This window comes from Stieleria sedimenti (assembly GCF_025060895.1).
GTDB lineage: Bacteria > Planctomycetota > Planctomycetia > Pirellulales > Pirellulaceae > Stieleria > Stieleria sedimenti.
Window position 1 is genome coordinate 1 of sequence record NZ_JANZKV010000182.1, and the last position, 57,671, is coordinate 57,671.

42 protein-coding genes and 1 tRNA gene (1 of these 43 running past the window's edge) are annotated in these 57,671 nt (G+C 57.8%); 26 read left to right on the forward strand and 17 right to left on the reverse strand.

All coding sequences use genetic code 11. The annotated features are described in order from the left end of the window. The first annotated feature begins 212 nt into the window (after window positions 1-212). Both msrA and NZK35_RS22950 read left to right on the forward strand, forming a co-directional pair. Entirely contained in the window at window positions 213-860 is a 648-nt protein-coding gene (msrA, locus tag NZK35_RS22945; RefSeq protein ID WP_259634860.1) for a peptide-methionine (S)-S-oxide reductase MsrA, read from the forward strand. Window positions 861-908: 48 nt separating this feature from the next. Further along, window positions 909-1,211: a hypothetical protein gene (locus NZK35_RS22950; RefSeq protein ID WP_259634861.1), complete on the forward strand. Its 303-nt coding sequence runs from the start codon at window positions 909-911 to the stop codon at window positions 1,209-1,211. A 218-nt stretch (window positions 1,212-1,429) separates the two neighbouring features. Here the strand turns inward: NZK35_RS22950 and NZK35_RS22955 are convergent, their stop codons facing one another. The 3 genes from NZK35_RS22955 to tssK are packed head-to-tail and all read right to left on the reverse strand — an operon-like array spanning window position 1,430 to window position 5,542. Continuing rightward, a complete protein-coding gene (locus NZK35_RS22955) occupies window positions 1,430-3,436 on the reverse strand; it encodes a type VI secretion protein IcmF/TssM N-terminal domain-containing protein (RefSeq protein ID WP_259634862.1) in 2,007 nt (668 codons plus the stop codon). 36 nt (window positions 3,437-3,472) lie between these two features. Continuing rightward, window positions 3,473-4,123 carry a DotU family type IV/VI secretion system protein gene (locus tag NZK35_RS22960; protein ID WP_259634863.1) on the reverse strand — a complete coding sequence of 217 codons (651 nt, stop codon included), beginning with the start codon at window positions 4,121-4,123 and terminating at the stop codon, window positions 3,473-3,475. A 3-nt stretch (window positions 4,124-4,126) separates the two neighbouring features. After that, window positions 4,127-5,542, reverse strand: coding sequence for a type VI secretion system baseplate subunit TssK (gene tssK / locus NZK35_RS22965; RefSeq protein WP_259634864.1), 1,416 nt, complete (start codon window positions 5,540-5,542; stop codon window positions 4,127-4,129). A gap of 470 nt (window positions 5,543-6,012) precedes the next feature. On the opposite strand from tssK, the gene NZK35_RS22970 reads away from it, so the two are divergent. The 13 genes from NZK35_RS22970 (at window position 6,013) to NZK35_RS23030 (ending at window position 21,267) form a co-directional block, all read left to right on the forward strand. Continuing rightward, the gene (locus tag NZK35_RS22970) at window positions 6,013-7,704 is read left to right on the forward strand and encodes a hypothetical protein (RefSeq protein WP_259634865.1); all 1,692 of its coding nucleotides are present in this window, start codon (window positions 6,013-6,015) and stop codon (window positions 7,702-7,704) included. 472 nt (window positions 7,705-8,176) lie between these two features. After that, window positions 8,177-9,328 (forward strand): type VI secretion system protein TssA, encoded by a 1,152-nt coding sequence (gene tssA, locus NZK35_RS22975; protein ID WP_259634866.1) that lies wholly within the window; start codon window positions 8,177-8,179, stop codon window positions 9,326-9,328. 59 nt (window positions 9,329-9,387) lie between these two features. Then, window positions 9,388-9,918, forward strand: a complete 531-nt coding sequence (gene tssB / locus NZK35_RS22980; protein ID WP_145385844.1) for a type VI secretion system contractile sheath small subunit — start codon at window positions 9,388-9,390, stop codon at window positions 9,916-9,918. Between the two features lie 6 nt (window positions 9,919-9,924). After that, complete coding sequence (gene tssC / locus NZK35_RS22985) at window positions 9,925-11,421, forward strand: type VI secretion system contractile sheath large subunit (protein WP_259634867.1); 1,497 nt, start codon at window positions 9,925-9,927, stop codon at window positions 11,419-11,421. Between the two features lie 100 nt (window positions 11,422-11,521). Then, complete coding sequence (locus NZK35_RS22990) at window positions 11,522-12,007, forward strand: Hcp family type VI secretion system effector (RefSeq protein WP_259634868.1); 486 nt, start codon at window positions 11,522-11,524, stop codon at window positions 12,005-12,007. Between the two features lie 236 nt (window positions 12,008-12,243). After that, entirely contained in the window at window positions 12,244-13,125 is an 882-nt protein-coding gene (locus tag NZK35_RS22995) for a type VI secretion system accessory protein TagJ (protein WP_259634869.1), read from the forward strand. 5 nt (window positions 13,126-13,130) lie between these two features. After that, the gene (gene tssE / locus NZK35_RS23000; protein ID WP_259634870.1) at window positions 13,131-13,628 is read left to right on the forward strand and encodes a type VI secretion system baseplate subunit TssE; all 498 of its coding nucleotides are present in this window, start codon (window positions 13,131-13,133) and stop codon (window positions 13,626-13,628) included. 14 nt (window positions 13,629-13,642) lie between these two features. Further along, window positions 13,643-15,517: a type VI secretion system baseplate subunit TssF gene (tssF, locus tag NZK35_RS23005; RefSeq protein WP_259634871.1), complete on the forward strand. Its 1,875-nt coding sequence runs from the start codon at window positions 13,643-13,645 to the stop codon at window positions 15,515-15,517. After that, window positions 15,481-16,506, forward strand: coding sequence for a type VI secretion system baseplate subunit TssG (gene tssG / locus NZK35_RS23010; protein WP_259634872.1), 1,026 nt, complete (start codon window positions 15,481-15,483; stop codon window positions 16,504-16,506). Before tssF ends, tssG begins: the two co-directional genes overlap by 37 nt. Window positions 16,507-16,570: 64 nt before the next feature. Beyond that, complete coding sequence (gene tssH / locus NZK35_RS23015; RefSeq protein WP_259634873.1) at window positions 16,571-19,336, forward strand: type VI secretion system ATPase TssH; 2,766 nt, start codon at window positions 16,571-16,573, stop codon at window positions 19,334-19,336. A gap of 100 nt (window positions 19,337-19,436) precedes the next feature. Continuing rightward, complete coding sequence (locus NZK35_RS23020) at window positions 19,437-20,063, forward strand: hypothetical protein (RefSeq protein ID WP_259634874.1); 627 nt, start codon at window positions 19,437-19,439, stop codon at window positions 20,061-20,063. A 54-nt stretch (window positions 20,064-20,117) separates the two neighbouring features. Then, entirely contained in the window at window positions 20,118-20,543 is a 426-nt protein-coding gene (locus NZK35_RS23025) for a hypothetical protein (protein WP_259634875.1), read from the forward strand. 148 nt (window positions 20,544-20,691) lie between these two features. Further along, window positions 20,692-21,267 (forward strand): hypothetical protein, encoded by a 576-nt coding sequence (locus NZK35_RS23030; RefSeq protein ID WP_259634876.1) that lies wholly within the window; start codon window positions 20,692-20,694, stop codon window positions 21,265-21,267. A 470-nt stretch (window positions 21,268-21,737) separates the two neighbouring features. Here NZK35_RS23030 and NZK35_RS23035 read toward each other — a convergent pair whose 3' ends face one another. From NZK35_RS23035 to NZK35_RS23050, 4 genes are all read right to left on the reverse strand, one after another. Further along, the gene (locus NZK35_RS23035) at window positions 21,738-22,328 is read right to left on the reverse strand and encodes a hypothetical protein (protein WP_259634877.1); all 591 of its coding nucleotides are present in this window, start codon (window positions 22,326-22,328) and stop codon (window positions 21,738-21,740) included. Window positions 22,329-22,623: 295 nt separating this feature from the next. Then, window positions 22,624-23,226, reverse strand: a complete 603-nt coding sequence (locus tag NZK35_RS23040) for a methyltransferase domain-containing protein (RefSeq protein ID WP_259634878.1) — start codon at window positions 23,224-23,226, stop codon at window positions 22,624-22,626. Window positions 23,227-23,262: 36 nt separating this feature from the next. Continuing rightward, window positions 23,263-24,798, reverse strand: a complete 1,536-nt coding sequence (locus tag NZK35_RS23045) for a type VI secretion system contractile sheath domain-containing protein (protein WP_259634879.1) — start codon at window positions 24,796-24,798, stop codon at window positions 23,263-23,265. Window positions 24,799-24,981: 183 nt separating this feature from the next. After that, complete coding sequence (locus NZK35_RS23050; protein ID WP_259634880.1) at window positions 24,982-25,173, reverse strand: hypothetical protein; 192 nt, start codon at window positions 25,171-25,173, stop codon at window positions 24,982-24,984. A 142-nt stretch (window positions 25,174-25,315) separates the two neighbouring features. On the opposite strand from NZK35_RS23050, the gene NZK35_RS23055 reads away from it, so the two are divergent. The 4 genes from NZK35_RS23055 (at window position 25,316) to NZK35_RS34755 (ending at window position 28,480) form a co-directional block, all read left to right on the forward strand. After that, window positions 25,316-26,413, forward strand: a complete 1,098-nt coding sequence (locus NZK35_RS23055) for a hypothetical protein (RefSeq protein ID WP_259634881.1) — start codon at window positions 25,316-25,318, stop codon at window positions 26,411-26,413. Between the two features lie 214 nt (window positions 26,414-26,627). Then, window positions 26,628-26,915 (forward strand): peptidylprolyl isomerase, encoded by a 288-nt coding sequence (locus NZK35_RS23060; RefSeq protein WP_259634882.1) that lies wholly within the window; start codon window positions 26,628-26,630, stop codon window positions 26,913-26,915. 92 nt (window positions 26,916-27,007) lie between these two features. Then, window positions 27,008-27,394, forward strand: coding sequence for a PAAR domain-containing protein (locus NZK35_RS23065; protein WP_259634883.1), 387 nt, complete (start codon window positions 27,008-27,010; stop codon window positions 27,392-27,394). A 6-nt stretch (window positions 27,395-27,400) separates the two neighbouring features. Beyond that, the gene (locus NZK35_RS34755) at window positions 27,401-28,480 is read left to right on the forward strand and encodes a methyltransferase domain-containing protein (protein ID WP_259634884.1); all 1,080 of its coding nucleotides are present in this window, start codon (window positions 27,401-27,403) and stop codon (window positions 28,478-28,480) included. Window positions 28,481-28,866: 386 nt separating this feature from the next. Here NZK35_RS34755 and NZK35_RS23075 read toward each other — a convergent pair whose 3' ends face one another. The 3 genes from NZK35_RS23075 to NZK35_RS23085 form a co-directional block, all read right to left on the reverse strand. After that, the gene (locus NZK35_RS23075; protein WP_259634885.1) at window positions 28,867-33,861 is read right to left on the reverse strand and encodes a vWA domain-containing protein; all 4,995 of its coding nucleotides are present in this window, start codon (window positions 33,859-33,861) and stop codon (window positions 28,867-28,869) included. Between the two features lie 120 nt (window positions 33,862-33,981). Continuing rightward, entirely contained in the window at window positions 33,982-34,992 is a 1,011-nt protein-coding gene (locus NZK35_RS23080; protein WP_259634886.1) for a hypothetical protein, read from the reverse strand. Between the two features lie 327 nt (window positions 34,993-35,319). After that, complete coding sequence (locus NZK35_RS23085) at window positions 35,320-40,707, reverse strand: carboxypeptidase-like regulatory domain-containing protein (RefSeq protein ID WP_259634887.1); 5,388 nt, start codon at window positions 40,705-40,707, stop codon at window positions 35,320-35,322. Window positions 40,708-41,440: 733 nt separating this feature from the next. Here NZK35_RS23085 and NZK35_RS23090 point away from each other — a divergent pair. From NZK35_RS23090 to NZK35_RS23105, 4 genes are all read left to right on the forward strand, one after another. Then, a complete protein-coding gene (locus NZK35_RS23090; RefSeq protein ID WP_259634888.1) occupies window positions 41,441-43,042 on the forward strand; it encodes a methyltransferase regulatory domain-containing protein in 1,602 nt (533 codons plus the stop codon). A gap of 336 nt (window positions 43,043-43,378) precedes the next feature. Beyond that, window positions 43,379-43,452 (forward strand) — tRNA-Pro (locus tag NZK35_RS23095). A 118-nt stretch (window positions 43,453-43,570) separates the two neighbouring features. Beyond that, entirely contained in the window at window positions 43,571-44,755 is a 1,185-nt protein-coding gene (locus NZK35_RS23100; protein ID WP_259634889.1) for a tyrosine-type recombinase/integrase, read from the forward strand. Window positions 44,756-45,449: 694 nt separating this feature from the next. After that, window positions 45,450-45,947, forward strand: a complete 498-nt coding sequence (locus NZK35_RS23105; protein WP_259634890.1) for a hypothetical protein — start codon at window positions 45,450-45,452, stop codon at window positions 45,945-45,947. Window positions 45,948-47,206: 1,259 nt separating this feature from the next. On the opposite strand, the gene NZK35_RS23110 is transcribed toward NZK35_RS23105, so the two are convergent. Then, window positions 47,207-47,332: a hypothetical protein gene (locus NZK35_RS23110; RefSeq protein ID WP_259634891.1), complete on the reverse strand. Its 126-nt coding sequence runs from the start codon at window positions 47,330-47,332 to the stop codon at window positions 47,207-47,209. A gap of 4 nt (window positions 47,333-47,336) precedes the next feature. Here NZK35_RS23110 and NZK35_RS23115 point away from each other — a divergent pair, with 4 nt between their 5' ends. From NZK35_RS23115 to NZK35_RS23125, 3 genes are all read left to right on the forward strand, one after another. Further along, the gene (locus tag NZK35_RS23115) at window positions 47,337-47,639 is read left to right on the forward strand and encodes a thermonuclease family protein (RefSeq protein WP_259634892.1); all 303 of its coding nucleotides are present in this window, start codon (window positions 47,337-47,339) and stop codon (window positions 47,637-47,639) included. A 165-nt stretch (window positions 47,640-47,804) separates the two neighbouring features. Continuing rightward, a complete protein-coding gene (locus NZK35_RS23120) occupies window positions 47,805-48,482 on the forward strand; it encodes a PEP-CTERM sorting domain-containing protein (protein WP_259634893.1) in 678 nt (225 codons plus the stop codon). A 4-nt stretch (window positions 48,483-48,486) separates the two neighbouring features. Continuing rightward, entirely contained in the window at window positions 48,487-49,188 is a 702-nt protein-coding gene (locus tag NZK35_RS23125; protein ID WP_259634894.1) for a hypothetical protein, read from the forward strand. 46 nt (window positions 49,189-49,234) lie between these two features. Here NZK35_RS23125 and NZK35_RS23130 read toward each other — a convergent pair whose 3' ends face one another. The 6 genes from NZK35_RS23130 to NZK35_RS23155 all read right to left on the reverse strand — a co-directional run. After that, complete coding sequence (locus NZK35_RS23130; protein ID WP_259634895.1) at window positions 49,235-49,831, reverse strand: S1/P1 nuclease; 597 nt, start codon at window positions 49,829-49,831, stop codon at window positions 49,235-49,237. Window positions 49,832-50,420: 589 nt separating this feature from the next. Next, entirely contained in the window at window positions 50,421-54,314 is a 3,894-nt protein-coding gene (locus NZK35_RS23135) for an SIR2 family NAD-dependent protein deacylase (protein WP_259634896.1), read from the reverse strand. 433 nt (window positions 54,315-54,747) lie between these two features. Continuing rightward, window positions 54,748-55,215, reverse strand: a complete 468-nt coding sequence (locus NZK35_RS23140; RefSeq protein WP_259634897.1) for a hypothetical protein — start codon at window positions 55,213-55,215, stop codon at window positions 54,748-54,750. 477 nt (window positions 55,216-55,692) lie between these two features. Continuing rightward, window positions 55,693-56,907, reverse strand: a complete 1,215-nt coding sequence (locus NZK35_RS23145) for a hypothetical protein (protein WP_259634898.1) — start codon at window positions 56,905-56,907, stop codon at window positions 55,693-55,695. 8 nt (window positions 56,908-56,915) lie between these two features. Then, window positions 56,916-57,422 carry a hypothetical protein gene (locus tag NZK35_RS23150; protein ID WP_259634899.1) on the reverse strand — a complete coding sequence of 169 codons (507 nt, stop codon included), beginning with the start codon at window positions 57,420-57,422 and terminating at the stop codon, window positions 56,916-56,918. Next, window positions 57,412-57,671: the end of a restriction endonuclease subunit S gene (locus NZK35_RS23155; protein WP_259634900.1), read on the reverse strand. It continues 1,234 nt past the right edge of the window; 260 of the gene's 1,494 nt are visible here — the last part of the coding sequence; its start codon lies beyond the right edge, outside the window — the gene reads right to left on this strand; its stop codon occupies window positions 57,412-57,414. Before NZK35_RS23155 ends, NZK35_RS23150 begins: the two co-directional genes overlap by 11 nt.

Here is a 57,671-nt window from a genome sequence, read left to right on the forward strand (position 1 = left end):
ACGCCGTCTCTCCCAGAGGGCGAGAAACGAAATCGGTTGCCATCGGTGGGCCAGGAATCGTTTTATTGTTCCGCACGTTGCAGCCTGACCTTTTCCGCGGCACCGTCCATCGAAAAGTTGACGGACCGTAGGGTTGCGGTGAGAATAGAACCGCCGCGTGATCTGGCCGCAGCGGTGAGGACAGTTCTCTCCCCCCTCATGAACGACCCGTTATGAATTTCAATCGACACGAGCTGATTGCGGCGATCCTATTGGCCGCATGGTGTTGCGTGCCCTCGGGGGCCTTCGCCGATGAACCCAAGCTTGAAACGGCAACGTTCGGCGGCGGGTGTTATTGGTGCGTGGAGGCCGTGTTTCAGCGGATTAGTGGTGTCAGCAATGTTCGGCCCGGATTCATGGGAGGACGAATTGAGAATCCGACGTATCGCCAAGTGCTCACGGGACGGACCGGTCACGTCGAAGTGATCCAATTGGAATTCGACCCCGATGTGGTCACCTATGAGACGTTGTTGCAGGTCTTCTGGCGCACGCACGACCCGACCACGAAGAACCGTCAAGGTCCAGACGTCGGACCACAGTATCGGAGTGTCGTCTTCACCCACACGGATCAACAGCGAGACGTCGCCCAACAGTACAAACGATTATTGAATCGGCAAAAGGCTTTTCAATCGCCGATCGTGACGTCCATCGAACGAGCCAGCACGTTTTATCCTGCGGACTCGGATCACGAAGACTACTTCAACCGCAACCCCGACAAGCCGTACTGCCAAGCGTATATCGTTCCAAAACTGAAAAAGTTACAGGAACTCTTTGCCGACCAGCTGAAACCCGATCCGGTAAGCAGCACAGGCGTTCAGTAAGCAAACAACATGCCTCGCGCGTCGGGTTCGATCCGAATCGGTATCGAGATGAACGAGAAGCCAACGATCGAAACCACTTCGTTTTTCGCAACCGTCTCGCTGCGAACAATGATGCTGTTTGTTGCTGCCTCTGCGATGTGCTTTGGTCTCACCATCACCGATATGCGGGAATATGGGGCATTCGCACCGTTCGCCGTGTTCACTGCAATGATGACACTTCTCTCGCTGACCTGTGTGCTGTGCGCCAGCTTGGCAGACGACGTCTGGCGCGATCCCGGCGTAACGTTCGTGGCTGGAATCTATGGGTTGCTGTGTTATTCCGTACTGATTGCATTGTTGTTGGTTTGCTAACCTGCCAGCCGGAGCCCAATGTCACTTCCTTTGGCTCTAAAGATGTTAGCGGAACGGCGCGAGCGGCCTGTCACGCATCAAAAACACCGTGAAAGACCGGAGGGCTCGCGCCCTACCGCTAACAAAGACACTCCGCTTGGCGTCAAAGTAAGTGACATTGATTCGGAGCCCCCGGTGAGTGCCGTCGGCTCACTAGCCGACTCGCCCTCTGACGATCGTTAGTTCCAGACAAAACTCTGGAGCACCAGCAGGACGGTCAGTAATAATGCGATGATCCAGCCAATCACGGTGAACGTGGTCAGCAGTCGTTGCTTCCGACGGGACTCGGGCGTCCACTCGACCTTGGATTGCTCGTCGATCAGCTTGTCCTTCAACACGCCTTTGACGAACGCGGCTTGTCCCGTGGTGGCACCGCTGGCGGCAAAGTAGCAGCCGCTGAAAAAAAACGAATCGTCTTTGTCGCCGCCGGCACTCTCCTCGCTCGACTCACAGCCGAATGCCTGTCCCAGCACCATCCGCAGTCGTGGTTTCAATTCGTGTCGGATCTTGCAAGTCAACGCGTACAACTTTCGGTTCCCACGTTGCTGGGCCAGTCCGTCCTCCCGGCTGAACAGCCGGTACACCCAGTCTTCGAATGCATCGCACAAGCGATCGCTATGGGTGTTCAATTCGTCGGGCGTGGGACGGCTGCGAAGATCGAAACGGCCACCCAGTCGTCGCGACAACAAACCCGATTGCAAGCGACGAACCAACTCGATGAACCCCTTGTCCTGTTCCAGGCCGACGATCACGGCGGTGACCGGCGACCGCACGCCCATCGTTTGTTGGATCGTTTCGATGTCGCTGCGGGCGGATTGGGCGATGGCCGAAAGTTGTAACGGACCGACGCGTGAAAGTTCAAATGGGATCAAGGTCACGGCACCGTTGATGCCGCACCTCGGACGTCGAGCGCGCTTGAGCAACTTACAGACATAGCGCAAGCGAGGGATTTGGTCGGATGTGTCCAGCGACGCCGGCAAGGCGACTTTTTTGTTGCCGCTGCTGCGAGGCATGGCCAACGGAGCCCCGGACGATGTCGTCGCGGTGACGTGGGGCGGCGACGGCGTCTCGGCAGCAACCGGTGCGCGAGGGGCAGCGGCAGCCGCCGGCGAAGACGTCGCGGACGCGGGAGCCGGCGTGGGGGCTGCACTGGGTTGGCTGGGCGGGTACTGATCAAACGAAATCGTCCCCTCGTACCGCGGTGCCGGTCGCAGGGCGTCACCCATCGCCGCGGCTGGTGCTGGGGGACGCGGCACTTGCGGCTGGGGCGTTTGAGGGCGGGGCGGCGTCGGGATGTCAAATGCGGATCCACGCGGCGGCAGCGAGGCTGATTCTCGCGCCGCCCCTGCCAGCGGTGACGAGTCCATCGCTTGGTTCCCGATTGTGCCCAGGTACGTCTGAGCTTGTGCCGGCTGCCGATCGGGCGGTGTCGTTTGCGGAGCCGGACGCATCGCCGATTCCTTCTGCAGCGTCGGCGGTTGCGATTTGGCGGCGGCCGGTGCGGGAGGTTTGCCGGGGGCGGCACGCTGTATTTTCTGGATGCCGATCGGGCTGGGCGACGCATCGGGCGCGGCGTTTGGAGCGGCCCCCTCACTGCGGCGCGCGATCCGCCGCGATGCGACGTTCATCGAAGACGGTGCCCAACGCCCCATCAACGCGCTCAGTGAGCTGGCGCCGGGGCAAAACAGGTAGATCGCATCGGTGCTCATGTACCACTGCAAGGCGTGACTGACGCCTGCCGCTTCCGGCACGCCGTGCACCGGCAGCTTGGTCTCCAACGCTTCCATCAAACCCTGTTCGGCTTGGTCGTCGGACGATCCCAGGATCAAGAAGATGGGATAGTCCGATGGAGAAACACCCTTTGCCTCAAGCGCCGCGATCCCAGCTTCCCAGGCACGGTCGATATCCGGGAATTCACCCTCGATCACTTGATTCCAACGCCGCATGCCCCAGTACAGCACGACCGGAATCAGAATCACCAGTGCGATTTCGATCACGATGTGGGTCATCGAGACCGCGTGAATCAAGCGGACGCTTTGGGAACCGAACAAACGGAAGATCCAAACGATGATCAACAGGATCACGAGCGCCAATGCCGTCACGGCGGCCGATTTTCCGGCCAGCGTCGTGGGCAAAAAACGACGATGCAGCGGAAGTTTTTTTTCGGGCGGCGGTTCGTTGGACATGGTCACTATCGTTAGCGGTTACCGTGACGTCTGTCATCAGGTTCGGAAGAAGGAAAGGGCGAGCAATCCGGCGAGAATGGTTGCCAACAGCCAAGGCCAAACGAGCCGGGCGCGCGTCCAGTGCGGAACCGCCGGCACCAGGTTCCGTTCGCATTCCTGTCCCGCGGTCGCGTCATTCCAGCGTTGTCGTGCCTGGCCGACGGCGTTTCCATATTCGCCGGCCCAAGCCGGCAGATCGACCGCCAAGCCATGTTTGTCGATCAACATCCGATTCAATTTGGGGTCTCGATACAGACCGCGGAACCCCAGCATCACGCAGACATAAATCAGCTGCAACGCGTCATCGGATCCGGCATTGAGCGCCGTCGTCGCGTTGACGTAGTACAAGTCATTGCAGCGTCGCGTATTGAACAAACTCCATTCCAGCACGTTGTCACGCCACCAGTTTTGCCCCGACCAGATGTGGGCATCGACCAGCATCTCATCGATCCACGTCACCAATGCATACTTCGCCAGTTCCCAGTCTTCGGTATAGCCGGAAAGTCGACTGTCAGCCTGTTGCAGCAGGCCCTCTAACGTCCGTTTCTCTTCCGCCGGAGCGATCTCCACGCCTCCATCGATCCGCTCCATCAGAGAAAACGCGTGAATCAGGATCGGATCGACGGCGTCGGCAAATCTTGGCGTCATGTCTTACGTGCGGATGGCGAAAAGGGCGAATCGAAGTCGGGCGCGATTGCCGTCGGGGGTCACGACGTCCAAGTGTCTTGCGCCGGTCAGTTCGTCATAGTTCCGCACCCGCATCGCAACCGACTGAGTGCGCCGAATCTCTGGCCATGCCGGCGATTCGTACTCGTCTTGGGAAACCTTGTAATACGTCCAGTACTGTCGCGAGGGCAAATCGGGGATGGTGGTCGTGACGATCTCGCGGCCCAGTCCGTTCTGGCGGACGTGAAAGAAATCCTCGACCTGATCGGCGCTGGCGAAGACCCAATACCATTCCGGAGAACGCTCCAGCAATTCGCGCAAGTTCGACTCGCTCGCACCACCGCGTTCGACGCCCAGGTACCATTCCCAATCCGGGTCGAACCATTCCGGGCCCAACCGGGCCTGCATCGTCGATCCGTAGCCCTCGAAGTTGGCGCGCAGGTATTCATCGAACTGCGTGGCGTACAAAATGCCCAGGATCTTTTCGCGGATGTCGGCAAAGATGAACCCTAAGTTGTCGTGATCGTACGGCTCCACTTCGATGGCGCGTCGCTCGGGGCCGAAGATCGACAACCGACCCAGGATCCGGGCCAATTCCATGTAGGCGTCGAAGGGGTGCACACCCAAGGCCGGGCCCATCACGTCCAACGTGCTGTACGCCTCGTTCAAACGGTCCAGCATCGACACGCGACCCGAATCGGCCGGTTCCAGACTGTGACGGCCGACACTCAACTGGCGGACCGGTTCGCTGAGCGTGTCCATGTTGCCGCTCAACACGTCGCGGATCCCTTGCACATAATGGCGGCGCAGGTAGGGCCAGGAATGGGTCGCCAGGATCGGCGGGATGTAGTTTTCATCGATCACCGGTTGAACCTCGCGCTCACTGGCGCTGCGGACCCGCGCGATCGGCAGCACTTCGTAGCCGGCGGTGTCGCTGCCGACGATCAACCGCAAATTCAGACGCCGAAATTCGATCGGTTGGCCGCTGTCTTGGCCGTTTTCGTCCGGAACGGTTGATTGGATGCGGGTGAAACGCGCGAATCCGTTGGTGGAATCTCCGCTGACGTTCTCGCCGCCCAGGTTCAACTTGGGGACGCCGATGTAAATCATCAACGACGTTTCGGACTCGGTCGCCGATTGGGCTTCGAACGCCGCCTTCAAATCCACCTCGAGTTCCTGGCCGCTGTCCAAGCGGATCAACGTGCCGTCGCGCAAGCGGGCATCAAGCTCTTCGACGCGGAAGTGGCCGCTGGCCAAGGCGTCTTTGCTGTACTGAAACGCGTGCAGACCATAACCATAGGGATGATCCCAGCTTTCGGACGTGTGCGACAGTTCCAACCAGTGTCGATCAGCTGCCTGTAGATGGTGGGGCCGCACAAACAGCCCTTGATACCAGTGCACGCGTGGATTCTTCATACGTCGGTAACGCCTCTGTTATTCATCAAGTCGACCCATCTTGTGAGACTCCGGCCCATTATGCGCCATCCGCTGATGGATCTCCTACAGCAGTCGTCGCAAAGTCTTTCCGTCCAACAACACCTGGCAAACCGGACCCGGCGTTCAACGTTTCTGCCGTGAAACTGCTGATCCTCCCTTCACGGACATGATTGCGTGTTCCCGACCGGCCCGTCATCGGCATCCTCCTTGCCCAATATCCGTTCCCACAGCCCAATCGGGCAGGAAATCAAGCTGCCGTTCGGTAATAACCGACAAATCTTACCCAATTCACATGACCGTAAAGATCCGAACGTCCGATAAATCGACAGAGACCAACCGACATCGACCGTCCTGGCAGTGGGGTCACACCACGTTGCCCGTCGGCCAGGCTGAGGTTTAGACCCACGAATCCTCCAGAGACACTCACCATTTCAGTGACGAATCCTCTGCACGTTCCGTTACGACTGCTGATCTGGCTGCTGCTCGGCTGCACCCTCGCGGCAGTCCACTCCGCGGACGCTCAGAGCCCGTCACCCGTGGCCGGTCAGACCTCGACGCCACTGTCTTCAACCCAGCGGTCTTCCACCGATCCCGACGCCCCGTTTTCGTGGACCATCGACGAACCGGAGCCGGTCGAAGGGCTGCTGCTACCCCAGCAATTGTCGCCTCCCGTCACCGTGGGCACGATGCCCGCGACACTCAGCACCACGCCGCATTCGCTCGGTCATTCAACGCATTCGCGCAATCCCTCGCCCTCTGCGACGACGCGACCGCCCTACGTCAGGATTGCATCGCCCGATCCGCTGGATCATCTTTCGGCGATCGACGGCCAGCCCGCGGTCGTGCTGGCCCAATCGGACTCGGCGCTGCCGCCGCCCGATCGCGGCGCAATGGCGGCGAAAGCCCCCGAAGGCTCGTCGAGCACCGCAGGCGAACCGGTTTCACAGCCGTTCGTTACGCCCGATACGGCGCGGCCCCGGATCCTGTTTCAACCGGCCGTCCCCAGTTGGGATCCTGCCGCGGGAACGATCTTGAAACCGACCGTTCACCTCGCCGATGATCCTGGGACCGAGATCCTGCCGACACCCAACGCCATCGCGACGGAAATGGTTCCGTCGACGTTGCCAGTTGAAGGCGATCGAATTCCGATCGCAGAAAACTTACAGCCCGATCCCGTCTGGGTTCCTTCCGCTGCCAGCGATCGGTTCGAAACGTTCCGCAATCGAAGACGAAAACCCTTGGCCACGCTGTTCGAACGAACCGCCAGGGCGATGCGCAGCCAAGCAGGACGCGATGTCGGTGTGGGCGTCGAGCGGTTGCCGTTTGCGTTGTTCGAAATCGATGCCTCGCAACCGTCTAACAATTTTCGTCTGCGCTTCGAGTCGGCGCGCGATTGGGAATTCGCCGACCGCGTGGAATACTTTTGGTCGCGAATCGGTAAGAAAGGGCCCGAGTTTACCAACCCACTGACGTTTGAACCCTCGGTCGATTACCAGGACATTCGCTTGTCCTTCGAAGTCGGCGGCAGCAAGTTTTCCGCCACCACCGAGCTGCCGTTACGTTTCATCGATCCCACCATTCTGAGTAATACAGGTGGAATGGGGGATATGGCAATCACAACCAAGACCGTGATGATCGACGGCGATTCACTGCAGCTGACGCAGGTCTTGCGGAACCAGTTGGCGACCGGATCGGCCAAGCGTGGGCTCGGCAACGGACACGTCTCGATGGAGCCGGGGTTTGTCGCAAGTTATAAGTGGAGTGATCGCACGCTGATTCATAACGAACTGAAACTATGGTTTCCGATCGGCGGCGAACCGGGGTTTTCGGGGCCGGTGTTAAGATACGGCATGGGGTTTGCAAACGTTCTGTATGACAGCGACACGTTTGCGATTCTTCCCACGTTTGAGCTTGTTGGTTGGTCTATCTTGACGGGGCAGAAATCCGTCGGCTTGCCCAATCCTCAAAGCATCGACGGCGAAAATATTATTAATCTTTATCCCGGCTTGCGGATCGTTCGTGATCACGGACGACTGTTTGAACTGGGGATCAACGGCGGCGTCAGCGTGACCGAGCGGCATTGGTATCGCAGCGTGTTGCGACTGGATCTGCGCTGGACGTTCTAGCGATTGATCAACCTTTTCCGCTCGGGGATTGCCAAGGACGCTCGATGACTGACATCCGTCACCGAATGACTTGCTCTCACAAAATGCATCGTCCCTGGGACGATCGTCCCGGTGCGACTCAAGCCCGTGGCACCCGTTCGCCGAAACAACAGCTTCGCTTGCTGTCGCTGCGATCGCGATGGAATGGCCTTGAGACGATTTTTTTCCCACGTTACACATTGGCGACTGTAGGAATTGTATCTTGAGTGGTATCACCGGAGTTTTCCTTCCATCCAACCGAGATGGGGTAAATCGTGACTGCCATTCTTTCTGGTCGACTGCCGCATCGTTATCGATGTCCTACGGTTCCCAAGTCCGACGCTCGACGCCTCACGCGTTTGAGACACTCTAGCGACGTGGCGGCGTCGTTTCGCACCGACCTCGGTGCTATCGTACCTACATCCAAGTCGCTCTCCGGAAAATTGTAAGCCAGATGGATCTAACGGATCTCGAAACACTCCTTGCGCCGATCTCCGACGAAGAGCCCTGTGGTCCGGACTTGGAATACGATGCCGAGTTCGGCGAAATGGAGCGCGCCGCACAGAGCACGGCCGAACAACAGTACGGCGACACCGTCGTCGCGGCCGAGCCGCCGGACTGGAAGGACGTCAAAAAGCGGGCCGAAGCCTTGTTGTCCCGCACCAAGGACATGCGAGTCGTTGCCATGTTGGCGCGTGCGACGCTCCACCAGGATGGCGTGATCGGTTTCTCTCACGCATTGCATCTGCTGCGCAGCTATCTCGAAACGTTTTGGGAGACCGTGCATCCCGAGTTGGATCACGAAGACAATGACGATCCGACCTACCGCACGAACACGTTGATCACGTTCTGCGACGAACAGGGGATCATGAAGGACTTGCGTGACGCGCCGCTGGTCGCATCGCGTACGGTCGGTCGCTTCTCGCTTCGCGACGTCGAACATGCCCGCGAGGCGGAAGATAAACCGGCCTCGGACGACGAGTCCGGCTCCAGCCGTCCCTCGCTCGGCGTGATCGACGCGGCGTTCAGTGATGTCGACGTGGAATCGATCCAGGCGACCGAAGAAGCGCTCCGTCTGGCGGCCGAGCACGTCGACGCGATCGAGAAATTCGTCACCGAGCAGGTCGGTGTCAATTTTGCCGTCAGCCTCGCTCCGCCGCGGTTGTTACTCGAAGAGATGCACAAGTATGTGGTCTCACAACTCGAGCGACGCGGTGTCTTTGCCGACCAACCCGCAGCGGACGGTGAAGGCGAAGCGGACGGTGACGGCAGCGGCAGCGGCGAAGCGGCCGCCTCCGGCGATCTGCCCGCCGCTGCGGCGGCACAGGGATATCGCGTCAACGGCAAGATCACGTCGCGCAAAGACGCCATCAAGGCGTTGGATGACGTTTGTGATTTCTATGAAGAAAACGAACCGTCCAGCCCGTTGCCCCTTTTGATTCGACGCGCCCAACGACTCGCCTCCAAGAGTTTCTTGGACATCCTTCGCGATCTGGCCCCCGATGCCGTCTCCCAGGCCGAGGCGCTCGGTGGAAACAAACCGGATCTTCCCCAGACGAGCGGCGAATCCGAAGAACCGGCCGCAGACAATTCATCAACTTGGTGACCCCACAATTTCAACAGCGGCGGCAAGTGATCGCCCAAATTTTTCCGCAGGAGTAACAGATGGCTAAAGCTAGCGCTCAAAAATTTATTGCGAGGAATCGAGCTCCTCGCGTGCAAATCGAATACGACGTGGAAGTCTACGGTGCCGAAAAGAAGGTTCAGCTTCCCTTCGTGATGGGTGTGCTGGCCGATCTGTCGGGAAAGCCTGAGGAACCGCTCGCCCCGGTCGCTGACCGCAAGGCGCTTGAGATCGACGTGGACAACTTCGATGAACGAATGAAGTCCATGAAACCTCGCGCCGCATTCCAGGTGCCCAACACGTTGACCGGCGAAGGCAACATGGCCGTCGACCTGACGTTCGAGAGCATGGATGACTTTTCGCCCGCGGCCATCGCCCGCAAAGTCGATTCGCTCAGCAAACTGTTGCAAGCCCGCGAACAGCTCTCCAACCTGCTGACCTACATGGACGGCAAAGACGGTGCCGAAGCCTTGCTCGCCAAGGCCCTGAAAGATCCCGCCTTGCTGCAATCACTCTCCGCCGCTCCGAAAGCGGACGGCGACGACGCTGAAACACCCGCCAACGAGGAGTAATTCATAATGAGTACCGACGAAGCCGCATCCGCTGGACAGGCCGAGGGCGCAACCCTCGAAGCAAGTGAGTTCTCTTCGCTGTTGCAGAAGGAATTCCGCCCCAAATCCGACCAAGCCAAAGAAGCGGTCGAAACCGCCGTCCAAACGCTCGCCGAACAGGCGCTCGCGCAGACGTCTCTGATCTCCGACGACGTGTTGGCATCGGTCGAAGCGATCATCGCTCAGATCGATTCCAAGCTCAGCGAGCAGATCAACCTGATCCTCCACAACGAAGACTTCCAAAAGCTGGAAGGTGCGTGGCGTGGGTTGCATCACTTGGTCAACAACACCGAGACCGACGAGATGCTCAAGATTCGAGTGATGAACATCTCGAAGAAAGAGCTGCACAAGACGGTCAAGAAGTTCAAAGGCACCGCCTGGGACCAAAGTCCGATCTTCAAGAAGATGTACGAAGAAGAGTACGGTCAATTCGGCGGCGAGCCCTACGGCTGCCTCGTCGGCGACTACCACTTCGACCACAGCCCGCCGGATGTCGAATTGCTCGGCGAAATGGCTCAAATTTCGGCCGCCTGTCACTCACCCTTCATCGCCGGCGTCTCGCCGACCGTGATGCAGATGGACAGTTGGCAAGAACTGACCAATCCGCGCGACTTGACCAAGATTTTCCAGACCCCCGAGTACGCCGCTTGGCGATCACTGCGGGAATCGGACGATTCCAAGTACATCGGCTTGGCGATGCCACGCTTCCTGTCACGCTTGCCTTACGGTGCCGCATCCGATCCCGTCGATGAGTTCGCCTTTGAGGAAGACACCGACGCGGCCAACAGCGAAAACTATTGCTGGGCGAACGCCGCCTACGCGATGGCGACCAACATCACGCGTTCATTCAAAATGTACGGTTGGTGCTCGCGCATTCGTGGGATCGAATCCGGTGGTGCGGTCGAAGGGCTGCCCTGTCACACGTTCCCGACCGATGACGGTGGAGTCGACATGAAATGTCCGACCGAAATCGCCATCAGCGATCGTCGTGAAGCGGAACTCGCGAAAAACGGTTTCATGCCGCTGATCCATAAAAAGAATTCCGACTTTGCCGCCTTCATCGGTGCCCAGTCGTTGCATCAACCGGCTGAATACGACGATCCCGATGCAACCGCCAACGCCAACCTGGGTGCACGGCTGCCGTACCTGTTCGCCACCTGTCGGTTCGCGCACTACCTGAAGTGCATCGTACGTGACAAGATCGGCAGCTTCAAAGAACGCAAGGACATGCAGCGGTGGCTCCAAGATTGGATCAACCAGTATGTCGACGGTAACCCCGGTACATCCAGCGAAGACACCAAAGCCCGTAAACCTTTGGCAGCCGCCGAAGTGGTGATCGAAGAGGTCGAAGGGAATCCAGGCTATTACACGTCCAAATTCTTCTTGCGTCCGCATTATCAATTGGAGGGGCTTTCGGTTTCACTGCGACTCGTCTCGAAACTTCCTTCGGCCAAGGGTGGCTGATCGATAGCTCCGTGGCGTGTAGACTTTCGCACGTCGCGAAGCGGTAGACTTCGCGACGTTTTATTCATTGACTGGCACTCGACTGCAAAAGGGAATCACTATGGCTGTAGACATGTTTCTGGACATCACCGGTGAGATTCAAGGAGAATCTCAAGACAAAACCCACAAGGACGAGATCGACGTTCTCGCCTGGAGTTGGGGGATGTCACAATCCGGCTCGTTTCACGCCGGTGGTGGTGGCGGTTCCGGCAAGGCGAGCTTCCAAGACATCAGCGTGACCAAGTGGCTCGACTCGTCGTCTCCGATCTTGATGGTGTACTGTGCAAACGGTGATCACTTCACCAACGCCAAGTTGACCGTTCGAAAAGCTGGCAAGACGCCGTTGGAATACTTGATCGTCCACATGAAGGATGTTCTGGTGACGTCGGTCCAGACGGGCGGGTCCGGCGGTGAAGACCGACTGACCGAAAACATTTCGTTGAACTTCCGCGAAGTGAAGGTCGAGTACAAAGCCCAGAAGGCTGACGGAACGGCCGCCGCGGCGAAAGAGTTCATCTGGAATATCGCCGAAAACTCCGCGTCGTGATCGGCTGATCGCGTTTGATTGATTCAGCGGGGTGAGCCTGTCTATTGCATGCTCGTCCGAAGGGTCGATTCGCCAGCCACGAGGTTTCTTGCCCGGACGCGGTTTCCGATCGCGCATCCGGGGCAGGCCTCCTGACATTTCGAGCGCTGAGTCTCTCGGCGCCGTTTTTCCTACACTCGATTGCCGTCGCCGTTTGACCGTTTGACGTCGGCGTCTCTCCTATTGGATCGCCTCAAATGCTCGCCGAAGGATACCTCCGCGATGGCAAATTGGATGATGCCTTCGCCGAACTCAAAAAGGCCGTCCAACAAGACCCGGCCAACGACAAGTACCGGGTCTTCTTGTTCCAGATGCTGACCGTGCTCGGCAAGTGGGACAGTGCGCTCAGCCAACTCGAGATCGCGGGCGAACTGGACGCCGGAAACCTGGCGATGGTGCAAGCCTATCGCGAAGCCATCAAGTGCGAAAAAACGCGCGGCCGCGTTTTCGCCGGCCAGACCTCGCCGATGATCTTCGGCGAACCCGATCGCTGGTTGGCCTTGATGATCGAAGCGCTCAAACTGGCTGCCAACGGGCAACACGCCAAAGCCGAGTCGCTGCGCACCGAGGCGTTTGAATCCGCCCCCACAACCGCCGGGACCCTCGAACTGACCGGCGATCATCGCCACGAATTCGATTGGATCGCCGACGCCGATCCGAGGCTGGGTCCCGTGCTCGAAGGCCTGCTCAACGGACAGTATTACTGGATCCCGTTTCACCGCATCGCACACATCGAAATCGAAGCACCCTCGGACCTGCGTGATTTTGTTTGGACCCCCGTGCATTTCACCTGGGCCAACGGCGGAGAATCCTTTGGCATGATTCCGACCCGCTACCCCGGGTCCGAATCGATCGAAGATCCCCTGGTCCGGCTTTCCCGAAAAACCGACTGGCTGCCCGTCGCGGACGCCGACAGTGAACTTGCGATCGGGATCGGACAACGCATGCTCGCCACCGATGCCGATGAATACGCGTTGCTGGACGTGCGAAAAATCACCTTGAACGTGGAACCGGAACCCGACGAGCAGGCAAAACCTGACGAGGACCAATCTAGCGACGTTCCAAGTGGTGATGACTGAGCACCATGGCAGACCTGAGTTCTCAAGAACGCCTGTTTCCTTCGCTGTTGGATCGTCTGACCGACGACCAAGCGGGAACCAGAGTCGAATCACGCGACCAACGCGTGTTCTCGATCCACAAGTTGCGCGCCGCCGTTTTGCGTGACTTGGCGTGGCTGATGAACACCTGCCATCTGGCCGCCCACCAGGATCTGACTGACTACCCCGAGGTGGCCAAATCGGTCATCAACTATGGCATCCCGGATCTGACCGGTAAAACCGTTTCCGGATTGCAGGTGTTCGAAGTCCAGCAGGCGCTGCGTCAAGCGATTTTGGATTTCGAACCCCGAATCCTTGCCGACACGCTGGAAGTGCGAGGTGACAAGGACCCCGATTCGCCACTGTCAAACTCACTGCAGTTCGAGATCGAAGGCGAACTCTGGTCCAGGCCGTTTCCCGAACGTCTGTACCTGCGTTCGGAGCTCGATCTTGAGACGGGCACCGTCAATATTCACGAAGCATAACGAGGCACGTCTGCATGGATCCGCGTCTGCTGAATTATTACAACCAAGAGCTCCAATTCGTTCGCGAATCGGGTGCCGAGTTCGCCGAGGAATACCCCAAGATCGCCAGCCGGTTGGGGATCGATGTCTTTGAATGTGCCGATCCGTATGTGGAGCGATTGTTCGAAGGGTTTGCCTTGCTGGCCGCACGCATCCAGCTGAAACTGGACGCCGAATTCCCCCGGCTGACACAGCACTTGCTGCAGATGGTGTGTCCCCATTATCTGTCGCCCCAGCCGTCGATGGCCGTCGTTCAGTTCCAACCCGACTTGACCGAAGGGGCATTGGCCGAGGGATTCAAGCTGCCACGCCACACGTTGCTGCAAAGTCTGCTGGGCAAGGGCGAACAGACCCGCTGTACCTTTCGCACGGCCGATGACGTCACGCTGTGGCCGATCAAGTTGTCCAAGGCCGACTACTTCCTGCGGGACGTCGCCGCGCTCGGGCTGCCCGATCATCCGTCGGTCAAGGCCGCCATGGTCTTGAAACTGGAATCCACCGCGGGGCTCAAATTCAATCAGCTTCCGCTCGATCAGCTGCCCCTGTTTATCCGCGGTGCCACCGACGTGCCGATGCGGATCTACGAACAACTGATGACCGGCGGGGTCGGAATCGCCGTGCGGGCCGGTGGGAATCAAGCACGCTGGAAGGTTCAACTGGGGAAGTCCAAAGTCCGCCCGATGGGCTTCGGCGATCACCAAGCCATGCTGCCCTATGGGCCGCGGTCGTTTCAGGGATACCGATTGCTGCAGGAATACTTTTCGTTTCCGCATCGCTACATGTTTGCCCAATTGAACGAACTGCAGTCACTGGTCAAACACTGCGACAGCGAGTCGATTGAAATTGCGATCCTGCTTGGCCGCGGCGACCCCCAGCTTTCCAACCGCGTCGACGCGACTCATTTTTCCTTGTTCAGTTGTCCGGCGATCAATCTGTTCCCCAAGCGCGCCGATCGAATTCATCTCAGTGACCGTGCGTCGGAATATCAGGTCATGCCGGATCGCACGCGCGCACTGGATTTCGAAGTTTACGATGTCAACGAGGTGCGAGGCTACGGCACCAGCAACGACCGCGAGCAGGAATTCAAGCCGTTTTATTCGATCAACGACTTCACGTCGGATCATCGTAGCCGGGCTTACTTCACCGTCACTCGGCGCCCACGCATGCTGTCGGGTAAGCACAAGCAATACGGGCCACGCTCAAGCTACATCGGCAGCGAAGCATTCCTGACGTTGGTCGACGCGAACGAGGCACCGTATTCGCACGAGCTTCGCCAGCTGTCGGTGGAGACACTTTGCACCAACCGCGATCTACCGCTTCAGATGCCGGTGGGAATCAGCGATTCTGACTTTACCCTGGAAGTCAGTGCCCCCGTCCAGGCCGTCCGTTGTCTGGTCGGCCCCACCAAACCCCAGCCTTCCAAAAGCTATGAGAATGGCCAGACCACTTGGCGTTTGATCAATCACCTGTCGCTCAATTATCTCTCGTTGTTAAACAGCGAAACCGGCGGCGCGACCGCGCTCCGAGAGCTGCTGTCGCTCTACTCCGACACCAATAACGTGATGACGAACAAGCAGATCGACGCCGTGCGGTCGATCGAATCCAAACCGGTCACCCGCCCGATCTCGTCATCCGGTCCACTCAGTTTCGGCCGCGGCCTCGAACTCACGCTCACGCTGGACGAAACAGGATTCGAGGGAACGGGTGCGTTCTTGATGGCGGCGGTGCTCAACGAATTTTTTGCGAAGTATGTGTCAATCAACTCATTTACCGAGACGGTCTTTCGAACGACCGAACGAGGAGAGGTAGCGCGATGGCCCGCGAAGATGGGACGGCGACACGCCCTTTAGACGTGACGCTGCAGCGGCTAACCGACGAACCGTACAAGTTTGATTTCTATCAAGCGATGCGGTTGCTCGAATGCGCGTTTGCCGATTCCCCTCGGTTCGGGCATACCATCCGTCTGTCCGATGATCGCGTCCGGTTGACCCAGCAACCGTCGCTCAGTTTCGCACCGTCGTCGTTGTCGGCGTTTGATCTTGCCAGCGGCGTCGGCGCCAACGACTACCACAAAATGAGCGTCCGTTTCTTCGGGCTGTGCGGTCCCAACGGCGCTCTGCCGCTGCACTTGACCGAATACATTCGTGATCGAATCCAGCACCACGACGACACCACGTTCGCCGCTTTCCTGGACGTCTTTCATCACCGCATGCTCTCGCTGTTCTATCGGGCTTGGGCAGACGCTCAGCCGGTCGCGCATTTCGATCGTCCCGAATCGGATCGATTTTCGGTCTATGTCGGGTCCCTGATGGGGACCGGTATGCCGTCGCTGCAAGATCGTGACGAACTGCCGGATCTGGCAAAGCTGTTTTACGCCGGTCGCTTCGCCTGCCAAGCCCGCAACCCCGAAGGCTTGCAGGCCATGATTTCAGATTTTTTCAAAGTGCCCTGTGAGATCGAAGAGTTCGTCGGTCGATGGACTGAAATCCCGGACAATTGCCGCTTCAATCTCGGCGACGACCCCGGCAGTTCCAGCCTCGGGATCGCTTGCACACTCGGTTCGCATGTGTGGGAGTGTCAACAAAGCTTTCGCATCACCGTCGGTCCCGTCGGTTGGGATGATTTTGCCCGCATGCTTCCCGGCGGAGAAAGCCTGCAGCGATTGACCGCGCTGGTCAAAAACTACCTCGGCGAAGAATTGGTTTGGGACCTGAACCTCGTCCTCAAGAAAGAAGAAACGCCTTCTTGGCAATTGGGCGAGGCAAAACTCGGACAAACCATGTGGTTGGACAGCGAAGGCGTCACCGAAGATCCGAAAGATTTATTGTTACACAGTTAAAATATTCGAAGAACAAGTGGGATAGGCTTCCAGCCTGTCAAGTTCGCAACCTAGGAGAAAGACCTTGTCCGATATCAGCCGCACCGCACTGTTTGGCAAACTGAACAGCGTGGGTTACAAGTCGATCGAGAGTGCCACCGTGTTCTGCAAGATGCGCGGCAACCCCTACGTCGAACTCGTCCACTGGTTCAACCAAATCTTGCAACTGGAGGACTCGGACCTCCATCACATCGTCAAGCAGTTTAACATCAACCCGTCGAAACTGGTCAAGGACATGACCGAGTCGTTGGATAAACTGCCCCGCGGGTCCACGTCGATCTCTGACCTGTCCTCCCACATCGAAGAAGCCGTCGAGCGGGGCTGGGTCTACGGCACGTTGATGTTCGGCGAATCCCAAGTCCGCACCGGGCACCTCGTCGTCGGAATGCTCAAGACACGCAGTCTGACACACGCCCTGCACGACATCTCCTCGGAATTCGAAAAGGTCAAACTGGATACGCTGACCGACAAATTCGACGAAGTCGTCGCCGGTTCTCCAGAGGAATCGATGCGCGCTAGCGACGGCTTCCAGGTCGGCGGCGGCGCCGCCCCGGGAGAAGCCAGCGGCGCCATGTCTCCCGCGGCGATGGGCAAACAGGAAGCGCTCAAACAATTCACCGTCGATCTGACCGAAAACGCCCGCCAAGGCAAGATCGACCCGATCGTGGGACGCGACGAAGAGATTCGCCAGATCATCGACATTCTGATGCGTCGCCGGCAGAATAACCCCATCCTGACCGGCGAAGCCGGCGTCGGAAAAACCGCCGTCGTCGAAGGCTTCGCACTCAAAATCGCATCCGGCGATGTGCCGCCGCCGCTGAAAGATGTGTCGTTGCGATCGCTGGACGTCGGCCTGTTGCAAGCCGGTGCGAGTATGAAAGGCGAATTTGAAAACCGACTCAAACAGGTGATCGAGGAAGTTCAATCGTCGGAAAAACCGATCATCATGTTCATCGACGAAGCCCACACGTTGGTCGGCGCCGGCGGCGCCGCCGGAACCGGCGACGCGGCCAATTTGCTCAAGCCGGCCCTCGCCCGCGGGACGCTGCGAACCGTCGCCGCGACGACCTGGGCCGAATACAAGAAACACATCGAAAAAGATCCCGCGTTGACGCGGCGGTTTCAAGTCGTTCAGGTCGAAGAACCCAGCGAAGAACGCGCCATTTTGATGATGCGTGGCATGGCGTCGACGCTCGAAAAACACCACAAGGTGAAAGTCCTGGACGAAGCCCTGGAAGCCGCCGTCCGGCTGTCCCATCGCTACATCCCCGCACGTCAGTTGCCTGATAAATCGGTCAGCCTGCTCGATACCGCCGCCGCACGCGTCGCAATCAGCCAACACGCCGTTCCCGCCGAAGTCGACGATTCGCGAAAACGAATCGATGCGCTCAATACCGAATTGCGAATCATCGCCGACGAGGATCTAGTCGGTGTCGAGACGACCGAACGACAACGCCGGGCTACCGAAGCGCTCGCCTATGAACAAGAACGGCTGAGCGGCTTGGAAGAACGCTGGAACAACGAAAAGGACCTGGTCGAAAAAATTCTGGACGTCCGCAGCCAGCTCCGCGGTCACCACGGAAAAGTCGAAGGCACCGACAGCCCGCTGGAAAAGGCCGCCGATGTGGAAGCCAAGAGCGTCAAGGTTCAGACCGCCGAGCCGACCGAAGAGAAGTCGGATGTCAAGCTGTCCGATGCAGACCGTCAGAAACTGCTCGACGAACTCAAAGAATTGCAAACACAACTTCAGGAGCTGCAAGGCGAACACCCGCTGATCCTGCCCACCGTCGACGAGCAAGCGGTCGGGTCGGTCGTCCAGGATTGGACCGGTATTCCCGTCGGGCGGATGGTCAAGGACGAATTGGCGACCGTTCTCAAGCTCGCCGATATCCTGAACGATCGAATCATCGGCCAGCGTCACGCGCTGGAGATGATCGCCAAACGCATCCAAACGTCACGGGCAAGCTTGGACAACCCCGGCAAACCGATCGGCGTGTTCATGCTGGCCGGCCCCTCGGGCGTCGGCAAAACGGAAACCGCGCTCGCGCTGGCCGAAGCGTTGTACGGCGGCGAGCAAAACGTGATCACGATCAACATGAGCGAGTTCCAAGAGGCGCACACCGTCAGCACGCTCAAAGGGGCGCCTCCCGGATACGTCGGCTATGGCGAAGGCGGCGTGTTGACCGAAGCGGTACGCCGCCGTCCCTACAGCGTCGTGCTGTTGGACGAAGTCGAAAAAGCGCACCACGATGTGCACGAAATCTTCTTCCAAGTCTTCGACAAGGGCTGGATGGAAGACGGCGAAGGCCGCGTGATCGACTTCAAAAACACACTGATCCTGTTGACCACCAATGCCGGAACCGATCTGACCATGAACCTGTGCAAGGATCCGGAATTGATGCCCGATCCCGAAGGCTTGTCCAAGGCCTTGCGCGCACCGCTGTTGAAAGTCTTCCCGCCGGCATTGCTGGGTCGGATCGTGACGATTCCCTACTACCCGCTCAGCGACGAGATGGTCGGCGCGATCGCGAAACTGCAACTCGGCCGGATCGCGAAACGCATGCAAGCCAACCACGACATCCCGTTCACGTATGATGACGAAGTGATCAAGTTGATTGCCAGTCGCTGCACGGAACTGGAGAGCGGCGGACGCATGATCGACGCGATCTTGACCAACACGGTGTTGCCGCAAATCAGCGGCGAATTCCTGACCCGCATGATGGAGGGTAACCCTGCAAAACGCGTCCATGTTGAAGTGAAAGACGGTGAATTTGACTACTCGTTTGAGTGATCAGGTGATCGAGTCGATTGTGAGCTGTCGCAGAATTGGCAGCATGGACCACTGAGACGGCGGGCGTTTTTTTTCTTCAGTACAATGCGAGGAGTGGGTGATGAGTCTCGAAGACATGGGGATTCTGAATGTTGGCTGGGGCATTTGTGGTGTCACCAGTTCTCTTTACGCATTGCACTCGCACAGCCCATCGGTCAAACACTCGGCGCTGTCGTCACTGGCGACGGACAAATCCAAAATGGCGGGCGAAATCGGGGGCTATCTCGCCGAAGTGTTTGCGCAGGGGCATCCAAAGTTGATCGCGGAAATTGGTGCCTTCACACGCACCTTCAAAGGCTACGAAGGGTTTTCAGTGGTTGACTACTTGCGTCAAGCCAAGGTCGCAGCGTCTTCGAGTGCTGTCATGGGGGATTTTTCGATCGCGATGCCGCCCGATTCGGTCGTGGACTATCTCAAGCGTCGTTGCGGATTTAGGAATCCCTCCGTCCTCTGGCAGTCAGGAAAAGGCATGATGCCGGCGAGCAGCGTTGGTGCCGCGAAAGAGTTAATCATCGGCGTCGGCATTCCCGAGATGAAAATGTACGGCGGGCTGTGTCACTATCTCTACCAAGCCGCAAACGGAAAAATTCACAGCTGGGGCGAAATCTTTAACGACATCGCGTTAGCCGGCGCGAAGGTCAAACTTCCCGCTTGGACGCCCTGTGCATTGATTTCGCCTACCGGTTGAGAGTGAATGTAACCCATGAGCAAAAATGAGATGACCCTTTAAGCGGAGACAGTGATGCCTGATTTAGAAGAAGTGATTGCATTGAAGTTGTCTGAAACATTGTTGGCCGACAAATCCGTCAAGGTTTCAAAAGGCGATGCCGAGGAACGCCGTCAGGTGATCTACCGGGGCTATACCTTTCAAATCAGTAGAGGCCATGCCTATCGCGACCATGCGACGGGACCCGCAACGAATCCGCGTTTTAGCGGTCCAGACAAATCGGTCGAGAAAGCGATCATGGACGATGCGATTCGCCGCATCGAGGCCGACGCGATTCCGAAGGTCACGGGGATCGCGTCGCCCGGAACCGGCGTGCTCGTTCACGGTGTACCGATCCGCTACAACCTGGTGCGGATCAAAAAAGGCGCGGCGGGTTTCATGTACATGATCAGCGACTACATGGTCTGGCAGGGCGACCCCGAGGCACTGCAGAAATTTTGATCGTCGTGGTTGACGTTGATGCCATTGCAGCGCAATCCGTCGGCGCACGCCATGCCTGGGTTTTTACCCGCCCGTTGTGATGGGTGAGAACCCGAAGGACTCCCGACAGCATTGTCACCCTCACAACACCAAACCCTGGAGAATTTTAATGGCACAGAATCGCGTCGCGTTTATTCCCTGGAACGAAAACCAAGCCGGAAACTTTAAGACAGAGTATGAAGATAGTCACGCAAACCGTGCACTGACTCATCACAAGCGAAAGTGGACAATTGTGTATTTGGACAGCCCCGGCCAGCCATTGGCGGATGTCGGATGTGGATTCGGGACCCGGATTCATATTGCGGGGCACGGCGCGATCGGTGATCCCGACATTGGCGCCGACCATGGCACCGGTGGTGGCGACAAGAGCTACTCTGAAGTCGTGGATGCCATGTTCGCAAAGGGGCTGAAGAAACGCTACATCGGTACGATCGCATGTGACGTGTGCTACAGCGCGTTGGGCGATCCGCCGTTTGCAAAGCTACTTGCACGCGAACTCTATCAGCGTGGGCTAAAGGCCAGTTGCGTCTTGGGATACAAAGGAAGCATGGGGGCCGAATACACTGATGAACTTGGTGGTCATAAATACAATCACCGCGTCGTCGATGTCGAAGACGAACATGGCAATGTCATTGACACCGTCAAGTCGAGCAAGATGCAAGAACGATTCTTTGGATGGACGTGAGCCGGTATCACCGGGCGGGCAGTCTGAGCACCGCCGCCTGTCCATGAGTTGGCAGACCCAGCGTTTGCAAATGCAGCGTTTCGCTCGGCCTGCGTCCTGGTGGTGTAAGGTCACAAACGCTGCAGTGAAGACGGAACGTCGCCTTCACTTCCAGCCGAAGAACCGTGTCTGCGCTGTGCTGGATTTGACTTCTCTTCCGTCCGTAAGTTCAATCATGCGGTGACTGTGTTTGCCACCCCTATCGCTGCCGTCTGCGAAGAACGTGTCGTAGGTTGCATATCAATCATTTTGTCTCCACCCTTGTCAGCCATGGGCAATCAGTGTCGACGCCCACACGTTTTGCGATTCCGGAGGGGAGGTCCGAACCGACGTCGAATTTGCCCGTCGGAACGGCCGGCCAAATCAATGAACGATTCGGGATCGATGCCAAGCTTCTGCCTCTGCCGCATCGCTGGTGCAGCATCGGCGGCTCAGTTGAATCCGAAGAACCGCTCTTGCATCTTGCTCGACTTGTGCACCGCAACGCGATTGTCGTTTTCGTCCATTTCGTACACCATGCGGTGAGTGTACTTGGAGCCGCCGAGCATTTGCTGCGAGGCCGGATGATACGTCGAGATCAGCGGACCCTTGTAGCCGAGCACACAACTTGCCTTCAGCCCACGCTTGTACAACTCTCGGGCAAGCATCTTGGCGTACGATGGCGACCCGATGGCACTGTAGCAGACGTCGCAGGCCACCGTGCCGAGATAGTATTTTTTGAGACCCTTTTCGAACATCATGTCGACCAGTTCCTCGATGCCGACGTCCGCTGCACCCGTCCCGTGGTCAGCACCCAGTTCTGGATCCCCGATTGCACCGTGCCCGACCACATGGATACGAGTGCCGATTCCTGCACCAATCTTTGCAAGTGGCTTGCCGGGTGTATCACGACAGATCACCGTTACTTTGCGTTTTCGGTGTGCGCTGCCTTTGTCCGAATGGTCTGCATCAGAGTGTTCCGATGCGAAGGTCCCCGATTGCGCTCGATCCCACGGTATGAACAGCGTGCGACTGGTTGCCATATGATTTCTCAGGTGTTGTTAGGTTCAATCCCATTTTCGGTGAACGCGAGTTTCGCACCACACGCATTTTGATCTGCTGCGGGGGCGCTGTCGCAGCCATAGAGTAGCTTATTGCGAAGATCGCTGCTTTCAAGACGTAAGCCTTGGAATTCCTTCCACTCGTATCGGCAGAAATTGACGCCGCGTTGAGGGCATCAGCGCCGCTGCGGGCATCAGGTTCTGGGGCTGCCTGAACCAGCGAGCAATTCGTGCCGGAAGGGCACAAGCGATTTTCACATCTCTCTCCTCCGCACCGTTATTGGAGAACTCTCTCGCGGACTCTTAAAATCGTACCGCCGTGATAGGTGACCAGCAACGACTTCGACGCCGGCGATCGCGCAAAAAGTGTTAAGATGTAAGCCTCTTCCGCCGGCCAGGGATAGGCGTAGACCACGTCACTGGTTCGCGGACCGATCGGATAGGGCTGGTGCAATGTCTCTTCATCGCATCGTTCGGGCAGCTCGCGATAACTGGATTGGATGAATTTCGCCGTGACGTTCGCTTCGTTTGCGAGGGTTCTGGCGAATCGGCAAAGCGACGGCTCGATCTCAATTCCGCTGGCCTGGTATCCCAGCTGTGATGCGATGCAGGTCACCACTCCCAGACCGCTGCCCCATTCGCAAAACGATAGGTCACCGCCGCGTCCACTGCCGAGACCACTGCCGAGACCCGCGTCGCGGACGTGCTTGAGCGCGTGGTAGGCGATGTAGTAGTTGCTGTTGACCAACAACGGAATCCGCTTTTGATCCTCGTCCGATTTCATTTGCCCGTGCAGACGCTCGGCGATCTCAATCGTGCGGAGAATTTCAGGCGGCGGCGTGTCCCAGCACACCGGAATGTCAACGTCGATTAAGTCCATCGGTGGCGAACGAGGTTCCTGCTTTACGTCGTGATGCTACGACCAAGGACCGGCGAGCGCCGACGGCGGGGACGAGACCGATTGCACTCGCAGGACTCGCGCGGCGTTGCGGTTCTTGAAACTCATCAGCGGCATCACCCCCTGGTCCAACACCTGTTCGGCCACGCGCTCGGAAAGAAACACTTCCGCACAAGCCTTCAAGTGCACTTCGCCGTCTTCGTCCTTGTACGTCAATGCGGGCAAATCACCGATCTCCTGCAAATCCCCCGGAGTCATCTCCCATCCGGATTCCAGGAACGATGTGGCCAACAACGTTGCGACAAACAACGACGGTGTTCCCCACAACAAGGACTCGTGATCAGTGATCGGGTCGTTGATCTCCTCGAAATCAAACGCGTCGACTGAACTGGTCGATGCACCGTAGGGCAATCGCAACAAAAACCGCGGGCCGGACAACCCGATCCAAGGCGCCGCCGCGCTCTTGCGAATGCTTTCCCAATCCGCTTCTTGTCGACTCGGCTCCGCAGCGGGTTTGGGGATTTCATCGGTCCACGCCTGGCAACCGACCAGCTGTGGCGATGCGGCCGCCAGCACGGGGCCTCCCGAGTTTGCCCCGATCGCTCCCAGTCGGGTCAGCAAGATCAGATCGTTCAATTCATGGCTGAAGGTTTCGTTGCAGACTAACAGCGAAAAGGGGACTTGTTCTCGGTCGGTGACCAGACGTCGGAACAGCAACGAATCTTCCAACTGTTCCGACGACGATTCGCCCGCTTCCAACAGCTCCGGTTTGGTGACATCCCAGAGGAAGACCTGGACCTCTTCGGACTGTGTCACTTGCGAGACGAGAAAATTCAATCCCAGCCAAGCGGCTTCCAAGGCCTGGAACGATCGGTCATGCAGGATCGTCCGCATCTGTCCGGCGATCGCCGCGTCGGCGTGGGCGATGTACTCGTCCTGCCGCGGGTCCGGCTTGGGTTCGATGTAGGGCGCGACGATCTGGTTGATCAAGCCTTGGATGTCCAGCTGTGGTGACCGTGGCCCCGTCGTGTCCACGCTCTTGGCCGATTGACCCAACACACGCTCCAACGTGTCCGAATCGGTTTCGTCAGCGGACTTGGTTGGCGCGTCCGCTGCCGCCGACGCGTCCTGATCCGCGTCGGTTGGTTTGTCTTCCGTTTGAATCGACAACGCCTGGCTCAAGTCGGCGACGGCATCGGAGAACGATTTGGGATCCGTCAGCCGCTTTCGCAACTGTCGCAACTCGTGAAAAATCGGCACGTTTCGATACAGCGAATCGGGATGGAAGTCATCCAGCGCGCTGATGCCGATCTCGATCACGCCGTCGCGATGGTCGCTCAACCGGACCGCTGCGGTCGGAGCGATTTTTTCCAGCACGTCTTCGAAGTTGTCGATGTCGACGCGTTGAAACTTCTTCTCCGCCAGTGATCCGGAGACGCCTGCGCGGCCGGAAAAGTTGCCCATCACCACGATCCTCATCGGCTGCTGTGGATCGAGCGGGCGTGCCGAACCGACATTGCCGAATTGAAAGCTGGATTCGAATGAGTTGGACAACGTAGGGACTCCGATTCAGGCAACGGTGGACGGGGAGGTTTCGGAACGGTTTCGTCGATCAAAAACCGGGTATGCGGTCAGGAATTGTTGGTGTCTAGGCTTTAGCCGATTTCTCGGCACAACGAAGCGCCGCAAGGCAGGACATCAGCGAACCGCTTGCATGCAGTTCATGGTGGTGACCGGTTAATCGTCCGTCGACTTTGCGGCGCGATAGCCGTCTTTGTATCCATGTTTGTACGCTTGATTCAGCAGGACGGCATAGTGATTGGCACTGCCGGCATCGCGGCAGGTCAAGATGGACCGGCCGGTCGGATCCAGCACCTCAAATTTTCCCGATTCTCCGGCGACATGGAAAAGCTGACTCTCTTCGGACAAAAGATCTCTCCGACATTCACATCATGGCCCTGCGCGACGGTTTCTCGTCCATAATCTACCAGCATTGCGAAGCGTTGTCGCGACTTGGAGCGACAAGATCGCCGGGGTCGAAGTCAAACGTGTCTTTGTGAAGGTGTGATTCATGTTTTGTATTTGCATGCCGAAAGTCGCCGAAATGGCCGCCGGCATCGAGATCCCGCCGGCCGCGATCGAGGTGCCGCCGCTGCCCGCCGGTGCGGCCGGGCTGGCAGCCGCGGCGGGAGTCGCCGCAGCGGTCAACGCGACGGCGGGACTGGCCGCCTCCGGAGCCCTCGAGGCGATGCTCAGTGTCGAGCTGCCCGCGTTTTCGATGGAAGCGGTTCTGGCGATGGAAGCGATGGCGCAAGTCGGTGCCGCGTTGGGGATAGACATGACCGCACCGGGCGCCGCGATGGAACTGTCTCTCGCCGCGGGTGCCTTGAACATCGCCGCGCCGGCATTGGGTGAACTGGGCGGGGCGCTCGGTGCCGCGATGGAGCCGCTGGGCGGACTGCCGATGGCACTGGGGATCAACGCCGCGATTGAATCCTCCCTGGGAATCGACATGGCCGCTCCCGGTGCCGCGGCGGCTCTCGAAGCCAGCTTGGCGGCGGCGCTAGAGGCTTCGCTGGCGATCTCCGGCACCCTCGGACTTTCCGCTTCTGCCGGAGGTTCCTTTGCGATGGAACTCGCGTTGGCCGCCCGGGCACTCAACGCAGCGGTCGCGTTGGGATTCGACCCCGCCGCCCCCGGCGAATTTGCCGCGGCGCTGGAAATGGCTGGCAGTCTCGAAGTGCCTCCGTTGGCGATGTCGGCCGGTGAGATGGGCGAAGTCAGCGCCGGGCTCTCCGACTTCGGACTCGTCAGCGCCGAGATGGGCGGAATGTCCATGGAAATGGCCCTGCCGGCGATGGAAGCCGGCGCCGCAGAGATGGCGGCCAACATGGAAGCCGCCGTCGCGGCCTCCGGCGAAATGGCCGCCGAGTTAACCGGCGGTGCCGAAGGGGCCGCCGCCGCCGAATTGGCTGCCGCGATGGCGGCCGCCGCCGAAGCACCGATGCCCGCGGCACCCGCGTTGGCTGCGATGGAGCCGGGCGGATTGCCCAGCATGGGCGACATGTCGATCGCGGCCTCCATGGCCGCTTCCTTCGAAGCCGCGATGGAAACGCCGATGGTCTCCGGTGCTCCCTGTCCCAATATCTTTTGCGTCGCCGGACGTTGACGACGGTGATGCAAACCAAGCGGATAGGCCCATGCAACCTACTTTGACGCCGAGCGGGGTGTCTTTCGTTAGCGGTAGCCCGCGAGCCCTCCGGTCTTTCACGCTGTTACGCTAAAACCTCCAGAGCCAAAGTAGATGGCCTTGGGGGATAGGCTTCCGGCCGGTCAGTCCAAAATCCACCGATTCACTTTCACCCACCACGGAGTCTCGCAACGTGCTACGCATCAAAGCCCGCCACATCCAGGTCTCCAGCCCCGAGCTGGCCAACGAGGTGATGGTGAAATGGCAACAGGGGGCGAATTTTGAAGAACTCGCTCGCGCCTATTCGGAATGTCCGACCGCCCGCCAAGGCGGCTCGCTGGGCGAGTTCGGTCCCGGGCACATGGCTCCCGAACTGGAACCGGTGTTTCTGCAAGGTGACATCGGCGACGTTTATGGACCCGTCGCCACCGCCAACGGTTACCACATCGTCGAAGTTCTCGCGCGGACTGACTATGAGTAGCGCCTTCGAATGCGATGGCACAATCTTCCTTCCCAAGCTAAACTGCACTTCCGCGTCTTTCGTTTATTCGGCACTGCCACAAGTTTGATTCCATGGCTCCTCCCGCTGCTCGCATGACCGATCTTGTCAAACAAGACGCTCCGCATTGCCATGCACCGATTCATCCGCCGGCGCCGGTCCCGACGCCTGTGGCCCATCCGCCACTTCCGTTGGCGATTATCAAGGGCCAAGCCAACGTGCTGATCGGGAAAATGCCCGCCGCACGCGTGACCGACACGACGCTGCCTTGCATGTTACCAAGTTGTGTTCCCGCCGGCCCCGGCATGATCGCCAAGGGATCAGGGAAGGTGATGATCGGCGGCCTGCCTGCCGCCAGGGTAAACGACTTGACCGCCCACGCCAGTTGTGTCGCTCCGATCCCCAGCCCGGTCGGCAAAGTCCTACCGCCGGGCTGCCCGACTGTCATCATCGGGGGCTGACGTCTCGTGCGACGCCGGCACCTCGAAACCTTTCAACCGGTCTGCCCGGTTTGTCGCGCCGCGACCGACCAGATTCATTTCCTCGAACTGGCGACGGTCCTCAAAGAAGTCGACGACCACATCGTCGAAGGCTTGTTGCATTGCAGCAACATCCAGTGCCAACGCGAATACCCCATCATCGATGGAGTGCCGTTGATCATCCGAGACATCCGCAGTTATCTCTCGGAGAATGTGTTCCAGGTCTGCCAACGGGCCGATCTGAGTGAAACCATCGAAAGCGTGTTAGGCGATTGCTGTGGGCACGGGTCGACGCTGGACGCGATCCGCCAGCACACCAGTTGTTACACCTGGGATCATTACGGTGATCTCGATCCGGAGGAGCCGCCGGTCGATCCGAAACCGGGTTCGATGCTGAGTGTCCTCCGGCGCGGCTTGGAATTGTCCGAGTTGCAATCGGCGAATCTTGACAACGTTTTGGATGTCGGATGTTCCGTCGGACGAGGCACGTTCGCGTTGGCCGAAAAACTGGATCGCCCGATCCTCGGCATCGATTTGAATTTTCCGATGTTGCGCATCGCCGCCGGGGCGTTGCGTGACGGTGTGGTGCGTTATCCCAGACGTCGCGTCGGGGTTGTCTATGATCGTCGTGAATTTCCGGTGACCTTTCCGAACACTCATCAGGTTGACTTCTGGGCCTGCGACGCAACCGCGTTGCCGTTTGTCGAACATTCGGTCGACGCCGCTTTCAGCATGAACCTGCTCGATTGTGTCCACTCGCCGCTCGAGTTTCTCGCCTCGCTCGGATCGGTTTTGAAGCCCGATGGCTCGGCGGTCCTGGCCTGTCCCTACGATTGGTCTTCCTCGGCCACGTCGATGGAAGGCTGGCTCGGTGGGCATTCCCAACGCGGCCCCGGCGCGGGTGCCAGCGAACCCATCTTGCGACAGTTGCTCAGCCCTGATCACCCGCAATCGTTAACCACGTTGCGTCTGGTGGTAGAAGACAATTGCCCCTGGCACGTCCGCATGCACGACCGCAGCGTGGTGTCCTACGACAGCCATCTCGTCGTCGCCCAAAAGTGTCGCTAAAAAGTGGCGTACGCTTCCAGCTTGCGACGCGTGGCGTAAGCTTCCAGCTTGCGATTACCCGGCCTTCGCGGGACGTCGATTCTTTTACTGCAGGATTTGGCAACCGATTTAGATTCTCTCCCTCTGGGAGAGACGGCGTTTGCGCAGCAAGCAAACGCCAGAGAGGGCCGGTGTTGCGCAAGGCTTAGCACTTCCGCGACGATCGATGTGGGCTGCAAAACCGATCACCAACCCCCTCATCCCCAGCCCTTCTCCCCCACAAATCGTCAAGCAAGCTTGATACGATTTGTGGGGGAGAAGGGAGCAATGAATCTTGCAGTAATAAAATCGACGTCCCCAGAAGGCAAGCAAGATGCTTACCCCACTATTGATTCATGGACCATGCCCTACCGCCCGACCGGCAACAAGCCGCCTGCGTTGGGAATTGCGACCTCGACATAATCACGATCCAGTTTCCAGGCGCCGTCGATTTCCTGGTCGCGGTTCGTCACGCGGACTTGACGGATCGGCTCGTTGCGTCTCGAACGATAATAAAACGTATGCACCGACATCCGGCGTTCGGGGTCGAACTGTCGCACAATTCGAACCGGTTTTTCGTCGATCGATTCTCGAAGACTGATTTTGATCGATGTGACCGGCACGTCCGGATCGAAAAAATCAACGACGTATCTGCGACGGGCCACGCCGTCGACAAACTGGGTTCCCAACGGATCGATGCGCACCTGGATTCCGGGGGTGACTTCGACCGGTTCGTTGGACGTTTCATCGACGGTGATCGTCGTGTTCAATCGGCTGAGTCCGCGTCCCGGATCATTCAAGTTGCCTCCGGTCGCGACTGCGGGCGGAAGCAATTCGATCGTCGTTGCCTCTTCCGCCGGCCGCGACCAGATTCGCAACCGCGCGCGAGCGGCGGTCGCTGGCCAATCGTTTGCCACAAGATTCATCACCGGGACCGGTTCCCCGGGCTGGAACGTTGCGTCAAAGAACGCGTACGCTTGGCCGATCGCGCTGCCATCGACCCCCACCGGTTGAACCTGAATCCAAACATCCGACGGGCGTCGCGTCGCCCGCCAAAGCGGTTGATCCGTCGTGCCGGCTGAATCCCTCTGCTGCCACGACACGGGAAAGTCGATTTGCCCCGGCGCCCGACGGATTGCTCGATGCACACGCACCACTTGCTCGGTCGCGATCCCTTCGGTGGTTACCAAATCTGCCATCGCTTCGACGTTGTCGTCGTAGGCATAGTCGTAGATCTCCGTGCCCGCCTCATTGACGTACAACTGATAGGCTTCGCCGCCTTCCAAGACCACCGGTTCGACCGCCAGCGGCGACCGATCCGCGTCGGCCGCGGCGGTATCGACCCATTGCCGGCCTTCGTATTGCAGTGCAAACAACTCGGGAGCTGCCGGGGCCGGGATCACTTGTGTCGGTGTGGCCAGCGTCGTTGGCATCTCCGGGCGTTCGGCGTTCTGATACGATCGCAGCCGATACATGCCGGGGGCCAGCAGATTGCGGACGGCTTGTTTCAAATCCGTGGAACTGCCCAGTGCCTGGAAACGCCCACCGGTCTCGCGACTCAAGTTTTCGAACGCTTGCACGGCGTCTCGTTGCTGCGTCCGATCCATTCCCAAGCCGAGGATGTGGACGGGGACTTGGCTGTGCGTCCACGCCTCGCGAACATCGTCGTCACTGGTCGCCGAAACGTTGGTCACCGAAGACGGAATGTACTGATAATTGGCCCCGTCGGTGATCGCAATGACGTGGCGATCGGCCTTCGCATCCGCGGCGGAAAACTCTTGAATCGACCGCATCACGGACAGGTACAGTGGCGATTGTCCCCACGGTTTCAAGTCGCTGATCTCGGGGACCAGGGACTGAGCCGTCGCCAGATCAAACTCGCTGAGCGTCAGAATGGATTCGACGTCCCGTTCGGGCGTCAACGTCGGGTCGATCGGGCCGGTGAAATCGGGCCGGGTCAGCAGCTTGATCGGCTCATCAACACTCCATCCCAAACGGTGACCGAACGCCTGCACGCCGACACGGACGTTGCGACGCAGCCCCAGATCGAACAGCATTTCTTGCAACGCCGCCTTGGCGACTTCCATCCGCGATGCACCGCCCTCGCCTTCCGCCTCCTCGCTTTCACCGTCGAGTGGTTCGCTCATGCTGGCCGAACAGTCCAGCACAAACACGACGGACAATTCGTCCCAGGGACCGTTCAGTGTCACTTCGCTTTTCTGATAGTGATACGGCTGAAGATCAATTTTCAGCCCGCCGAGTTGTTCGACGTCCAGCGTGCCGCCGTACTCGTGGCCGCGGAAAACCGTTTGTGCTTTCAATGCCATATCTGATGTTGCGACTTCGGACGGCATCACGACTTCATAGCGTGCGTTCGCCGAGGACAGGACGAAAGCGTCAGAAGGCTCGATCGTTTGAAAGTCGAGGCGTCGCGTTTCAGTCCTTACCGCAACGGTCGCGGTTCCCGAGGGCGGCGTGAATCGATCGGCCGCCGCATCGCCTGGTTCCGAACTGACGACAAACGATGAACGCACCGCATCCACGGGATTCAGTTGAATCGTTCGCGGGGCGGATGTCGCCAACCAATTCGGCAGGAACTGACGACTCGCTTCGATCCGCGTTTTCGCAGCTTCGATCTCGACCAGCCGATCGCCACCGCCGGCGGAATCCTTCCACAAACGATCCAATTCGGCAGCCGATTCCAGGTAGTCGCTCGCGGCAAGGTCAAAGAACGGCCGTTCGCGTCCGGCCGGTCCCCAAAAATCGCCGATCGCTCGATCGGCATGCCACACCAACAGTGACTTGATGCCGACGGTGCGCAGCTTTGCGATCGGGTCGGATTCGGGTCGGGGAAACCAAATCGCCGCCGCGGCACGCATCCGACGCGCTGCGCCGCCGCAGATCTGGTGCTCTCCCTCCAGCGTCGACTCCGTTTCAAATCGCTTCATCTCGCGGCCGACCGAGTCGACAAAGTTGGCGATTCGATTCTTGTTGCCACCATCCGATCTGGTCCGTTCACCACCGAGCAGCAGGTCGAGCGGATGTTGGTTCCAACCGGCGATGCGAGCCGAATAAGCGGGGGCCGGTTCATCGGCTGATTCAGTGTCTTCCGCACTCGGCGCGTCCAGCGTCTGCTGAACGCGAGCGATCATTTCGTTCCGTGCTGTTCGCAGTTGACGTCTGGATTCCCAGTCGACCAGCGGCACCGACAAGACGGCTTCGATTTCACCGATCGTCGTCAACTCATTCGTCAGACTTTGGCGGACCAGCTGACGTGTCCGCAGGGTCAGCGATTCTGCCAGCGACCCCATCACCGGCTGGATAGATTTATCCGCAAAGGCGTGGGCTGCACGGATGGACTCGATCACCGCCTGTTGATCCGCCGCGGCATGGGGGACCGTGTCAAGTTGGGCCGCCAGTTGTTGGGTGTTGACGATCAACGGCAGAACCAGATTGTCAATCGCCTCTTGGGTCTCTTTGGATGCCATCGCGCGGTTGGGATGGGCAATCCATTGTGCGTAGTACGGCGTGACGGCCATCGATTGATCGCAAATCTGCATCGTCGCCGCAGCCCGGTTGGCCGCTTCGAGTGACGCTGCGTATTTCGACTCCGTTTCTCGGACGCTGTCTTCCAGTCCGTTCTGCAAACGCAGAAACACGCTGTCTTCGGCACGCCGACGCGCGGCATCGATCGGACCCAGCAAGACACGCTTCCAGCGATGAACGCGAAGGTCCGAAGGGATCCCGGTGGTATCACGCGGGACCGAAAGATCTTCGATGGACCCCTGCAGTGTCAGCAGCTTGCCGAGTAACTCCGGCTGCTGCCAAAGGCGTGGCGTCTGGTAGCGATCAAGCATTCGGATGAAGTGCGCGTCGCGATAGTTCGACGTCGCCTGCGTTTGAAACGCGTCATGCACCTTGGCGAGCAGTCCGGCGTCGGGCTGGTCGGACAGTTCTTTCCATCGATCTCGCAGTTGCGTGCTGGAGATCACATCCTGGGTGCCGAAGAATTCGGCCAGCGACAGCGAGTGGACGCTCAGTGAACGCGGCAGCGGCGGTGGATCGCCGGACAACAACGAATAGGCTGCTGCGTAGGTCGGGTTCTGTGGCAGCTGTGCCATCCGATGTTCGGCCGCCGTGATGTCGCCGACCACCCGATTGAAGGTTCGTTTGGCAAGTGTTTGGTACCCCTTGCCCGCGCCGGAGAGTTGTTCCAGCCACAGTAGGTCGTGCTCCAAATCACGAAACGCGATCGGTTCATGACGATAAAGCTGTGCTTCGCGAATCTGGTCCAGCGATCGCCACAGGGCGTCGAGCTGAGGATCCGAAATCGTCGGACCGGGGCGACGTGTCACTGGGCGACTGGTCAGTTGTTTTAACAGCTCCGGGTTCAAACTCCGCGCGAGTCGAAAGTCCGATTTCGAAGTCGTCGTCATCAGGATGGGGTGTTGTATTGCGCCGCGGCTTTGCCGGACCCACCATTGCACATGTGACCGGACGTAACGATCCAGCTCTTTCAAGTCCACCCAGCCGTCACCATTGCCGCGGTTGGCCATCTGATCGGCGGCGCCTGCCAAGCCGTGTTGCAGGTAGTGGCCAAACACCGATCCGGCCAGGTCGGCCGAAACATGCGACGTCTGCTCCGGTCCAGCGGACAGCAAAACGGCCAGATCGACCGTCGTTTTTTTCGCGGCCACTCGATCACGAAAGGTGGCCTGCACCTTGTCGGCAAATTGATTGGCAGCCAACCCGATGTTCCAATTCACCTGCATCCGATTGCAGTCGAGAATCAGCAACGCCTTGCGTTTGGCACCAAGCTGCTCAAAACGATCGAGCAGCGCGTCCAGATCGATCCAGGATTTGGGATCGGTCATCGCGGCTTTGGGGGGAATCAAATGAATCGCACCACCGCTGCTTTCGGCGACGCCGTGCAAACTGACCCACACGATCAATGGCACCCGGTGGCTTTGGCCCTCAGCCCGTTTGATTTCGCGTTCCAGCCGCTGGTAGAAATCCGTCGCTTTAAAAACCGGATCATCGCTGCCGCGCAGGGTGATGGTTTCACCGTCCATCGCGGCCAGCTTCTCAAAATCTTCCTTGGCCCACGCGTTGGGCGGCAACGGCCAGCTGTACGGCGCGGCCGACAAGACGACCATCGGCGTCCGTTTGGGCGAAAGCAACAACAGCCAGATCAGCCAGACGAACAACAGCAGCGCGGCCAGCAACAACGCACCCCAGAGAAATTGCCGCGACCGACGCCACAGAAAGCCGAACACATCGACGCCGCTGGATCGGTCACCCTGCCAAATGCTGCGTGTCGATTTCTTGGTGTTGCCGGCGGGCTGGATCGGTGATGTCGACATGGATTCGTCGTCCGTGGGGCTCGTCGTCCGAAGGGAACGTTACTCGCGGGCTGTCGATTGAAGCCCGCATGCGTTAGCAAGGGGCCACGCAACGTTCCTCGCTCACGCATCGGGCTATCATCATGGCATTGGATTCGGAACATCGACGAAATCGACAGCCCGCTCGCGTCGAACCGAATCGTCGTCGGATTCCAGCGTCGGGTCAAAACTTTCAGGCAACAAGAAGCCCGCGGTGGCGGTCGAGGGAACCGTTTCGGAATCCGCGTCGGTCGTATGGCCGACGACCGCGACGGGGGATTCGACTGCCGTCGCGTCGCCGTTGGCATCGGATGACGTGGTCGTCGTCGCGACCGCCGGAGTAATCTCGCCGGCCGGCGTGGGAACCGCGTCGGGCGACGTCGGGCCTTCGATCGGCAGGCCTTCACCGTCCAGCGATGGCACGCCGCCGCAGTCACAGATCACTAGGCGGGCGTTGCGGCGAACCCTTGCCGACGATTCCAAAAAGCACCCCGAATCGTCGCGCTCGTAAGCGATCTCATAGAGCTTTTTTAATAATTTCGGCGAACAGCAACTGTTCTCGCGACAGCACTTGCACGCATCACCGCTCACACTTCGCAGACCCCGGACCGCCGCATAACGGATGTCCTCGCTGCAGTCTTCCAGTGCCGCAAGCATCGCCATTTCAGTATCCGGATAGCATTCCCCGCATCCACGACTTGCCAGATAGTTAATCGCTTTGGCTTTCTGGGGCGCCTTGTCGTCTTCCATCTTCGCCTCCGCGGCCGCTTTCTCTGCCGGGCTGGCGTCGGGTCCCAAATTGGCCGGATCCGTGATCGACTTGATCGGCGGTTTCGCCTCCAGACCGGGAAACCGGGTTCCCAATCGATTGCGAACCCGTTGCCCGACGGTGCGGACACCCGCGAACACGACGTCCAACCCTAAGAACTGTGGCAGCGTCATGCCGGGCGCGGCGGCCGGCGGAGCAACCGCAACGATCGTCGTCGCCCCGGCTTGAGCCGATGTCGGGGGTGCAGGGGCGGGGGCCGCCGGCGGAACCGACGCACAACCCACGCAGGACACCATTGCGATAAAGCAGATCCCTATCGAAATGCGGTTGCGACTGTAGGTCATTTGTCTCTTTAACGAAAAATGAATCGCGCCTTGCTAACACGTTTGTAGGATTGGACCTCAACGGTCAAGAAGTCCCTGCCGGGCTCCACGGTGTGGCAGCGGCGTTCGCGTCCGGGGGGCACCGGGGCGCATCGATAGCCACGCACACCCCACTGTATCGGTCATTCCGTTGACGACGTTTAAGCGAACTACAGAAAGTTTGCGGGCGGGCGTCGAATAAAAAAACGTCGGTGTCCAGAAGTTTGAGCCCGTAGGCTGGCGCCAAACGGCTGATGATCGTTTGGTCTCAGCCGGTTCGCTTCAGCGTCCGGGCCTGATTCACCCACGCTACGGCAGCGTCACGTCCACTCGCAGCGTCCGCTCCGGCCCGACCGTCACTTCGACGTCTTGCTCAATGCGATGGACGCGATTGCGAATCACCGCGCGTGCGGCCAACCGATAACTGCCCGGTGAAACCCCGCCAATCACGTACGCACCATTCTCCGTCGAACGGACGGACACTCCCGACGCAGCCGACGCGGCAGCATCCGGGCTGACGGCATCCGGGGCCACGGCCGGATCCTCCGCAGTGGGCGTCAAAACCACTTCCGCGTCCGGCACATTTTTCTCTCGAAATTGAATCGTTCCCACCAGATTCACGGTCTGCTGTTTGACACGCTTGTTGCTTTCGGTCGGCGAAACGATTTCCATTTCGACCGCCACCGGATCGCTTTCGTTCCCGACACGATCCACACCCCGCACCAGCAGCGATTTCTTGCCCGCGTCGGCTCCCGAGTCGACGGTCAAGATCCACTGTCGATCGGACGTCCGCGAGGCCGTGAAAATGTTTCCCGCCACGGGAAACTCGCCGTTTCCATCGACGTCAAAGGCGGCCTCCACCTTCGTCACGTCCGATCCCTCATCCCAGGCCCAAACCTCCAGATCCACTTGGCTGTTGACCGCTGCAAAACTCAATCCGTCGGTTCGAGTCACCGGACCGACGACCGGCGCCGCGGTGTCAATCAACAACTCAATCTTGCGGAACGATTGGATTTTGTCGTTGATCGTCAAACTGGCCGCGACATCGATCAGCAGATTCTCCAGTCGCTCCGCCGGCAGATCGATCAGGTGGTCCGAAACGACATTGGTCAGTTCGATGGTGCCGTCGGGCGTCGATTGGACAAACCCGATCATCACCCCGCGATCGGTCGTCAATCGAACGCTGTCCTCGGGGTGCGGCACGCCCGACCCATCCAGATCAATCCCGAGGTTCAAGTGATCTCGCCCGTTCTCGAACGACCCAACCGGTGCATCGATCTGAACCGCTACGGGAATCGATTTCGTCGCCCCCAGGATCCCACCCTTCGACGACGTCGTCATCCGCAGATCGATCGAATCGGTGACTTCCGGGACATTCGTCAAGTGCTTGCCACAAGGGACATCAAAGATGAACGACCGCGGATAACCGTCGACGTCGATGTAGACCCGCGCGACATTCGGCGGCGGTGTCGTCGTCGCGATGAACAGATTCGTGGTCGGACTCGCGCGAGTGATCATCCCTTGCAGCTTTCCCCTGGCGCGGCCGCTTCGGTCGTCGGCCAATCGGCACTCGACACGGACCGGAGCCCCCTCGGGCAACCGACTCGGGTCAACCGCGCTGACTTCCACGGTGATCTGCTGCTTCTTGGTGTCAAAGCCGACACGCGGTGAGACGAACCGACGAGGACGCTGGATCGCAAAGCGGACGTGACGATAGGTCGATTGCCCGCTGTCGCGATCGCTCAATTCGACCAGCATTCCGTGAGGCAAGTCCGTCGATTCGATCGGTTCGGCTTCCTCTTCTTTGGCCGCATCGTCCTGCTTCGGTGTGGCGTCTTTCCCATCGGCTTCTTTGTCATCGCCCGGTTCCGCATCCCCGGCGCTGGGGAACGCCGGTTGGCCGTCGCCGGGAACCCACACGTCAAAACTGGCTAGCGGCAACGCACCGATCAGCAACTTGCTCGGATCCGCTGGCAGCGGGCCGATCAAGGCTTGACCCAAGGCATAACAACGCATCGAAATCTGTTTGGTCCGCGAAGCATGATTGACGACACCGAACCGAAACTTCTCCAGCCGATTGGGGTGCGGCAACAGTTCCACTCCCTCGACATCCGTCACGAACGACGCCGCGCCGCGCCCGACGTAGACTTCGGCGACCGGCAACATCACGTCAAGCGACCGCCGCGTCAGCAGAACGGGCGGCTTGGATTCCGCACGCGTCAACTCGGATCGCTCGTACACGTCCACCACCAGCTTTGTCGTTTCCGACGCATGGTCGCGGCGGACGATCTTGATGGGCAAGGTCACCGAACCCGTCGCCGCGATGGTGATCGGCTTTGACCTCCAGGTTCCGAATTGTGACGGGGTGTCGAAGAACTCGGGTCGAATCGATCGGCCGCCAGACGCCGAATCGTTCGATTCGCTTGAGGCAACATTGATCACGTCGACCAACTTCCCTTCGTATTGCAACGAGACCGTGATCGATACCTCACGGTCGCTCGGGTTTTCAAGCCCCAGAATCAACTGTTGCCAGTCGCGGTATTGCAGGTCAACCGTCGCGGGGGCCGAGATCTTGATTCGCGTCGGTTCGGCGGTCGGGGCCGAGACGCGGCAGAGTCGTTCGGATTGGGCTCGGTAATGATCTGCCCAGCCGGCGAACGTCGCCGATTGATGTCCATCGCGGTAGGTCGACATCTGTTCGAGACGTTCGGCCTGCCACCGAATGGTCGAGCGAAGTTGTGTCGCCAAGGACAGTGAGTTCACGTCAACATTGTCCAACTGCCACGCATCACGCGGATCGAGCATCCGCAACAGTCGGATCGCCATGCGGGATGCCGCCGGTGACACGGCACAGGGTGACAACGCACCATCGAGTTCCGCCGCTGAGCGGTAAAACGATTGCAGGGCGGTACCGAATTTCAGGTGTCGGTTCCAGAGTTCCGAGATGTCCGCGGCATCGTCCGCGTCCATCGTCCGATAGACGCCTTCTAACGATCGAAATGACGCGTCGACTTCGCGCGCCGCGGTGATTGCCGCAAACGCGTCCGCTGACACCCCTTCGACGTGAGACAGTCCAACGTATTGCGATTCCAATTGAGCCTGTTCGAACAGAAACCGCCAATCTTCTGCCGAAGGCGTTCGACTTGCATCGGCCAGTGACATTGCATCGGCCAGCGGCATTGCATCGGCCAGCGGCATTGCATCGGCCAGCGGCATTGCGGATACATCGTCAATCGTGACGTTGGCCAGATCGTAATTGGACGCCAGTTGCCGGTCCCGTTGGTCCATCGCTGCCAGCAGATCCTTCCGCAGCGACGAGCTCAACAACGGCGTCTTGAGCAACAGATCGGCTTGATAGGAGTCTCCCGGTGTCGTCGTTTGTGCCAGCAGTCGCTCGGCCGCGACATCGCCACAGGCGGCTTCCATGCGCGACTGAACCGATTCCAATTGCTCCCGGACCTTCGACACCGTTGCCACACTCGGCTGCCCCGGGTGGTTCAACAATCCAGAAAGCTCGTCGGCGAGATTCAACAGCGTCGAAAGGTCTTTGTAGATCACCGAACGTCGACCGGGCACGAACCGAGACATCAGATGCCAATGCATCAACGACGGCAGTTTGGCCAGCAGCACGTCCAACGCGCGCTCGGCCCGACGGACCTCCACAAATTCAAGCTCCGCGGTCGCATAGATTTTTCCGGCGTCTTCGAACAATGTCCGGCAACGCTGTGGCCATTGCAAACCGACCTGGTCAAATACCAGCTGTTCGGCAAAAAAACGAAACTGGTCAGCCCGCTCGACGTCCACTCGCATCCAGCCCGGCGACAACAGGTCCAGTGCCGCGACCCGCTCTCCCGCCAAACACGTCAACGCTGCGATTTGAACCAGATCCCAATCCAGCTCCGGCGAGTCGGCCAGTCGCTTTAAAAATGTCATCTCGACGGTACCGGAAAACTTCGGCCGCCAACGCGTTTTCAGCCACTCGTCAAAGGCATCTCGCGTTTCTTGCTCCAATGCCGCCTGCAATCCCTTCACATCGATGTCCAACGATTGGCCGCAAATCACGGCAGCCGATTGGGCCAGGGCCAGGCTATGAGCCTGTTCAGGTTCGAGGACGGCCAACAGGGAAGCGGTGTCCTCGGAAGCGTGACCAAACAACGATTCCAGCGGCGGTGTGGCTTTCGATGCCGATGCCGATACCGGACCGGTCGGTGCTTTGGCGGGAAAGGTGTCTTTGAGTGTGGATTCAATCTTCTCGGGATCGTATCCCTTGCCGCCGTGAAGCTGCTGTTCAAAGGCCAGCAATTCGGCTTGCAATTCCCGCCACAGGTGTGGTTTGTTTTCGACCGGACTGAAACTCGGATCGGCCGCCGACCACGCCAATGAGGCCGCATCACGCAGTCGCCAGGCTTTGGTGAGCAGTTGCTTCGCCTTGGCCGCCTGATCAGCCTCGGACGGTTTCGATTTCGCATCGCCCGCGTCTCCAGACTTGTCGGTGCTTTCGGTTCCGTCTGCGGAGTCATCGGCTGGACCATCGGCTGGACCATCGGCCGACGAAAGATCGCCTTCGGCCGGCTGTCCGCTACCGCCCGATTCCGGGGCAGTTCCACCGTCCGCGTCTGCCACATCGTTCGACCCCTCGCCGCCGCCGATGATCCGATTCGATGTCAACGTGACCTGTTGTCGCCGTAGCAACCCGCGGACTCTGCCCGAACGCGCGGACGATCCGCCGCCGCCGGCCAGTTCGTCGGGTGGAATGATCAACGCCGCGGCCGTCAATTCCTTGCCAGGATCTTGTTCAAACAACGTCAGCAGTTTGGGATCGGAGTGTCCAGTTTGACCACCGCCCCAAATCAGTTGCGGAATCTGCTCCGCGCCTCGGTCGGTGCTTTGAGCGACCCACTTGGTCACGTTTGCCGACGTGAACGCGACCAGTTCACTCAATTGAATCGTTTGGTCATGATCCAAGTCCGCGGCACCGTTGAGCCCTTCGCCGACAAACATCCCAAAAACACTTCGCCGGGCGGCGCGTGAAACATGCGAGTACTGCAGAGACGAATGTGAACAATAGACCCACAAGGAAGGGTCCTTGGATTGATGCACCGCCTGTTTTAACAGCCGAGGGAAATCGTTGCCGACGACGCCCAATCCGGGGTCATAGTCGATCGTTCCCGCATTGATCAGGATTAACTTCGTCGTCGCGGGCGATTGCCGAACCTGGTCGATCAGTGTTTCAACCGACACACGTCCCAGATCCGGCTGCCGCAAGTCAAAGTTATCACACAGCAAGTAGGCGGACGCGTTGTCGGTGACCCCATGCGCATTGATGTACAAGATCAGGTTGTCGCGTGACGAGATCCCCGCTTCCGCCAATCGGTTTGACAGGTTCTTGGCCGTTTGTGCCGAATGCAACACGTCGCTCTGATCGCGAACCTTCGCTTCTGCGATCGATGCGATCGCCTCCAAGTCCTCGGCCACGAACGCGATCGGCGGCGTGTTGAACGCCTCGTTGCCGCGTGACCCCAACAGCACCAGATGAGTTTGTGGTGCGAAAAAAGGCGGGAACAACAGAAACACCAGGACAACCGTTAGAGCGATCAGACCGATTATGATCGCCGCCCGCCGCAGGTCCCGCGCCAATTTCGCGCGACTCCGCTTCTTTGCCGCTGCCTGCCACGACGGTTGCTGATTCGGTTGCATGATAATCCGTTCTGCTCAAATCAAGATGGGTGTCCCGTCTGGCATCGTGCCGTGGAACAATGTGGGTAGCGTTTCGGCGTGGTGGCCTGCTGCGCGCGGTGCCCGTTGCGACACGCACGCACAGCGCTATACTCTCTTCGACGATTCCGCACGTCGTCCGCTCGCAAGCATCAAGCAGAGATGCTTTTACGGAATGAACGGTTTGCGCCGTGCCATTGACTGTGAAAGGTTGCCGAACGTAACGATTGCACCGTGCTCCTGCGAACTCAAGTAAACCAGTCACCCGCCCTCGCAGGGAGGCAAGTAATGTAAGTCACCCTCCCTCGCAGGGAGGCAAGTAATGAAAGTCACCCTCCCTCGCAGGGAGGCCAGGAATGAAAGTCACCCTCCCTCGCAGGGAGGCCAGGAATGAAAGTCACCCTCCCTCGCAGGGAGGCCAGGAATGAAAGTCACCCTCCCTCGCAGGGAGGCCAGGAATGAAAGTCACCCTCCCTCGCAGGGAGGGTCGAGCGAAGCGAGGGGAGGGTCCCACGAAGCGATCACCGATCGCGCGTCACCAAGCACCAGCCAACCAGTGGGGAGAGGCTTTCAGCCTGTCAATCCCGCATCGACGCCCGGGATCCCCCTCCCCGTTGATTCCCGCCCGCACCAGACACTCGACCGCCTTCAAGACGCCTTTCCGTCGCTCCCATCCGCCCTCTCGTCCCCGCAAACCCAAACGTTTGTGCACTCCATGTCCTCCGAATCCACGCAACCATTCAGCTACGACGAGTTTCCCTACGCCAGCTATCCGTACGCCAGCAGTCACCCGCGCAACCTGGCCGCCTTGGCACAGCTCTTCGCGCTACAGCCGGCGGACGTTTCGCGGTGTCGCGTCTTGGAGATCGGATGTGCCGCCGGAGGCAACTTGATCCCGATGGCCGCCCGTTTCCCCGATTCCGAATTCCTGGGCTTGGACGCGTCGAAGCGTCAGATCGACGAGGGCAAGCCGTTCGTTGACGCCCTGTCGCTGACCAACATCACGCTCCGTCATCAGGACATCCTCGAATTTGATTCCTCCGAAGGCAAATTCGATTTCATCATCTGCCACGGAGTCTATTCGTGGGTTCCGCCTGAGGTTCAAGAAAAAATCTTATCCGTCTGTCGCCATCATCTCACCGAAAATGGGGTGGCGTACGTCAGCTACAACACCTACCCGGGTTGGTACTTGCGGCGAGGCGTACGGGAAATGATGAGTTATCACGCATCGGGATTCGATGACACGCAGACCAAGATCAATCAGTCACGCGCCCTCGTCGATTTTCTCGTTTCGGCGGTCCAGCGGAATCAAGACGCTTATGAAAAACTGTTGCATGAAGAATTGAGTATCGTGCGGGCCAGCGAAGACAGCTACATCTATCACGAACATCTCGAAGACTACAACGAACCGCTCTTCTTTCATCAATTCGTTTCCCGCGCCGAAGCGAGTGGTTTACGGTTCATGTGCGAAGCTCAATTCGCCAGCATGATTCCGAACGAGTATGGTGATGAGACGCGAGGGACGTTGTCGAAGATCGCGCCCGGGTTGGTGCAGATGGAACAGTATCTGGACTTTCTTCGCAATCGAAAGTTTCGGCAATCACTGCTCTGCCATTGCGACGTCCAGCTCAATCGAGCCATCGGACCGGAGCGGCTCAAGCATTTGTACGTCAATTCGCCCTTGGCCGAACAAGAGCCCGAGGGCGAGAACGAATCACCCGACACGCATGTTTTCGAACACGCCTCAGGCCGCACCTTGACCGTCGGCAATCCGATCCAAGTCCACGCGTTCCGCCATCTCGCATCGATCTGGCCGTGTGACGTGTCGATCGATGCTCTAGCCGACATCGCTCGCGAGGCCATTCCGGCCGAGCGACGCCCTGGTGTCGAGGAATGTCGTCATGAGTTGTACGAGACGTTTTTGGAACTGTATTCGTCCAGTCTCGTTGCGCTCTACGCGACGCCGTCCGGTTGCACCGTGGAAATCGGCCCCACGCCGGGGACAACCGAACTGATCCGCCATCAAGCCGAACAGGACAGCCGGGTGACCAATCTGCGGCACGAATCGGTCCAGCTGGACGACTTCGAGCGCGAGATCATCAAACGCATGGACGGCGTCGCGACGATCGATCAAATCGCCGCCGCGCTGCTCGACTATGGAGTCGCGATGCAGGCGGAGTCACCGGACACAGAATCGCCGGATCCGAAAACAGAACTCCAGTCGGTCACCCCCACCCAAGAGCAACTCCGCGCCGTCGTCGAGCAGAAGCTGAAGCGATTCGCCCAAACCGGCCTACTCGCCGCGCCCAATGTATGACCGTAGCAGAACAAGCCAAGAGTTTCGCACCCCAAGCTGCATCGTCGATCAGGACCGTTGGCAGAAAGATCGAGGGCAGAAAAATCAGCCCGCAACCGCGTCCCTTCCCCCCCGAAACCGGAAACCCGTTCACAGCGGCGAAATGCAGACGCGCCGGCGTTGAGTCGGCAAAAAGCGGTCGGAGGAGTTTTCAGGTGGGTATTTGCAGCTCGGCGGGGCGAGGTTATATTACGCCTTCGCTCGAGTTACGACGGTCCGTTAATCCAGACGCAGACCGAGCGAAGAGATCCGTGAGGAGTTGATTTTCCGAAGAAACCCGCATCACAATCCCACCATCGGGGCGTGGCTCAGCCTGGTAGAGCGCTACGTTCGGGACGTAGAGGTCGCTAGTTCGAATCTAGTCGCCCCGACTTTTCTAAACACCGGTCGATACTCGACTTAGAGTAACCGTCATCGCGACGTGCGACCCGCTTTCAAACGAATTAATGGTAATCGATACCATTAATGCAAATCGAAAGGGGTCGGCTGATGCCGCGAACCAAACGATCGGTGCCGGAGATGAAGTACCACATCTCCGGCCAATCACGTGTTTTTCTCGATGGGCGATACTTCTATCTCGGTGCCCACGGCTCCGCCGAAGCCCAGGCCCGCTACGACACGCTTGTGTCAAAGTACCTGGCCAATGGTCGGAAAGTCAGCAATGGCGTACCGACCCATCAGTGCGTCTCTGTCGTCACGGTTGAGAACGTGACGGCCGAGTATCGCCGCGAGATTGATTCGCGGGAGCAACAGCTTGGCCGATACCGACACCTCTGCACGCTGCTGGAGGATGAGTACGGCGATCTTCCGGCTGCCGAGTTTGGACCGCGTCGACTCGCCGATGTCCGCGATCTCTTGGTCGCAACGGGCAATGCTCGGAAAACGGTCAACGAGTACGTGGGGGTCATCGTCCGGATCTTCCGCTACGCCGTGTCGCGGGAGTTGATCGACGTTGACGTGTACCGGCGACTGGAGACCCTTGATCCACTCAAACGAGGGCAGACCAAAGCCAAGGAGTACCAGGAGCGTCAGCCGGCTGACCTGGCCCTGGTCGAGGCGGCCGCCAAGTTCCTTTCGCCGCACGCAAAGACGATCATCGTGTTGCAGGTCGCTACTGGGATGCGGCCCAAGGAAATCTTCGAGATGCGTCCATGCGACATCGACCGCAGTGGCCCGGAGTGGTTCTACCGACCGGCAAACCATAAGACCGAGTCTCACGGCGTTGTTCGGTCCGTGCCGATCGTCGGCGCGGCCAGGGCGGCGCTGACGCCTTTTCTTCTTCGCGATGCCAACTCGTTTTGTTTCAGCCCGGCCGAATCAGCCCAGTGGTTTCGGGATCAGCGGACGGCTAACCGCAAGACGAAACCGCGCCAAGGCAATACCGTTGGATCGAACCGTAAGGCCAATCCGAAACGCAAGCCGGGCGAGAAGTTCACCAAGGACTCGCTCAACCGTGCCGTGCGGCGAGCCTGCGAGAAAGCCGAGATCGAACGGTGGACCCCGTATCAGCTTCGTCACACAGCCGCCACGGCCGTCGCTGAGGCCATCGGAATCGAGAGTGCCCGAGCCTTGCTCAGTCACCAGTCGATCAAGATGACCGAACGCTACGTGCACCGGCAGCAGGAAGAAGCCAAAGCCATCGAGGCCGCCTGGGTCGCGCCGTCGATAGGCTGATCTCACGATTCGGGCACCGATCGACCGATGAAGATTCGTCAACGGAAGATGGCATCGCTCCCGAGATGGACTCGCTGGACGTTGAGATCCAGCGGTCCGGGCCATTTCGCACCTGGTCGCAAGTAGGCGCGGGCTTCTGTGGCCGTAGTGCACACGAGACGGCCGCGGCGTGGTGATAGTTCAACGTTCACGCTGTCGAGCAATCGAGTCCCGGGGTGACGTATCTGGGGCGTCGCACTTCCACGAGCGACCAACTCATCACCGCCCACCTCGCCGATGAGATGGAGTTCCGGATCAGGTTTCGGGTTTTTTGACCCGCCAGGTGATGAGACCCCTTTCCGGAATCCTAGTGCACTCGAGCACACGGGATCACCAGTTTTCGCCGCCTCGGTACTCGCCGTTTCGATCCAGCATCGCGTTCGTTGCATTTTTTGCACTACAACTGATTTCCCATATCCGTTGTCAGCAATTCCCTATCGACTACGCATTTACTGATATTCTTCGCCGTTGGTGTTACCCGAATGGAACTTGGGTCGAGTAAACTCCTCTGCTGGCAATGGCGATGCCAGTTTGCGATTTGCGGAATAAGTGATACGAAGCAAGACGCAAGAATTATTTTCGGCGATCCGTTTGGGTTCCATCGGTGAAAGGCGGAGAGCAATTCACACAACTTGGAATCGAGAAGAAGCAAATCTTGATCGACAGAGAATTTAACGAGGGCGGTCGCAATTACGATGAAGCGATCGGCGAACAGCAAATCAAGCCTAGCGATTTATCGAGGACGACTACAACTGGTTGGTGGCGGTGGATCATTCTTCCCGTGGCAGCACCCGCTTCCGCAATAATCGCAACGATTCTAATCAGTATCCTCGGCGAAGTTTCAATTCGATTGACAAACGCCTATGAAGTTAACGGCTGGGTGCACAACTATGGTTTTCCGCTAATGGCTAGCGGAGTTTTCGGGTTCGTCTGGTGTTTTACGTCTTCCTTTGTTGCTCCGACGGGGAAAGTGCTTACTGGTGCAATAATGGCAACCGTTCTTGCTATGATCGGAGTGTTTTTATCAGCAGTCACTTTTGCGTCTCCCGACGACTATTCGACTAGTCCGTATTTGATGGTGGCGTCCGCGATCGCGACCTTAGTCGGATCAGTAGCAGCGGTTATGCAAGTAGCGAGCTCAGAAAAACAATGACCAAACTGGCCAAATCGAGAGTCATCTGGCTCAGCGACACCAATGTCACCGACGACGGACTGCAGCACCTAAAGGGCTGACCAACTTGCAAAGCCTCTATCTCACCTCCACGCAAGTCGTAGACGCAGGCGTTGCCGAGCTAAAGTGATCGTTGCCGAAATGCAACATCCGAAAATAGCCGTCGTCCTCATAACGGGACAATGTTTCGGCACATCGATAAATCGCCGATCACGCATCTGGTAGCTGTCATCACTTCGCCCTTGATGCGTACACTCGGCACCTGGCTGAGCAGAATCGTGCGTCTTTGCGTTTCGGCCGGAATGACTCGCCGCTGGGTGAGTCGGTTCCTCGGCCTGTGCGGTCGATGTTCACTACCGCCGTTTCCCGTACTCGGGAACGCGTTCACACAATGAGCCGTGAAGACTCTGACGCAGCGGCATCACATCGCGAAGTTCCAATTCCCAGCCGCCGTCGGGTTTTTTGACCCGGAAACCGATGGGACCCCTATCTAGGATCCTAGTGGACTCGCGTACGAGGCCGCGGCGATTTTTCCAGGTCGCCGCGATCTCAATTGCATTTATTGCGGTCCGCCTGCAACAAGGACGACAGCGATACGTTTGTCGGAATTGCTGGGCGGAATGTGTTGGGCGTCAGAGAGTACGTGACGTTTCTTGCCGCATTGTGGCTGGGACTTGAGACGCTTCGTCCGCTGGCGATAGCGGTCGGTATACGGATCTCCGACGAACCAAATCCCGTGTGACGCGTTGGGGTCCGTTGCGATGCCAAAGGTAATTCGCGCAATCGGTCCTGAAAAAGAAACTCCCTTTGCCACGCGGTTTCACCGAACTGCCTGGCTGATCGTTTCGGACGAAGCGAATCCGACTCGCGGTGCCTTCACCTCCCCATCCGCACGGCGACAACGACGCTCCTCGCCACTGGTCCAATTCAAAAATCCTAAATACCTATCCCGGGCCCAGTGATCGCCTCCATATCCCATCTCCTTCGACACTCCCTTCCATGCCATCCCCTCGTCCAAACCCATCTCCTCCACCGACTCATTCACCAACCTCCCAAACTCAAAATATCGACCCTCCATCAACCATCGACACTCAAATAACTTCCGACCATCCAAGCCCTCCGATTGCAATTGATACGCCTGACTCACCACCGCGATCCGACGTACTTCACTCATCTCTTAACCCTTGTAGGTAACAAACCACCTGTTCGGTCACCGAACAACTCTGATCCCACCGAACAACTTAATCGGTTCGGTCCACCGAACCACTTTTGCCATCGGTGGGGGTGCCGATTCGACGTGAATGCAGCTTAAACACGGCGTCAAACGCCGAACGTGAGCCCAACGCTTCGGCGTCGGCTTCAGACAAGCCGATGTCCAACGCTGCGGAAATCCAATCGTCCTCGGTGTCTTCCTCGTTGCTCGTTTCCTTGGCCAGGATTCGCTACGGCCGAACAATTGGCGAGGTCTACGCCGGCGGTCAGCGCCTCGGCGTCGATCTTGTCGCCGCTGGGCTTGCTTGGCATTACACGCAATACGCTCCGGACGATACCGACTTGGCCAACGCAGAACGCGAAGCCAGGGAAGCCAAACGCGGCTTGTGGTCTGATCCGCGTCACGTCGCGCCGTGGGATTGGCGGAAGTTGTCGAAAGAAGAACGGGATCAACTGCGGTGATACGTGACGCATCCCCAGACAATGAAATTGCGTGCGTTTTTGTCAAAACCCCTCCCCGTGCTTACTTCGCCCACTGCCGAGTGGTTAGATTGTTCGCATCATGTCACGAAGGGATAGCGTCTTGGCACTACAAGAGATACATCGGGAGAGATAGTGATGCAGGGGATGAATCGATTAATTGCGTGCATGCTGATGCTAGTCGCTGCAACGGGAGTGGCTCAGGCGGGCATGATCGTCAACGGCGATTTTGAATCTGGAAACACGGGTTTCACGACTGAATACGTTTACGCTCCGACAATACAGCCATTTCCTGGGTTAAATGGCGGCGAATACAATATCGTCACTGATCCCGATCCGTACCATTTTGCTGCTCCCAGCTACGGCGATCATACGTCCGGTAATGGCTTGATGATGATGGTCAATGCTGATCGCGGCGACAATCCAAACCTAATGGTTTGGTCGCAAACAGTGGCGGTTATTTCAAATGCTAATTATGACTTTTCGGCTTGGATATCAACTTGGGCCATAGCAGGGAATTTGAACGTTTCTCGACTTGACTTTTTGATCAACGGATCTTCGATTGGAAAGCAGACCGCCCCAAGTACAACGGCAGTTTGGGAACAGTTTTCAACTACTTGGAATTCTGGTGCAAGTACTTCTGCCCTGATTCAGATTTACGAAGTCGGTGATGAAATCGGTTTTCCTGGCGGTGGCAACGACTTCGCGTTGGACGACATCAGTTTTCGTCCCGTCAACCCCGTCCCCGAGCCAACGTCCCTCGCCATCTTCGGCGTCATGGGACTAGCAACCTTGAGTGTCCGTCGCCGACGCTGGGCACGCTAGTAGCTTGAATACGAGCGATCCACCCGAAAATCAAATAAATATGCCCAGTTTAGATCGGCTTATCTGCATCGCTGTAGCAACCCTGGTTCTGGCAATTGGCACTGCGAAGGCCGGTGTCCTCTTTGAGTACTCGGGGAGAGTTCGAAGTGTCGGCGGCACTGTCACCGATGGTTCACTTCTGCCGTTTGTCGTGGGTGACATCATCAATGGTGTCTTCTTCTTTTCTCCGCAAGGCCCGGACACGCGTCCAAGCCCGAATGAGGCTTTCTACCCCAATGCGGTTCCGGAAATGCGATTTGGCCAGATTGAAGCTGTCGGCAATCAAGTTTCGTATTCTTATTTCTTAGTCAATGCAGCAACGGGGCGGATCAATGCTTATCGCCAGGTGGGGAACGACGCTGTTTACGACAACTTCTCATTTTTAATCGGGGCTGGAAGTGGACTTAGCCCGTTTAGTTCCCAAACCCCGGACTTCTCGAAACTTAATCTTGATGACTTTTCGGGGCAGGCCGATTTCTCGCTTCAGCGAGTCGACATCTCAACCCAAAATCCACTGCTGTTCACCGAAGTCGTCGTTGATTTGCAATCTTTGACTGTAAGTGCAGTTCCCGAACCAGAATCGCTCTACATCTTCGGCATCGCCGCGTTGGGATTAATCGTTTGTGGACGCCGCAAGCGTTCGCCGCTTTGTCTATCCATCCGGTAATCTGACGCGGAAACGACCGTCGTAAAAGTACCCGGCGTTGCCGTCCTCACTGGACCGACTCGCTATCTACCGTAAGTACCGAAGCGACTCGATACGCCGCCCGCTTTGCCTGCATTCGCGCCACTTTCCCCTCCGCCACGAAGTAGTCCGCTGAAAGTTTGAGTTTCGGCAATCTCGCCGTCGCCCCACGGGACGCCGCAATCACCGGGCCGGTCACTTCGTCGGTGTAAACATGACTGCGGCCGTACTCCCGTGATTCCGTAAGCCACGTTTCCGGCAACAACCACTTTTCGCCGCCCTGCTTCGCTTCTGACGCCAGTTTGCTTCTAACGTCTCCAAGTTCAGCCACACGCCGCCGAACGTCACCGGCGCTCGCACGGTTGCCAAGAAGACGATCCCACGCCGCGTGGAGGTTGCCACCGCCGCCAAGTCGAATCCCGTTTGCACCGCGGTCACCGTCGTCGAAGCATGGAGCGTACAGCGAGCCCGCGTGACAGGGTTGGTGCCCGTCGGCAAACAGGTGCAGGATCCAACAGAGTGCGACGGCCCGTTCTGACTTCGGCTGTGACTCATCCCGGAACACACGCACGCAGAGCGTTGCTGCTTGGCCGATGCAGAGATCTTCTGTTTTCCATCGTCGCATCAGCCGGGAGCGGTCCTGGAGCATCTGGTGGCTTCTCGTCGCCCAGCACGAGTGTCGCGCCCAACTGGTAGTGCCACGTCGGGCGATCATCGTCCGTGCCTCGGAGCCTGGCCAATCCCACCTCGCAAATGGTCCGTTTGATACTGGATGTCGAATTGCTTCGGACGCTGAATGGGCTGGATCGGTCCGACGGTGTCGCTCACAAGCAATTCGTTGGCCAACGTCCAACACTGGGTGAAGGTCCATGCATCCAACCTGCGAATGGGACTTCAACTCCTCCAACCGGTGCATCATCGCGTTCGTACTCCGGACGCCGTAGATGCCGCAACCGATTGACGATGCGGTTTTTGCGAGGTGATTGAAGTGCCGCCACATCGACTCCCCTTGTACCTCCCTGCGCGGCCTTCGGCACTCGCATTTCAGACCGCTTGCCGAACGCACCTTAACTGTCCACGGTTGCTGGCTCGGGTCGTTATTCTGCCGCGGACGCATATCACGGCTTTCCGTCTGCTAGAATATTTTGAAAGCGTTTTCCGCGATCGTCCGGTCGATGATTCCGCGCGTAGGAAGACAAGCGAGAATGACCTGACTAGATGGACGCCTCACGGCGCGTTTCCGTAAAGCAGTCTTGCTTTATTTCTTCAAGAAAACTCTTGGCCTCGTTCACCAAAAGGTTCTTCTTCAAGAGCTCCTTTGCGAGACGTGCCCCATAGACACGAATACTCACCCTACGCTCAACGCTCGTCTGAGACTCGAGGTCGTACCGTGTCTCACTTGCCAACCGATTAATTGTGGTTCTAAGTCCGGCGATTTCTTCTTGAGTTAGATCCCAGTCGGTAACGTCCAATAGCTCCGACATCGCATTGATATGAAGGGTTAAATTCGGCTCCGACAAAAGTGTGATCGATGTAGCGAGAAGATTTTCAAGCGACCTTGCCCTCTTAAGACTACCGTGCGATGCCAACTCGGCCCAGCGAACGATCCCAGAACAGGCTTGCCAGGCAATATCAGGGTCAGTCGAAACAAATGCCTCACGCAGCAACCGCTCTCCCTCTCGCGGTGTCATCAACTTATGCTGAACCTGCCATGGAACAAGGCGAACAACACAGAAGCCAGCTTCGGACACGGATCGGATTTGTTTTTCCGCTTCATCTAAAACTGACTTTTCAAGTTCGGTGGCCCCCAGAACTGTTTCCGAAACGAATAGTTGCCACTCGCGAAGGGCCAGTCGCCTTGCGCGTGGACCGTTGTGTGCCATGTCTAGGAAAACGCTAGACGTGTTACGCTGTTCTTCTATGGCCGCTTTCACCGAATCAACCCAGGACTCTGTCCGAGCAAGCAGTTTAATCAACTCATCTGCGGACCAGGAGATCGAGCGTCGTGCGTTTTTCGTGGAACGCCCATGATTAGAAGATCTCGCCACGTTGGCCCAGTACGAAAGATCTGCGGCATCCTCACGCAACAGATAGGCTTCACGGTAGAGTTTATCCTCGTCCACGGCATCTGCTTTGGGCAGCCCTAGGATGAGTGAATTAAAACAGCCTGTATCCTTCGGAAAGCCCTGCTCATCAACTTTTTCGAACAACGCATCTCGAAACATGCTTTGCTGATCTGAATCCAGCAGTCCTTCGGACCATAGGCTGACAACCCTGAGGACAAGATTCTTCCGGTGTCTTGGTTCGGCCGTTCTAATCATTTGGATAAGCGGAGCCAACGATTCGTTTAGCTTTCGCTTGTCCACTACGTTTACAGCATTCTCGGCGAGCACTTCTGTTGGGTCATACCAGCTATTCGGTGCAGGTCGGTCAAATTTCGCGTTTGGATCGAAGGCGACTGGCAACGCCAAGATCTGCAATAGCCAATCCGCGGCAGTTGCCTTGTCTAAGCACCCAGCCAAACGCCGGATGAGAATCTTGATAGTTCCATTGATTCCCGGACGCACCCATACCTGAGGTTCTCCCGTCAACGGAAAAGCAATTTTTGCAAGCTCTTTAGTTCTCGAATCGTCAATTCGAACGACAAGCTGAGAAAGCAGCGTTGCATTGAACACAACTCTTCGTTCGTGCCACTGATTCTCGAAATTGCGTTCTTCGCATGGAACCAATGTTCTTTTTAACGCGACCCTAAAGTCCGCAAGAGAGCGATCGAAGACTGAATGAACTTGCTGGTCATTCATCCTGGATAGTGTTGATCGATCAAAAAAGGCCTCGGCCAGTCGCTTGTTGAGACTCCGGCAAACAAGCCCCGACGCGCGATCGAGCGAGTTGTTGCCGATCGTCTTTGAAGCCGTCTCTACAACGCTTTCAAGGACATTCAGCAGCACAGTGTCATGAATTGTAATAGGAAGTCCCACATCTTCGATAAAACGAATGGCCGACTCGCATTCCCGCACTAGCTGATCGTCGTGACTGGCGTCTTCAGGCTCCACAAATCCAAGTTCAAATCCGTCAGTATCGCCAGGCGGTACATGTGTTTTTGAAGCAAATTTAAGCAGATCACGAATTTCTCGCAACTCATCGCGACAGTCGCAACCGAACGGTTTTAATTCATGAAGTCTCAGTTCCAGATCACCGTCATGAACGTGTTCGCTACTCCGTTGAGCCAATTCGGCATTTTCTTCCTCACCGCGTTCCAGATAACTCTTAACCGAATCGGCTGAACGACTTTCGCTGCTTCGGTCGATTGAAACCGTGCCCCGCTCATCAGCTACGTCCGATTTCGGATTCCTCGACCTATCGGACTTACGCCACCAATTGACGTAGATCATTAGGTTCAAGGCCATGCCCTCAATCGAAATTGGCTCGTAACAAAACTCCCCAACCAACTGTTGTTTGTTCAACCCGTCAACCAGTCGCGTAATCAAAACGGCCGCTTCCTCAATCATCGCCAGTTCCATGAGCAGCCCGCACTTCCGAATCGTCCACACTGGCGATGCTGATTTGGTGTCCCAAGATTGCAACGATTGCCTGGCGTCGTTCGATCGAAGTTGTGATATCGCAAGAAGAATACGTTGATGCTCGATAAAGTGCCGGTCGTCTTCCGTCGCGATCCGATCGCAACGAACTTGTTCACAAAGTGTCGCGAAACGCTCGTCATCGCCCACCTCACGGGCATGGCGAGCCATTTCACAACGAACTTGGACAACCGCACGACGCAATTCCGATTTGCGAATGCTGGTAGACTTCGATTCATGCTTGAATTCAAAGCACTCTTTCACGTCGTCGGGTTCGTAACGTTTTAGACTGATGTTGTCCAGCAAAGGCCAGACAGTTCTGGACGCGAAGTTGTGGGTAATCGTGTGTCGGCATGTCGACAATCGCCACAAGGCCTCTGACACAAAAAGTAGACGTTGTTCCTCGGAAAGTTTTTTGAAGCCAGTGTTCATCGCTTTTTGCACGACCATCTCCGTGCCACTCCCAAGTGTTCGCGCAGCTCGTGCATGGAGAACCTTCCAGCCGCGATATTCCATTCGATTGCGACGCCATTGCAAAGCATTGGCAACAAGATCGGTATTCCTAAAACCTGAGCTCTCCTTAAATGGATGCGAATTCGCCGCGTCGATGGACACAAGGCTCGGGGGACGATTCCACGGCACTGTTGCAGTTGATGGATCTTGCTCAAGAAAATCAAAAAGATATCGCAATGACTCTCGGTATTTCGATTGACCAAATGTCGTCGTGAGGGGGACTGGTGTGATATTGCGTTCTAGCAGTAGTCGGGTTTGAAAGTCCGCAAGTGGATTGCCACAGAAAAACAGAATATTGGGTGTCGCGGATCCGAGTGTGTCGCGGATCCAGCCTGACCACGCCAGGAAATTTGGGTCGTCGCCTGAGAAACCAATAAGACACAGCGTATTCTCAGAAAGTGAAGCTCGAACAGCGTTAACAAAAAGCGGGTGAGTTGCTTCGTAGCGACGAAAGTCTTCTTCTGTAAGAACCAAATCGGTTAAGTCAGGCAACGTCCCGTGCAGCTTAACAATGCGCGGCTTACGAGCCCCGGGAATGTCTGCCTCGTTTGTCACTAAACTATACTGATTACGACGAAGCCGCTCAGTAGTGCGAGAACACGTTGCACGCTCGATAAGTCGATCGTAGTTCGTAGTAAAAATGTCGGCCCATGGTAGATCGACGAGCGATTCATGAACATCAGATGGATCAAAGCCGTCATCGGATGTTGCTTCGCGAACCAACTCAATAAGGGCTGGACGACGAAACTGCGTCTCAAACTCTTGGGCCAGCCTCAGCGCCGAGCTGATCGCCCCCGCCGTCACCAACCGTTCACGCGCTTCATTCGGATCTCGGTAGAGGCGGGATACGATCCGCTTCGTCAAATCTTCCCACAGCGGAAAACTGCGACTCGTGCCAAACTTCGGCACCGCGTTACGACTGAATCCGGATCCAACCAAAACGGATGCCTTCGCTCCCCTTCGGTCATGTAGTTTGTCACGAAGTTCATGCAAGTGATTGGTGATTGGGCCGTTCATAGATGTCGTTTCCATCGTGCTGAAGAAACAGATTCTTGGATTTTGATGTCCGGGTGCTTCCAACTTATTGGGCGATCGTCATCCGCCATCGACTTTTTCATCAGCATAAAGAGCGGGACATTGTAAGATTCTTCGACACAAAGCTCGTCCCGACCACGAAAATGTGGGATTTATCCATGCGTGTGGTCGCGATCAAATCAATGTTGCTACCATCCGGTGTCCCCAACTTGCCCTAAACTGAGTTGGAGGGGCGGGATCTCACGAGAAAGAACAATTTTTGTCACAATCGAAGATTGTGCCATGACTGGCAGGCAATTGCTGATGGGAACATCTGCGTCGAAGGAGTAGGGCAAACGGGGCCAGACGCTACGGCGCCACCCTCGCTCGTTTGTCTCGCGTTGAGACAACTTGCAATGCTTCCTACCACCATGTCTCATGAAGAAAATTCGATAGCTGCCACGCTGGTGCACCGGGACTGATCCTGGCATCTTCGACTCGGGGTTTTTCCATCGAACAGCGTCCGTTCAATCCCAAATTCCCAATCCGACTTCTGGGCGAACTTGTTGAGGATCAGATCGAACTCCCGGATTGGATTGCTGGTGACGCATCCAATGTCGCCGCGGAGCACTTCCCGCGCAACTCGTGCGACGATTTCCCGCGACAGGTCGATCACCCGCCGGTACATGAACGGCTTGTCGTAGCGGTAGCGGGCGGCGTACTGGCCGTTGCCGCGGAGGTCGTCCTCGGTCAGGTCGTCCGGCACATCGTTGTAGTACGACTGGAGCCAGGCCCAGTGGACCATCAGCTTCGTCAGCACGATGTCCGGCTTCACGACTGGCAGGCCGATGTCCATCATGAAATCCAGTGCCGTCAGTCGAACGCCGTAGCCGATGCCGTGCAACAGCCGCCTGTGGATCTCCCACAAGCGTTGTGGCCGGTGCCCGCCGAGGACGTAGTCGGATGGGTGCAGCGCCGCGGCAAAACGCTCGGGTGAAGCGTCTGGCGAGCCTGACAGCCCGGTAGAGTTTTGGCACGTTTTCGGGAGCAAGATGCCTGGTATCGCAACTTGAACACCAATGGCCTGACTGCGATGACAATCAATGGGGTGAATCAGAGTGGTCCTTTCCCATGGCCGTGCGTGGCTGTACCTTCATTGTTCATTTGGCTGGTGCCATGGCGACGCAGCAGTCTCAACAACCCCAGACCTCACAGATCGGTCAAACATCCCGCCGCGCGAAATTCGCGAAGCGCCCATCAATTCGGCGCCGAAGCGCATCTCAAACTCCACGTCGATCCTTCGTAGAAAGTGGCATGGTTATCTCATTGCGATATTATGGCTGGGTTTGTCGGATCTCCCTTACTGACCATTATATCGCGTTCAATTACCTTCCTCGTCGCTTGATGCACGCACGTACTCCACCGGACCGAGGACATGTCCGCCCGCTGTCGTCGTGAGAGTTCCGACCATCGAGACCTCGACGCGGGAAGTCTGTGGAACTTTCGTGAGTTTTTCTGGATCGAGACCAAGTGCTTTTGCTTCCTGCTTGACAATCCGAGCAAGAACTTTTCGGCTGTGTGCCTCGCCGGCTTCGGTGGAGCGGTATCCAGAAATCTTCTCGTGTGATTGCTCAATCATCAAGTCTACCACTTCGGAAAGCAGGCCGTAGAAGTAACAATCGCCAGCCGATGAAACGAGAACTTCCCCGAACGCGTAGTCGTCATCGACGACAGATCGTGTTTGGAAGATGGAATTCGGGGACTCGAACTGCTCTCCATCTTGTTTGCGCAGTTTTTCCATGTCGAATACCTGATGATTGTCGGCTAGTGCTAGGGCGTGCACTCGATTAGCCAATGCAATCAAAAAGTGGGCCCTGGTGAGAACACTGAGTTCACGGAGATAGTGTGCCAATCTCGCGAGTAGCCGGTATTTCCCCGGATCATCAAGAGGAATCTGAATGGGCGGATCTACTAGCAGACAACGCGTGACCTGGTTTTCCGAGGACGGAATCGCTACGATGACCCCTAGAAGAATGTCATTCCGAGAGGGTGACAGCTTCCTTTGCGCATGCTTCTTTTGGACAATGCTTGTCTTTGCATCGCTTACTTCGCCCCGCTTCGTAACGTCGTCCACGATCCGCCCTTTGGCCTCGACCTTTATGAACCGAGAACCATCAGACGCAAGAAGTTGAAAATCTAGGTCTTTCGTTTGGGTGATGCTGATAGCTTCCCAATCGGCCTCGTGCAGATCAAAAAGATGTTCGGCCACAACGAGCGTTCCACCGACGCCGCATTTTTCGGTGAAATCCTTGTTCGTTCGGTCTTGTCCTGTGTATCTCGAGTGAACGGTTCCCGCCGAAAGGTCAAAGTAGAGATCAAGCATTTCCCGAAACTTTGATACGATACCGGCAAGTTCAGCGCGTGTCCGGAACCCATCCTGATGCGAAAAAGCAGAGAGAAGGAGGAATTCATCTACTTCAACGTCGATGCCATCACCACCGAGTTCTTCGATGCCGCGTTTAATGTCGTCATCGAGCGCAAGCAGTCTTTCATGCTCTTCGTCATAGCATTGGACATCGAGGTGTAAAGAAGTCAAAACTTTCGTCAGCCTCCGCTGATCTTGATCCAGGCAGCGAGCAGGGTGGCGGTAAATGCGAAAACGACACCGGCGATGGAAACCCAGAGTTGCCGATTGAGCCGGCGGTCGATGACTTGGCGGTCTTCATTGCGATGCCGATCCGCTCTCGCATGATCTTTGATGCGGTGCGCGTCGTCTCGCGCGTCGGCGTGAAGCTTGACCGCACTGTCAATTAAACTTGCGATTGTCGCGTCATCGAGCTTCTGGCGACCGGCACCGGTTTTCTTGGTCACCCGCCGGAGCGTGAGCGAGACGAGTTTCTCGGGGTTCGTTGGGGTGTCGTGGCCTTTGCTCTCTCGGAAGAACTCGGGTGGGTTGCGGAACACTTCGGTCCACTCGGAACTGCTTTGGGGGGGCGTCTTCATCAGCCCTGCCCACTCGGAGGTGGACAACTTGTACTCGTCGTATCGACCGAGGAACTGAAGTGCGGCAATCACATCGCCAAGCAGGTACGGTGAAGGATTAGTCGCCATTTCGCTTCCCCCGTTTATTGGTAGTCTTGTTTTTGGGCTGGGATTCATTGGCGGCCCGGATTCGGGCAAGCAGTTCCGAGGCCGGTTCGTCGTTCGGATCCTGCGGGACCAACTCGCCGCGGAACGCTTTCGCGAGAATGGATTGGTCCAGTTGGGTAAGGGCGGATTCTGACTCGGCGGATTTTTGCTCAATTGCCTCGCCACCGTTGAACGCTGCGTCAATCAGCCTGAGCATCTCTCGTTGCTCAT

What these genes read in the sequence shown, in the direction of transcription:
- NZK35_RS23075 (WP_259634885.1), bottom strand. Translation starts at nt 33,861, where the DNA reads ATGTCGACATCACCGATCCAGCCCGCCGGCAACACCAAGAAATCGACA.
- NZK35_RS23100 (WP_259634889.1), top strand. Translation starts at nt 43,571, where the DNA reads ATGCCGCGAACCAAACGATCGGTGCCGGAGATGAAGTACCACATCTCC.
- tssA (WP_259634866.1), top strand. Translation starts at nt 8,177, where the DNA reads ATGGATCTAACGGATCTCGAAACACTCCTTGCGCCGATCTCCGACGAA.
- NZK35_RS23055 (WP_259634881.1), top strand. Translation starts at nt 25,316, where the DNA reads ATGTTTTGTATTTGCATGCCGAAAGTCGCCGAAATGGCCGCCGGCATC.
- NZK35_RS23080 (WP_259634886.1), bottom strand. Translation starts at nt 34,992, where the DNA reads ATGACCTACAGTCGCAACCGCATTTCGATAGGGATCTGCTTTATCGCA.
- NZK35_RS23090 (WP_259634888.1), top strand. Translation starts at nt 41,441, where the DNA reads ATGTCCTCCGAATCCACGCAACCATTCAGCTACGACGAGTTTCCCTAC.
- NZK35_RS23150 (WP_259634899.1), bottom strand. Translation starts at nt 57,422, where the DNA reads ATGGCGACTAATCCTTCACCGTACCTGCTTGGCGATGTGATTGCCGCA.
- NZK35_RS22995 (WP_259634869.1), top strand. Translation starts at nt 12,244, where the DNA reads ATGCTCGCCGAAGGATACCTCCGCGATGGCAAATTGGATGATGCCTTC.
- NZK35_RS23065 (WP_259634883.1), top strand. Translation starts at nt 27,008, where the DNA reads ATGGCTCCTCCCGCTGCTCGCATGACCGATCTTGTCAAACAAGACGCT.
- NZK35_RS23120 (WP_259634893.1), top strand. Translation starts at nt 47,805, where the DNA reads ATGAATCGATTAATTGCGTGCATGCTGATGCTAGTCGCTGCAACGGGA.
- NZK35_RS22990 (WP_259634868.1), top strand. Translation starts at nt 11,522, where the DNA reads ATGGCTGTAGACATGTTTCTGGACATCACCGGTGAGATTCAAGGAGAA.
- NZK35_RS23085 (WP_259634887.1), bottom strand. Translation starts at nt 40,707, where the DNA reads ATGCAACCGAATCAGCAACCGTCGTGGCAGGCAGCGGCAAAGAAGCGG.
- NZK35_RS23020 (WP_259634874.1), top strand. Translation starts at nt 19,437, where the DNA reads ATGAGTCTCGAAGACATGGGGATTCTGAATGTTGGCTGGGGCATTTGT.
- NZK35_RS23130 (WP_259634895.1), bottom strand. Translation starts at nt 49,831, where the DNA reads ATGCGACGATGGAAAACAGAAGATCTCTGCATCGGCCAAGCAGCAACG.
- NZK35_RS23035 (WP_259634877.1), bottom strand. Translation starts at nt 22,328, where the DNA reads ATGGCAACCAGTCGCACGCTGTTCATACCGTGGGATCGAGCGCAATCG.
- tssC (WP_259634867.1), top strand. Translation starts at nt 9,925, where the DNA reads ATGAGTACCGACGAAGCCGCATCCGCTGGACAGGCCGAGGGCGCAACC.
- tssG (WP_259634872.1), top strand. Translation starts at nt 15,481, where the DNA reads ATGGCCCGCGAAGATGGGACGGCGACACGCCCTTTAGACGTGACGCTG.
- NZK35_RS23115 (WP_259634892.1), top strand. Translation starts at nt 47,337, where the DNA reads ATGTCCAACGCTGCGGAAATCCAATCGTCCTCGGTGTCTTCCTCGTTG.
- tssE (WP_259634870.1), top strand. Translation starts at nt 13,131, where the DNA reads ATGGCAGACCTGAGTTCTCAAGAACGCCTGTTTCCTTCGCTGTTGGAT.
- tssB (WP_145385844.1), top strand. Translation starts at nt 9,388, where the DNA reads ATGGCTAAAGCTAGCGCTCAAAAATTTATTGCGAGGAATCGAGCTCCT.
- NZK35_RS22960 (WP_259634863.1), bottom strand. Translation starts at nt 4,123, where the DNA reads ATGACGCCAAGATTTGCCGACGCCGTCGATCCGATCCTGATTCACGCG.
- NZK35_RS23030 (WP_259634876.1), top strand. Translation starts at nt 20,692, where the DNA reads ATGGCACAGAATCGCGTCGCGTTTATTCCCTGGAACGAAAACCAAGCC.
- NZK35_RS22955 (WP_259634862.1), bottom strand. Translation starts at nt 3,436, where the DNA reads ATGTCCAACGAACCGCCGCCCGAAAAAAAACTTCCGCTGCATCGTCGT.
- tssF (WP_259634871.1), top strand. Translation starts at nt 13,643, where the DNA reads ATGGATCCGCGTCTGCTGAATTATTACAACCAAGAGCTCCAATTCGTT.
- NZK35_RS23025 (WP_259634875.1), top strand. Translation starts at nt 20,118, where the DNA reads ATGCCTGATTTAGAAGAAGTGATTGCATTGAAGTTGTCTGAAACATTG.
- msrA (WP_259634860.1), top strand. Translation starts at nt 213, where the DNA reads ATGAATTTCAATCGACACGAGCTGATTGCGGCGATCCTATTGGCCGCA.
- NZK35_RS22950 (WP_259634861.1), top strand. Translation starts at nt 909, where the DNA reads ATGAACGAGAAGCCAACGATCGAAACCACTTCGTTTTTCGCAACCGTC.
- NZK35_RS23040 (WP_259634878.1), bottom strand. Translation starts at nt 23,226, where the DNA reads ATGGACTTAATCGACGTTGACATTCCGGTGTGCTGGGACACGCCGCCG.
- NZK35_RS23135 (WP_259634896.1), bottom strand. Translation starts at nt 54,314, where the DNA reads ATGAACGGCCCAATCACCAATCACTTGCATGAACTTCGTGACAAACTA.